The organism is Yersinia hibernica (assembly GCF_004124235.1).
Taxonomy (GTDB): domain Bacteria; phylum Pseudomonadota; class Gammaproteobacteria; order Enterobacterales; family Enterobacteriaceae; genus Yersinia; species Yersinia hibernica.
Window position 1 is genome coordinate 1,957,214 of the sequence record NZ_CP032487.1, and the last position, 57,671, is coordinate 2,014,884.

A 57,671-nucleotide genomic window follows, 5' to 3' on the forward strand; every position below is an offset into this window, starting at 1 on the left:
GTCCAAACCGGCTTGCCCTGCCACCCCCCACGAATCTTTTAAGCTCAAATCCGTTAACCCAGCAGAAGTGCCCGTGTTGTTGAATTTCTCATCAAAGAACGTGGTGTAGTTCAGACCAATCCCCAAGTATGGCCGCAGTTTGTCTTGCTTATCGCGGAAATAATATTGTGCCATTAACGTCGGTGGCAATTGCTTAACTTCGGCAATATTGCCAGTCGGCCCGAGGCCAACCTTATGGCGGAACGGCGTCGCCGCCAGCAATTCTACCCCGATGTTATCAGTAATGAGGTAACTGAAAGTCAGACCCAACTGGGTATTATTATCCGCTTTAAAGGAGCCATAACCTAACACATCATCAGACCCTGCATTTGGTCTGACCGTTGCCGTCCCTGCCCGGAAAATATAATCGCCTGCCTGATGCGCACTCACCGCAGTCGATGCCAGAGTTGCTACGGCTAATAATACCAAAGTGACTTTTTTCATTATCCATTCCATTTGTAGGTATATTCGCGAACAGAATATACCTACAAATAAGTATTTATGATCCAATCGAGATCACATCTTTCGTAACAATTTTAATAATTCCTAAATTAAGTAGGGTTATTTAATTCCTTAATAACATTGAAATTGATCTGGATCATAAATAGCTATTTGCACCAAATTGCGCTAATTGCCATTGCTGAAAAAGACAACAGGCAGCATGCTGCTATGCTTGGATGTTGTCTGTGTGAAATCGCTACGGTTGACTGTTTACTTGGTAAGGAGCAGTGGATTAAAGATGAGCGCTGAAATAAATCCGTGTGTCAGTTGTGGTGCCTGCTGTGCCTATTTTCGGGTGTCATTTTATTGGGCAGAGGCCAAAGAGGGTGGCGGTTGTGTGCCCTGCGCCATGACTGAGCAAGTGACCCCCCTTTATTAGCTGTATGTCCGGCACCAACTGTAAATCCCCCCGCTGTGTTGCCCTGCAGGGAGAAGTCGGTCAGTCTGTTTGTTGTTCAATCTATGGCGAGCGCGCCCGTGCCCACTATGGTTTGCCGCCGTTACCTATTGATAACATCGAGGTCATTAGATTAGAAGAAATCATCCATTGGCCAATGACAAGATCCCACAGCGCACCATAACAAGGTATAATCATCGGCTAAGCGCTATTTTTTTATCCCAAGGAGTTTTCATGCCTATCACGGCTAACACTTTATACCGTGACAGTTTTAACTTTTTACGCAATCAGCTACCCGCCATTCTGTTACTGGCGCTGCTGACCGCGTTCATTACCGTCATGCTGAATCAGGCATTTATCCCTGATACTGAACAACTCAGTACACTCAACTCCACTGACAGTGATTTGGCTTCGTCCGGCAATCTCAGCATTACAGAATTGGTGGCGCAGCTCACCCCTGAGCAACAAATGGTCCTGCTGAAAGTCTCTGCGGCGGCTACTTTTTCCGCATTGGTGGGCAATGTATTATTAGTGGGCGGCATGCTGACACTGATTTCGATGGTCTCTCAGGGGCGTCGGGTTAGCGCATTGCAGGCCATCGGTATTTCAGTGCCTATCTTACCGCGCTTGCTGCTGCTGATGTTTATCGGTACCTTATTGATTCAGTTGGGAATAACTCTGTTTATCGTGCCGGGTATCATCATTGCTGTCGCGCTCTCGCTGTCTCCGGTTATTGTGACGACGGAAAAAATAGGCGTTTTTGTCGCCATGAAAGCCAGTATCAAGTTGGCTTTTGCGAATGTGCGTTTAATTATCCCGGCAATGATGTTGTGGATAGCGGCCAAACTGATTTTGTTGTATTTGGTCAATCACCTGACGGTGCTGCCGACCCCAGTTGCCAGTGTGGTTTTAGCTTCACTGAGTAACCTGGTTTCTGCATTATTGTTGGTGTATTTGTTCCGCTTATATATGTTGTTGCGCCCAACGGATGTCAGCGTGTAAGCATCCATGCCGATAATATGACAAAGGGCCATAACGGCCCTTTTTGTTATTCAGAATCCAGCACAGTGGCTGGTGGCTCGCCGTCAGATTCCTGCTTCTGCGCCACCCGTTGTTTACTTTGAATCAGCTTGAGGGCCAAATAGAGGTCAGGCACCAAAATCAGGTCATCATCATGACTTTTCAAACGATTAATACGGAACCAGCGTGTCAGCTCAGTGCGCCGCCCCGCCAATATCAACTTAATATTGCGCTGCTTTAAATCGCGTTTTAGCTCATCAATTGCCGCTAACACACTGACATCAGCATAGGTAAAGCTGGCGACGGCATCAATGACCACCCAATTCGCCGTATGTAGGGTACTGTCAACCAGATTCAGAATACGCCGTTTAAAGTACGCGACGTTAAAATAGGTCAGCGGCGAGTTAAAGCGGTAAATCATCACTCCAGGCACAGGTTTGATACCATTACCACTGCGCATTGAATGGATCATGCCATCGGCATTCACCCCCAACAACTGTTCTGTCGGGCGAAATACCGTGCGCAGAAATTGCAATAACCCCAGCAACACCGCAAGGCCGATGCCGCTAATAACACCGACCAACACCACACTGACGAAAGTAAATATCGCCAAATAGAAAGCTTGTGCATTGCGTTTGCGTAACTGCCACAAACTTCTAAACCCGAGCAAAGACCAGGCGGCATAAATCAGTACCACCCCCAATGCGGCTATCGGAATAAATTGCAGCGGACGGGTTAAAAACAGCAACACCATGGCAATCACTAGCGCGGCAATAATTGACACCAACTGACTCTTACCATTATTGGCATCATTCACTGCAGTCCGGGTGCTCGCGCCACTAATCGCAAAACCTTGCGATAAAGCGGAGACAATATTGCTGACACCCAATGCGCGCAGCTCAACATCCGCATCAACTTCATAACCATTCTTAGCCGCAAAACTGCGTGCTGTCAGCATCATACTGACAAAACTGACCACCGCCAGGTTCAGTGCGGGGATGACCATGTCGCGTAACAAGCCCGGCTGAAAATCGGGCCAATGCACCAAGGGTAAGCCGCCGTCAAAGCCGCCGACGACCCCCACACCAAATTGCTGCATATTGGCCGCCCAAGAGACAAAGGTCGCCATAGCAATCGCCAATAACGGTGCTGGCCAGTTCGGGCGCAACCACTTAACACCGTACAACACCACGAAAGTCAGTAATGAAATTGCCACCGTGGGTAAATGGCTATTAATCAAATTATGCGGCAGGGCCAATACCCGCTCAATCAATTGAGGTGGGCGAGTCATAAAACCAAAAACCTTACCCAATTGGTCAACAATAATGGTAATCGCCACCCCATTGAGTAAGCCGGTTAATATGGGTCGCGATAATAAATCCGCCAGTGCCCCCAGCTTAAAGCGGCTAGCCACCAGACACCATGTTCCCATCATCAGAGTCATCATGATGGTCAATTGCCAGTGAATTTCACTGTTGCCCGCCGCCAACGGTGCTACCACCGCCGCAATTACCGCACAAGTTGCGGCATCTGGGCCGACAATCAACTGGCGGGATGAGCCCAAAAAGGCGTAGGCAATCATGGGTAAAATACAAGAATACAGTCCCACCGCCGCGCTGACCCCCGTCAGCTCCGCATAAGCGATGGCAATGGGCAGCGCCACCGCGGCCACCGATAATCCGGCGCGAATATCTGGCTTGAGCCAATCGCGTTCATAGGCCATTAATTGGGTTAAACCCGGCATCCAATACCGGAGTAATTTTCTCTGCATACTTAATTCCACTCAGCTTTAACCCCATATTTATCACTTATCATGCTGGGTTAATCATTAACTGGCAATATACAGACAAAAACTGTTACTTGTTTATCGTAAGTTTCTGCAAATTCCACTGGCAGAGCGCGCATTCCGACAGATAATTAAGGATAATAGTCTTTTGCCGCAGGTACCCACACCTGACTGAATCCGGTATAGTCGGGCGGTGTATAAATGATGGATTGATTCATGAAGCAACTTTTAGATTTTCTCCCGTTGGTGGTATTTTTTGTTTTCTACAAGATGTATGACATTTTTGTCGCATCAGGTGCCTTGATTGTCGCCACATTGTTGGCACTAGCCTTTGCTTGGGTCAAATACCGCAAAGTCGAAAAAATGACACTGATCACCGCAGTCATGGTGCTGGTATTCGGTACTTTGACATTGGCATTCCACAGTGACTTATTTATCAAGTGGAAAGTGACGGTGCTGTATGTGCTGTTTGCCCTCGCCCTGTTGGTCAGCCAATGGTTTATGAAAAAGCCATTGATTCAACGGATGCTTGGCAAAGAACTGACATTGCCGGATGCGGTTTGGTCAACACTGAACCTGTCTTGGGCCGTGTTCTTCCTGGTTTGCGGGTTACTCAATATCTATGTGGCATTTTGGTTACCGCAAGATATTTGGGTGAACTTCAAAGTCTTTGGTTTAACTGCTCTGACACTGGTATTTACACTCATCAGCGGTGTTTATATTTATCGGCATATGCCCGAAGAACAGAAAAAGTCATAATTTTATAGAGTAGACAGAGATGACCCAGGAACAGATACCGCAATCATTACCTAACGGTGAATTGGTACTTCGCACCCTTGCAATGCCCGCTGATACCAATGCCAACGGTGATATATTCGGCGGTTGGTTGATGTCACAAATGGATATTGGCGGTGCTATCCAGGCCAAAGAGATAGCCCAAGGCCGGGTGGTCACGGTGCGGGTTGATGGCATGACGTTCCTCAAGTCTGTGGCCGTTGGTGACGTAGTTTGCTGCTATGCGAGCTGTATTAAGTCCGGTCGCAGCTCTATTACCATCAATATTGAAGTATGGGTGAAAAAGGTCTCTTCCGAACCTATTGGTCAGCGCTATAAGGCCACTGAAGCGGTATTCACCTATGTCGCCGTTGATGACATTGGTAAAGCCCGCGCCTTACCTGAAAACAGTAGAAATTTTGCAGTTGGCGCGACGCAATAATTGCCGCAGTGATGATGTAAAAAGGGTCGCGATAAAAGCGACCCTTTTTTTATTGGGGACTGTTGAACTGAAACACCACGCCGGCCTTAATTCATTTCCGTCGTGCCACCAATCTTGAACACGATGGTTGTGACATAATTCTTGGCAGCCACGGCTTCAAAACGCCATTTGCGCATCACCTGCTTCACTTCACGCTCAAAGGTATTGCGCGGTGTCGCTTCCAAAATTCGCACATTGGTCACTCGACCATCATCGTCAATGTCATATTGTACTTTAACCTGCCCCTCAACCCCCAGCGCCAAGGCCCTGGCCGGATAAGTCGGTTTTGCCTTACTCAGTGCTTTTGGCCCACTCGATATTGACGCGCCCGGTACTGATACCTTAGGTGCTGATTTTACTGCGGCATTGGTTGAAACCAGGGCTGACTCATCGGATTTAAACGGCTTGTCATCTGGCGGTGCCACCGTCTTTTTAACATCCGGCTTCTTCACTTCCGGCTTTTTGACTTCTTTTTTCACCGGTTTTGGTTTCGGCTTAGGTTTCACCGGTTCAGGCAGCGGGACAGGCACCGGCTCTGGCAGCACTTCAGGTTCTGGCGGTGTCTCTTCCACAGCTTCTGGTTCCGGCGCAGCCTGCGGCTCCGCAGCTGCTGGCTGTGGTGCCGCAAAAGTATCTATATTCACCATGGTAACCGCCAGCGGTGCATCCTCTGGCTGTGTATTCATTTGCTCTACGGAGACGTATAGCAATGCGGCAATGACGCTGCCATGTAAGCCGACTGAAAATGCGAGCGGCCAAGTGAGCCGTCGACCGAAGAAAAATTTATTTAGCTGCATAATAATTCAGTGTCCTCTGATGCAGCTAAGTTTAAATGCAAATAGCAATCATATTCAATAAGCAACTGCAAACTATCTCAACGATAGGTCATAAACGATGCTTTAAACGGCAATATCCACCGAATAACACTTTCTGTTTACGCCTGGTTATCATTTTATTTCATTATCAATTAGCAGTGTATTCGCCGGCTAATCACGCGTCTTGCAATTTACGCACCTTATTGAATTTATCCAGCGAACATGCTGTTATAGAACACCGAATAGCAATCATTATATTGAAATATATACTCTAAATAATTCGCGTCGCAGAAAGGCGGCAGCGCAGTGCCCGCCATAATCCCACGCAAGTCAGTGGCTGAGGGGCAAACTAGCCAGCGCGCATCTAGCTTGCATTATGGTGGGTATGACCATTTTAAAGGTGAAACATGCTGTATGTAATCTTGGCAACCGATGTCCCTGATTCACTCGAAAAGCGCTTATCTGCGCGCCCTGCACATCTGGCACGCTTACAAGCATTACAAGACCAAGGCCGTTTATTAACCGCTGGCCCCAACCCGGCCATCGACAGTGCTGACCCCGGAGCTGCCGGATTCACCGGCTCTACCGTGATTGCGGAATTTAGCTCCCAACAAGAGGCCGAGGCGTGGGCACAACAAGACCCCTATGTTGCTGGCGGGGTCTATCAATCGGTCATAGTAAAACCCTTTAAACGCGTATTTTGAGTCACTGATTGTTGAGCTGCTGCCGGCTATCGCGGCAGCCGCGCCCATGGCTGCTGAGCTATTACATGTCTTTAATCATCTTTACTTATAATTACGAAGAATTAGTGTCTAATCAGTTATCGGTTATATATCGAGACGATGAGCCATTTTGTTAAATGCGGAGATGAAGACTATGCAGTGTCCAGTATGCAAAGATACCCAACTGGTTATGTCTGAACGTAAAAGCATTGAGATTGATTATTGCCCAAACTGCCGTGGTGTTTGGCTTGACCGTGGGGAACTGGATAAAATCATTGAGAAATCAACTGAAAGTGCGCCAGCTGCGGCCTCTTATTCAGCCCCGAGAAACAGTGACCGTGACCGCGAATACGATAGCCACGGATATGCAAAACCGAAGCACTACAAGAAAAAAAGTTTTCTGTCAGAGTTATTTGACTAACCCTACTGCGGCACTGTGCGGCAAAACACAACGATACGCCTGCCATCAGGCGTATCTTGATTTCATCGCCCGCCACCAAACCATCTAAGCTTTATAGTGTTTCAGCCAATGATCCTCACAGGCTTCTACCGCTTTATCCAGCATATGCGCCGGTGATTTTAGTATCATATGGTCTTTTCTGACCCAGACAGGGTAAGTATGTTTGCCGGCAGCAATGATTTGTTCAGAATAAATAGCAGCGTGATATATCAGCTCAGCCTCTTCACAATAAATCTCATATTTATACAGTGCGGTGCTGGTTTTCAAATCCCCGAAGAATACTGTTTTAGCTAATTTATATTGAGACATTCACTGTAGCCTTGCTGGAATAGGGGTTACATCATCCACTGAACAGCATCATATAACTGTGATATTCACAGCAAAAAAGCGTCTAAGCTGATGTCCTATCGGCAAAAATTGATTTGTCTCGCACGACAGTCTTGTGCCCATGAAAGATAATTATCGCCTATTAACATAGTCATACTGGAGAGGAAGTTGGCTCACCGCCGCCAATGCACAAGAGCTGAATAAGTAACCTTGCATGGCATCAACCCCACTGTCCGCAAGTCGGCTAAACTGCAAATGAGTTTCGACACCTTCAATCACAACATGCTGGCAATAATCACGCAATCGCATCACCAGGTTGTCAAACGTAGCGCTTCCCCCCCATTGCCAATAAAAATGTTTATCAATTTTTACGCACTCGAAGAAGCCGCTAGCTGCCGCAGCAATATGCGCATTACCGCTGCCAAAATCATCCAACCATAAGGAATATCGTTTAGCCAATTTGCTTAATAGTGCATTCTCCGCACCATCACTAAGATTGGGAAAACTCTCCATTATCTCCAACCGGATAAAAGGCATTGAGTTCAATAACGAGATGACATTATCGTCATTCAGCACCGCATGTGCCATGTCAAAGTCTATATTAATTGAGAGTATTATTTGGTGTTCAATAAACCAATTTTGCACGTTTTTTACTTCAGATAATTGAGAGTGCAACAATTTGATCTTCATCTGAGCATTAAGTTGATGTAAGAAGCGCTCAGTATAAATAGGCGATTTAAAAGAGGTTGTTGTGAACCGACTCAATAACTCTACTGCCAGTAACTTACCGTCACTTTTGTAAACAGGCTCACAGATAAAAGTGCAATCAACTGCAATGTTTAGTCTGCTATCCACAGTAAAATCCTTTTATTTGATTAAGGAAGCAGTATTGATCAATTGATAAAATTGATCAATTTTTTATTATTGATCACTAAAAACGATAAATAATAGTGACATGAAAAAATACAACAAACAACAACTCATTGATAGATAAGAAGGTATTAGAAAAGAATGATGATTGTCATGTTGACTATCGCATAATCATTTATTTCGCAGGGAATGGCCGCCTCGAACAATCCAACAGTAACACCCCTGAAACTGAACGATTAGAACGAAGCGACCTAATATATAGGGTAGCGTGATCTGATTCTGATGTGAAATAAACTGCAAAAAGGGTATTTTGCACCTTTTATTATTAATATAGACATCAGAATTATCGCATTTTGCCAATTTAGGATAGATGTGATTTTTGTGCGAGAAAAAGTAAAATTTTAAGTGGAAAATATCATTAGAAAATATCTAATTGACATCCCTGCTTTAGCAATATGCCGAACAACATTCGAGTCTGACAATCTTTTTAGTGCGGTAATTTAAAGTTAAAATTAATACTCAGTTTATCTTCGTGATAGCAAAAACAAAAACAGCCTCATAAAGAGACTGTTTTTATTCCTCTCACAGCAAACTACCATTCATAAGCTACGGTGAACAATAATGCCCTACGATGCTGATGCTCGTGGAGTTGTCGCACACAATAGATATGACGATAGCGCCGTGATTGACCTTCAAGCCAGCGACTTCTACGCCGCTGATTTTGCCGTAACATACGCCAACGGCCGACCTCATTCTTACTCCGTCTCATGAAGCTATTCTTCCCAAGCTGAGAACTGGACTATTATAAACTTTTCATCTCTTGAGCCAAGCCGCTACTAGGCAAAAGCGCACCTTTAGCCTGAAATTACCTGACCGGGGCGATGGTAAAAACAGAGAACGCCAACTATATATGTATATTCGTCTTTGCAAGTCCTTTAGCTTAAAAGACTTTATCCAGTAATATATCCGATTAAAGGTTTCGTCTTTGCCATACAGTGCGTACACTCTTTAGTGACCGTTTGTGAACAGGATTTCCGCCCTTATGACAACATTTTATACCGTAATCAGTTGGCTCTCCGTTTTTGGCTATTGGTTGCTTATTGCCGGGGTCACACTGCGAATTCTGATGAAACGCAGAGCCGTTCCTTCGGCCATGGCATGGCTACTTGTTATCTATATTTTGCCCTTGGTGGGTGTTATCGCGTATCTCTCTTTCGGCGAACTTCATTTAGGCAAACGTCGGGCTGAGCGAGCAAAAGCCATGTGGCCCTCCACCGCCCGCTGGCTCAGTGAATTGAAAGACTGCCAACATATTTTTGCCAATTCAAATAGCGAAGTGGCAACGCCATTATTCCAATTATGTGAGCGTCGCCAAGGCATTAGTGGCGTAAAAGGCAATCAATTACAGTTATTAACCACCACCGATGACACCCTGAAAGCATTAGTCCGTGATATTGAGTTAGCTCGCCATAATATCGAGATGGTGTTTTATATCTGGCAGCCGGGCGGGCTGGTTGACCAAGTGGCTGAATCGCTGATGGCCGCAGCACGGCGCGGGGTTCATTGCCGCTTAATGCTAGATTCGGCCGGTAGCCAGCAATTCTTCCGCACCCCCTATCCCGCCATGATGCGTAATGCCGGGATTGAAGTTGTCGAAGCGCTCAAAGTGAATGTTTTGCGGGTATTTTTCCGCCGCATGGATTTACGCCAACACCGCAAAGTCATATTGATTGATAACTATGTTGCCTACACCGGTAGCATGAATATGGTTGACCCACGTTTCTTCAAACAAGATGCCGGAGTCGGTCAATGGATTGATATGATGGCGCGCATGGAAGGCCCGGTGGCCACCACCATTGGCATCGTGTATGCCTGTGACTGGGAAATTGAGACTGGCAAGCGCATCCTGCCACCGCCGCCAGACAACCATATCATGCCGTTCGAAGAAGAAAGCGGCCATACAATCCAGGTTATCGCCTCTGGCCCTGGTTTCCCTGAAGAAATGATTCATCAGGCCTTATTAACTGCGGTATATTCCGCACGTCATCAGTTGGTCATGACCACCCCCTATTTAGTGCCGAGCGACGATCTGCTGCACGCCATTTGTACCGCTGCACAGCGCGGTGTTGATGTCAGCATCATCCTGCCGCGGGATAACGACTCAATGATGGTGCGCTGGGCCAGCCGTAGTTTCTTCTCCGAACTCCTTGATGCGGGTGTTAAAATCTACCAATTTGAAGGCGGTCTCTTGCACAGCAAGAGTGTGCTGGTTGATGGGCAATTAAGTTTAGTGGGCACAGTAAACCTGGATATGCGCAGTTTATGGTTGAATTTTGAAATCACATTGGTGATTGACGATGACGGTTTCGGTGCTGATTTAGCTCAAGTTCAAGATGACTATATTGCTCGCTCGGTACTACTAGATGGCGAACAGTGGAATAAGCGCCCACTTTGGCACCGCGTGACAGAGAGATTATTCTATTTTTTCAGCCCATTCCTGTAATCAATAGGAAACAGTCCATCATCCAATTGTAGATTCTCTGAGTTATCCGTTTTCAATAGTATATTAATTGTAAAAGTGCGAGAGAGAATGTTTTAATGAGCGCAATCTGCACATGATAAATGGGAATCTGCAAATGGATCAGAATGCACAAGAGCCAAGCTTAATGGACCTTAATAACCGTCTGACTGAAGATGAAACACTGGAACAGGCTTACGATATCTTTTTGGAACTGGCAGGTGATAACCTCGATCCAGCGGATATTTTATTGTTTAACCTTCAGTTTGAAGAACGTGGTGGTGCGGAGTTATTTGATCCCGCTGAAGATTGGCAAGAACATGTCGATTTTGATTTAAACCCGGACTTTTTCGCCGAGGTTGTTATTGGCCTGGCGGATAATGACGGTGAAGAAATCAACGATATATTTGCTCGTGTTCTGCTGTGCCGTGAAAAAGATCATAAACTTTGCCATATATTGTGGAAAGAGTAACCAAAAGCCGACTCACTGCTCAGGGATTGGCTATTTATCAAACTGACTTGCATTAAACTGATATTTATCGCTCATACAGCCCAGACCCTATCATAAAAAATCCCCGCTTATTCATTTGGCGGGGATTTTTATTAGGCTATTAATCTCTGAATAGTGGCATCACAACGGATCCACCTTCAAACAAGAGACCGCATGGCGGAAACTGCCCTCCAGTAATGGCCGGGTTTTGGCACACTCAGGCCCGGCGATTGGGCAGCGCGTGCGAAATACGCAACCTGATGGCGGGTTAATGGGTGACGGTAATTCGCCCTCCAACAGCTGAATAACTTTCGCCTTTTCTTTATCGGGATCAGGGATAGGAACGGCCGACATCAATGCTTTGGTGTAAGGGTGCTGAGGATTATGATAAACCTCATCATAGGTACCCAGCTCAACAGCATGACCGAGATACATCACCAATACTCGGTCAGAAATATGTTTTACCACCGCCAAATCATGCGCAATGAAAATCAGTGATAGCCCCATTTCACGTTGTAATTGCTGCAACAGATTTACCACCTGAGCCTGAATGGACACATCAAGCGCAGACACCGGCTCATCACAAATAACCAGTTTCGGTTCAAGGATCAACGCGCGAGCAATACCAATACGTTGGCACTGTCCCCCCGAGAATTCATGCGGATAACGGTTGATTAAGTTAGGCAGCAGGCCCACCTTGAGCATCATGGCTTTAACTTTATCTCTGATTTCCTGACGTGGCATTTTCGGATGATATGTCCGCAATGGCTCAGCAATGATTTCGCCGATGGTCATGCGCGGGTTTAATGATGCCAATGGGTCTTGGAAGATCATCTGAATATCACTGCGAGTCTCACGCCACTGCGCATCACTCATATGCAGTAAATCTTTACCTAGCCATGCCACACTGCCGCCGGTGGCTTTCACCAAACCAATAATGGCGCGGGCAAAGGTCGATTTACCACAACCGGACTCACCCACCACCCCCAAGGTTTCCCCCTCATACAGTCGTAGGGTGACGCCATCGACAGCTTTCAGCGTTTTGCTGGGTTGCCAAAACCACTGTTTACCATCCTGAATATCAAAATGAACTTTCAGGTCAGCCACTTCCAACAATACTTTTTTCTCTGTTATGGCATTCATACTAATTCCCCTACTGGCTTATAGCAGGCACGTAGACGGCCATCACCAAAATGCTCTAATGCCGGTGTGGTGGCGCAGCGCTCCATGGCATATTGGCAGCGCGGCTGGAACGGACAACCTTTTGGCAAGCGCAGTAAATTGGGTGGATTCCCCGGAATGGTCGTGAGAGAGTCGCCTTCAGCATCAAGACGAGGAACGGCATTCAGAAGACCAATAGAATAAGGGTGGCTTGGGTGATAAAAAACATCTCGCGCCTGGCCATATTCCATCGTTCGCCCTGCATACATCACCAAAACTTTATTACAAATACCGGCGACCACCCCTAGGTCATGAGTAATCATGATAATTGCGGTATTAAACTCATTCTTGAGTTCATTCAGCAATGTCATGATTTGGGCCTGAACGGTCACATCCAATGCGGTCGTAGGTTCATCAGCAATCAACAGTTTCGGCCGGCACAATAACGCCATGGCTATCATGACCCGCTGGCGCATGCCCCCTGAAAATTCATGAGGATACATGCGCATGCGCTTACGCGCTTCTGGCATTTTCACGGCATCAAGCATGCGAATTGATTCTTCAAATGCCTCACTCTTGCTCATCTTTTTATGCAGCTGCAGCACTTCCATTAGCTGCTCACCCACCCGCATATAAGGGTTAAGTGAAGTCATTGGGTCTTGGAAGATCATCGAGATCTCCTCAGCCCGCAAGCGGTTCAATTGCTTCTCGGGTAAGTTCAGAATTTCGCGGCCATTGAACTTTGCCGAGCCACCTATCCGGCCATTGCTGGCCAGCAGCCCCATCAAAGCGAATGCCGTTTGGGATTTTCCTGAGCCAGACTCGCCCACAATGCCGAGAGTTTCCCCGGCACGCAGGTCAAAATTAAGGGCATTAACAGCCGTCACATCGCCGTCTGGTGTGCCGAATGTCACGGTCAAGTCCTTGACATCCAACAGAACATTTTGCTGAACAGCAGACTGGTTATCAATCGTCGTCATCGCGCTACTCCTCAGCGGTCTTTCGGATCAAGGGCATCACGCAAGCCATCGCCGATAAAGTTGAAACAAAACAGGGTTACCACCAAGAAACTAGCAGGAAACATCAATAACCACGGAGAAACTTCCATTGAATTAGCGCCATCACTGAGTAACGCGCCCCAACTGCTTAACGGCTCTTGCGTCCCTAACCCTAAGAAACTCAGGAATGATTCAAACAAAATCATACTAGGCACCAATAAAGAGGCGTAGACCACGACCACACCCAATACATTTGGCACGATATGGCGCAAGACAATATTGCGGGTGGAAACACCGCCCACCAGCGCAGCTTCAATGAACTCTTTGCGTTTCAGACTCAGTGTTTGCCCGCGCACGATACGCGCCATATCCAACCAGGACACCATCCCGATGGCGACAAATATCAACAGAATATTCTGACCAAAAAAAGTCACCAACAAAATGACGAAAAACATGAAGGGGAATGAGTTGAGAATCTCCAGTAAACGCATCATCAGCGAGTCAACTTTCCCCCCCAAATAACCTGATAATGACCCGTATAACGTGCCGACGACCACTGCAACTAAAGCCGCAGCCACCCCTACCATCAATGAAATACGCCCACCAATCGCCACTCGGACCAACAAATCGCGCCCTGATGAGTCAGTACCAAAATAATGACCGGATTCAATATTGGGTGCCGCTGACATCATGCCCCAGTCAGTATCGGAATAAGAAAACTGAGCTAACATCGGGGCGAAAATAACAAATAAGGTAATAAACATCAGGATCACCAAACTGGTGATTGCCGCGCGGTTGTGAATAAAGCGTCGGCGCGCATCCTGCCAAAGACTGCGCCCTTCCACTTCCAGTTTTTCACTGAAAACTTCCAGAGCGGCGCTATTTTTCTTGCTCAACATAATTGGCGTGCTCCAGTGTTAGTAACGGATTTTCGGATCGATAACGGCATATAGCACATCAACAATCGCATTGAATAAAATGGTTAATGCGCCGACCAAAATGGTCAAACTCAAGACCAAAGAGTAATCGCGATTTAACGCTCCGTTGACAAACAACTGACCAATACCCGGCAAACCAAAAATAGTTTCAATCACCATTGAGCCGGTGATGATACCCACAAATGCAGGCCCCATATAAGATAAAACAGGTAATAACGCCGGTTTTAAAGCATGGCGTAATACAATAGTCCGCAGTGGTAAACCCTTAGCCCGAGCAGTTCGAATAAAGTTAGAATGGAGAACTTCAATCATTGAACCGCGGGTAATACGCGCGATACTGGCAATATAAGCCAATGACAGCGCCACCATGGGTAAAATAATATATTTCGGTGCGCCGCCGTTCCAACCGCCACCGGGTAACCACTTTAATATAATGGCAAAAACCAGCACTAACAGCGGAGCAACCACAAAACTCGGGATAACCACCCCGGTCATAGCAAACCCCATCACGGTATAATCCCATTTGGTATTTTGATTAAGCGCGGCAATAACACCAGCACTCACACCTAATACCACCGCCAGCAGAAATGCGGCGAGCCCCAATTTTGCTGAAACAGGAAACGAGGCGGCGACTAACTCATTGACGGTGTAATCTTTATATTTAAATGAAGGCCCAAGGTCACCCTGTGCCAATTGCCCCAAATAATTGAAATACTGTTTATAAACCGGGTCATTAAGGTGATATTTTGCCTCAATATTCGCCATCACTTCGGGTGGAAGATTGCGCTCACCGGTAAATGGGCTACCCGGGGCAAGACGCATCATAAAGAATGAAATGGTTATTAATATGAAAAGTGTCGGAATCGCTTCCAGACAGCGGCGTAGAATAAATTTTAACATTGCCTGTACCTTTAGCCTCTTACTGCGACTTTATATTTCAAAGCAATACGGGCAGCACACCCATTAAGTGGCTGCCCTGACTATATTAGTGTTTGATAATATAAAGATCTTTAACGTGCATATTATCCAGTGGATCTTTACCGGTGTAACCACCGACATAAGGCTTCACTAAACGAGCATTCACGTAATAGAACAACGGTACAATCGCAGAATCTTTATCTAGCAATACTTCAGCTTGCTGATATAAGCCAGCCCGCTCTTTCTCGGTTTTCACTTTCAATGTATCGGCTATCAGCTTGTCAAATGCCGGGCTCTTATAATGCACGGTGTTGTTGCTGCTGTCAGATAGCATCATATTCAGGAAAGAAGACGGCTCATTATAATCAGCACACCAACCCGCACGGGCAACATCGAAAGTCCCTTGATGACGGGTATCAAGGAAAGTTTTCCACTCCTGATTTTCCAACTTAACATCAACACCGAGGTTTTTCTTCCAGATAGAAGCCGCGGCAATAGCCAGTTTCTTATGCAGGTCAGAAGTGTTGTATAACAGGTTGAATGTCAGTGGCTTATCTTTGGTGTAACCAGCTTCAGCCAGCAACTTTTTAGCCACTTCATTGCGTTTTTCTTGGCTCCAACTGAACCACTCCGGCGGTGTTAATTCAGCACCACTGGTGTATGGCGGGGTGAAACCATAAGCGGCTAAATCGCCTTGGTTTTTCACTTTGTTCACAATAATATCGCGATCCATCCCCAGCTTCAGGGCTTCACGAACCCGAGCATCAGTAAACGGTGCTTTCTGGTTATTAATTTCGTAGTAATAAGTGCACAGATATGGGTCAACATGCACTTCTTCTGGGATCTCTTTCTTCAATTTCTGGAATAACTCAATCGGCATGTTGTTATATGTCATGTCGATTTCGCCACTGCGATAGCGGTTAACATCAGTCACTTCAGAAGAAATTGGCAGATAAGTTACTTGATTAATGACAGTTTTCGCATTGTCCCAATAAGTTGGGCTGCGCTCCAAGACAATACGTTCGTTAACGACCCAATCTTTTAATTTATAGGCACCGTTACCGACAAAGTTTTGTGGCTGAGTCCACTTATCACCAAACTTCTCGACGGTAGTTTTATTTACCGGAGACATAGAAGGATGTGCCAATAATTTATCTAAATAAGGCACGGGCTCACTGAGTGTAACTTCAAGAGTATGATCATCCAGGGCTTTCACACCCAAAGTATCGGGTGCTTTTTTGCCGGTGATAATATCATCAATATTAGCAATATGCGCATATTGCACATAGCTCGCATAAGGGGAAACTGTTTTAGGGTCAGCCAGACGCTGCCAACTATAAACAAAATCCTGAGCCGTTACAGGGTCACCATTTGACCATTTAGCATCTTTACGTAGATGGAAAGTCCAAACTTTAAAATCTTTATTATCCCAACTTTCTGCCACGCCAGGCAGGATCTTGCCGTTAGGATCGTTAATTACCAACCCCTCTAATAAGTCGCGTGAGATATTTGACTCGGGTACACCTTCAATTTTATGCGGGTCTAATGACTGAGGCTCTGAGCCATTATTGCGCACTAAAACTTGTTTTTCTGCCAGTTGCACACCTGCTGGTACATTAGCTGCAAACGTATTTCCCACAGCCATCATACCCAAGGCTGCCACAATACCCGCGGCCAGGAGACTTTTCTTCGTGATGTTGGTCATACTGATATCCACTCCAGTTTTTATTATTGCATCGCCCAATGACTGGGCAAGCTTCACCTTTAAAAGGCATTTATACATTACATTGTGCGGGGAACGAATCCGGCCATGTAATACCCTATATGTATTAGCATCTGACGAAATTCCGTACTGTGTTATACATCCCTATTACTCTGTTTTTCTAAACACGTTGTGGCGCTGTCTGTTGTTATTGCCAATTTCACTAATCACTACAATTTACGAATATACAGATTTTTCAAATCGACTAAATCTTGTGGATCTTTGCCGGTAAACCCTGCGACTGTTGGCCGAATAAGCCGAACACTGACGCGATAGTAAACTGGCACCATGGCGGAATCTTTATCCAATAAATTCTCCGCTTGCTGATATAAAACAGTGCGCGCTTTGGCATCTGGTGCCGCCAGAGTTTTGGCTAATAACGCATCAAACTCAGGATTCTTGTAGAAGAACGTATTATTGCTACTGTCTGACAACAACATATTAAGGAAGGCGGTCGGCTCATTATAATCACCACACCAAGTTGCTCTGGCAACATCAAATTGGCCCTGATGGCGGCTTTCTAATGATGTTTTCCACTCCTGATTCTGCAAAGTAACTGTAGCCCCCAGATTTTTTTGCCACATGGAAGCCGCAGCAATGGCCTGTTGTTTATTTTGATCCGAGGTGTTGTAGAGCAAATTAAATCGCAATGGGTTTTCGGCATTAAAGCCCGCTGCAGCAAGTAATTTCTTCGCCTCAGCATTGCGTTTTTCCTGCGGCCAACTGGCCCATTCAGGTAAAGCAAAATTACCGCCATCAGTAAATGTGGGGGTAAAACCATATGCAGGGATCTGCCCTTGCCCCATGATTTTTGTCGCAATAATATCCCGGTCTAGTGTCAGCTTAATTGCCGTTCTTACCCTTGCGTCGGTAAAAGGGGCCTTTTCATTATTAATTTCGTAATAAAAAGTGCAAAGATATGGGCTGACATGCACCTGCGCTGGCAGGTCTTTTTTCATTTTGGCGAATAGATTCGGGGGGATGGCACTATTGGTAATATCGATTTCACCGCTACGATAGCGATTAATATCACTGACCTCAGAACTGATCGGTAAAAATGTCGCCTTATTAATGACAGTATCTTTGTTATTCCAATAGGTCGGGCTGCGCTCGAGCACTATACGCTCGTTAACAACCCAGTCTTTTAGCCGATAAGCGCCACTGCCAATAAAATTCTGTGGGAGTGTCCATTTATCACCGTATTTCTCCACAACATCTCGCTTAACCGGTTTCATTGAGGTGTGTGACAGCATACTGATAAAATAAGGGACCGGTTCAGTCAGAATGACTTGCAAAGTTTTGGCATCTAATGCTTTTACGCCTAATTCATCCGGCTTTTTGACACCTTTTAATACTGAGTCGATATTCTCAATTTGCGCATATTGTAAATAACTGGCGTAAGGAGAACCGATTTTAGGGTTAGCTAAACGCTGCCAACTATAAACAAAGTCCTGTGCTGTCACCGGGGTGCCGTCACTCCACACCGCGTTATCACGCAAATGGAAAGTCCAGACTTTATAATTATCATTATCCCAATGGCTCGCAACAGCAGGAATGATGTGGCCATCTGCATCATTACTTACCAGCCCTTCTAATAAGTTCAGGATGATATTAGTTTCCGGATTTCCCTCAACCTTATGGGGGTCCAAAGAGGCAACTTCAGAGCCATTATTAATAGTAATACTTTGATCTATCGCTAATTCTACACTTGGAGGAACGACTGCCGCGATTGTTCCAAATGAAAATGACACGCCCAAAATAGTGCAAATTATTGCCAGTGGTCGTTGTTTAAACTTTATTTGCATTTCTAACCGCCCTTTTACGAGATTTGTGATGTTTTTCTCAAGGTTTTGCATCAATCTACTGCCAACAACGGCTAGCAATAACTATTCCAAAATAAAAATTACGGTTCAGTTTTGTTGAGCAAACAAGAAATCTCTCGTTACGGAGTTGGCCGGAAACTAACAGAACCGGAAATCTGACGCCAATAATTTTTACAGAAATGTTAAGCAATTCTCTTTTTCAATCAACCATTCATGCCCATAACGCACCGGATTATTTAGCACAATAAAACATAATGATATGAATTTATTGAATATATCTAACATCCATTTTAACTTCACATCAAAAAATATGTTTAAAAACAGTAGTAAGAAACATAAAGTTAACATTATTACCATTGTTAGAATAAACCCCTATACATCTCAGTGTAATCACTAATAACATCTAGATAAATTCCGCACAAGCCCTACAGAATGATGTGAGCATTTTAACAACAAATCGCGTATTTAATTTAAGCTGAAAGTGATCTGACCATTTATTAAAGTTGAACAAATAGGCCTTAAGCCAAATTATTTATTCAGAATCACTATTAATGCAACATTTGGGGGCAATAGATTAAAGTTCATGCATTATTTTCACCAAAATAATGCTTTGAGACTTAAATAGACAAGAAAAAGGCCACCGGTTATAAACGGGTGGCCTCTCTACAATGATGAATATCAAACTACGATGGCTCGTCTGGCTCTGTATTAAAGTAAGCCGGGGAAAATAGCCTTGATGCCAGTCACGATGAATTCAATACCCAATGCCATTAGCAATAAACCCATAATACGTGTAATAACGTTAATACCGGTTTGACCAAGTAATCGCACCAAGAGTGGGGCTGCGCGGAACAATAGCCAGCAACAGAACGCAAAAAGTGCCACGGCAACAGTTAACCCCAGTAAGTTCTGCCAACTGTGGTAACGAGAACTCCAAACAATGGTGGAACTGATGGCCCCCGGCCCCGCCATCAAGGGTAATGCCAGTGGCACGACACCAATACTTTCGCGTACCGCAGTTTCTGTTTTTTCCTGCTTATTCTGTTTGTCTTCACCTAATTTGCCACTGATCATCGACATGGCGATACTGACGACCAAGATCCCCCCCGCAATACGGAATGAATCAATAGAGATACCAAATATTTTCAGAATGGCATCGCCAAGGAACAGAGAAATCCATAAAATAATGGCCACCGACAGGTTAGCTGTTAGGTTGGTTTTATTCCGCCCCGCTGCCGCCTGATAACTGGTCATACTAATAAATACCGGCAAAATACCAACCGGGTTAACCAGTGCAAATAAGCCAACAAAAAACTTGATGTAACCTGAAAGGTCCAACAGTGATTGACTCACACATCACTCCGCGCAATTGCTGATAAATACATCACAGATATCGGTCATTATACCTAATGCCCCGAGACAACACAGCTTACGGCCAAAAATCAGAAAATTTGCCATGCAAATAATGATGTCACCGTGCGCCATCACTGCCTTTATAGTTCAAATCACGAACAACAGTGCTTTCCACTAAAAATCCCTCTTAAGGGGCCATAAGTAGACATGCGCGCTAATGTAATAGAATTAGTCCTAGGAATCCATGGAATAAACCCGCATTTATAGCGGGTAAATTTTCCCCGTTTAAAATAAGGATTATTGTTAATATTCTGTGCTGTTAATGATGATTTAACGTCATGAATTATCACTTTATTTGCGTTAATGATAATTACTCTCAAGTAATAATTGCTGAATGGTGTCAGCTTGACGATTTTGTGATTTGAATCACAAAAAATATACCTAAGAATAGTTAAGCTCAGAGCCATAGTAAGAGTTACTCGATAAGGAAATAGTGTTTGAGGGTTGAAAATAACACTGTCTCCCCCACTTTATTCCTAAGGATTCAAAAGCTCTTTCAGTAAATCAGCGGTAAGAAATGAGAAAGTATAATATAAAAACTATCTCTATTTGAGGGTACAGCATGCTAGAGCCTGTCTATACTAGTTGCTTCAACAGCTCATTTACTAAAAGAGTTTAACATTATCAGGAGAGCATTATGGCTGTAACGAATGTCGCTGAACTTAACGAGCTAGTAGCACGCGTCAAGAAAGCCCAGCGCGAGTATGCCAACTTCACTCAAGAGCAGGTTGATAAAATCTTCCGTGCCGCAGCTCTGGCTGCAGCAGATGCCCGTATTCCTCTGGCCAAATTGGCGGTAGAAGAATCAGGCATGGGTATTGTGGAAGATAAAGTGATTAAAAACCACTTTGCTTCTGAATACATTTACAATGCTTACAAAGATGAAAAAACTTGTGGCATTCTAGAAGAAGATAAAACCTTTGGTACTATCACTATCGCAGAACCTATCGGTTTGATTTGCGGTATTGTGCCAACCACCAACCCGACCTCGACCGCAATCTTCAAAGCATTGATTAGCCTGAAGACCCGCAACGGTATCGTGTTCTCTCCACATCCACGTGCTAAAGACGCAACTAATAAAGCCGCCGATATCGTGCTTCAAGCCGCTATCGCAGCAGGTGCGCCAGCCGATATTATTGGTTGGATTGATGCCCCGACAGTTGAGTTGTCGAATCAACTGATGCACCACCCTGATATTAACCTGATTCTGGCGACCGGTGGCCCAGGCATGGTTAAAGCGGCTTACAGTTCAGGTAAACCTGCTATCGGTGTGGGCGCGGGTAACACGCCAGTGGTTGTTGATGAAACTGCTGATATTAAACGTGTTGTTGCCTCTATCCTGATGTCAAAAACCTTCGATAACGGCGTTATTTGTGCGTCGGAACAATCTATCATTGTTGTTGACTCTGTTTATGATGCTGTCCGCGAGCGTTTCGCATCCCACGGCGGTTATCTGTTACAAGGTAAGGAACTGAAAGCGGTTCAGGATATCATCCTGAAAAATGGTGGCCTGAATGCGGCTATCGTGGGTCAGCCAGCCACTAAAATTGCTGAAATGGCCGGCATCAAAGTTCCTGCTAATACCAAAATTCTGATTGGCGAAGTTAAAGTTGTTGATGAGTCAGAGCCATTCGCTCACGAAAAACTGTCACCTACTCTGGCAATGTATCGTGCGAAAAGCTTCGAAGACGCCGTTGAAAAAGCAGAAAAACTGGTGGAAATGGGCGGTATTGGCCATACATCTTGCTTGTATACCGACCAAGATAATCAGCCAGCACGCATTAAGTATTTCGGCGATAAAATGAAAACCGCCCGAATCTTAATCAATACACCAGCCTCTCATGGTGGTATCGGCGACCTGTATAACTTCAAAGTAGCGCCATCTCTGACGCTGGGTTGCGGTTCTTGGGGGGGTAACTCCATCTCTGAAAACGTCGGTCCGAAACACTTGATCAACAAGAAAACTGTGGCTAAGCGAGCAGAAAACATGTTGTGGCATAAACTCCCGAAATCTATTTACTTCCGCCGCGGCTCTCTGCCTATCGCATTGGAAGAAGTGGCAACTGACGGTGCAAAACGTGCCTTCATCGTGACTGACCGCTACCTGTTCAACAACGGCTATGCAGATCAAATCACTAGCGTACTGAAATCTCACGGTATCGAAACCGAAGTGTTCTTCGAAGTAGAAGCTGACCCTACCCTGAGCATCGTGCGTAAAGGTGCAGAGCAGATGAACTCTTTCAAACCAGACGTGATTATCGCGCTGGGTGGTGGTTCACCGATGGATGCTGCGAAAATCATGTGGGTTATGTATGAACACCCTGAAACCCACTTCGAAGAACTGGCATTGCGCTTTATGGATATCCGTAAACGTATTTACAAGTTCCCGAAAATGGGTGTGAAAGCGAAAATGATCGCCGTAACAACCACATCAGGTACCGGTTCAGAAGTGACACCATTTGCGGTAGTTACCGACGATGCCACCGGCCAGAAATATCCATTGGCTGACTATGCATTGACTCCAGATATGGCAATCGTTGATGCCAACCTGGTTATGAATATGCCTAAGTCGCTGTGTGCTTTCGGTGGCTTGGACGCAGTAACCCATGCTATGGAAGCTTACGTTTCTGTATTGGCAAATGAATATTCTGATGGCCAGGCGCTGCAAGCACTGAAATTACTGAAGGAATTCTTACCAACAAGCTACAACGAAGGTGCTAAGAACCCAGTTGCACGTGAACGTGTTCACAACGCAGCCACCATCGCAGGTATTGCTTTTGCTAACGCCTTCTTGGGTGTCTGTCACTCAATGGCCCATAAACTGGGTTCTGAGTTCCACATCCCACACGGCTTGGCAAACGCCATGTTGATTTCTAACGTTATCCGCTATAACGCGAATGACAATCCAACTAAGCAGACTGCTTTCAGCCAGTATGACCGCCCACAAGCGCGTCGCCGTTACGCTGAAATTGCCGACCATCTGGGTCTGAGTGCACCGGGCGACCGCACAGCACAGAAAATCCAGAAATTGCTGGCTTGGTTAGATGAAATCAAAGCTGAGCTGGGCATCCCTGCTTCAATCCGTGAAGCTGGCGTTCAGGAAGCTGATTTCTTGGCAAAAGTAGACAAACTGTCTGAGGATGCATTTGATGACCAGTGTACCGGTGCTAACCCACGTTACCCACTGATCTCTGAGCTGAAACAGATTCTGATGGATACTTACTACGGCCGTGAATTCAGTGAAGAGCTTGACCAGGCAGAAGTTGCGGTAGCCGCTCCAGCCGCAAAAGCTGAAAAAAAAGCTAAAAAATAATCGCTATCTCAATGTGTAACTTTACTTCCGGTAAGGTTAACAACTGAAAAATATAACCCCTGACAACTGTTGGGGGTTTCTTTTTATTTATAGTCCCCCATCATAAAAACGTTCTTATCTGCACACCCGAATGGCGGTGCCCATTGCCGCTCAATGGCCGCATAGCGGCTATTTATAACCCCCCGCGCCAGTTACACTGCCCTGACTTAATAAACTCGCCATAACGCTCTAATGGCGATTAGCGCAACAATATTGGGGGGGAATAACGAATAAAATGAAGAAATCAGCTGACATCTGCACATTGATATTAAAGCAAGCACGACCATGGATAACTCCGTTGGGCACCTGGCAAAAATAGACCGTCAGCGGATGTTTATGATGCGCATAACGGCAATAAGTAGGGCCATATAGCGTTAATATGGTCAAAGGCAAACAACCTCACAGCCGGAATAAAGGTGCCCGTGAGGCGTTCTTCTACGGATAATGACGACCTAAGAAAGTTGTTCGAGGCAGGCTGCCTTAATGGCTTCTTTATAATGGCGTCGGCAAACAGAAACGTAGCTTTCATTCCCACCAATGACAACTTGTTCACCATCATGCACAGCTCGGCCCTGCGCATCTAGGCGCAGCACCATATTAGCTTTGCGCCCACAATGACAAATCGTCTTTAGCTCAACCAATTTATCTGCCCATGACAACAAGTATTTACTGCCGGGGAATAACTCGCCGAGGAAATCAGTACGCAGTCCGTAACACAGAACAGGAATATGCAATTCATCTACCACTTGGCACAATTCCTGAACCTGCTCTTTAGTCAAAAATTGGCACTCATCGAGTAAAATACAATGAACAGGCTTTTCCTGATGTTCGGCAGAGATAATAGATAATAATGATGTTCCGCTATTGTAAAGCAGAGCTTGTGAAGACAGACCAATACGCGAACTGACCGTGCCAACCCCAAAGCGATTATCAATCTCGGCGGTAAACACCAAAGTACGCATGCCTCGTTCTTGGTAGTTATAAGACGACTGCAAGAGCGCAGTAGATTTACCTGCATTCATTGCTGAGTAATAAAAATAAAGTTGAGCCATGGGCCCGTAACTCCAGTAGTATAATAAATGGTCATATTGACAACGTACCTGCAGTTTATCATAAATTCAGGCTTTTCGTGGGTCTGGTTACGCTCTGTATATTACTGTTTTCTATATTAAGTAATGATAATGCTAATGATATTGACAGAACTATCGTGTGAAATACCGCTCTATTATTAGGTACATTTTATGAGCCATTTCACAATATCGTCACCCTAAAACTATTCTGCTTGAACATTAACCAGGTTAGCGCGATATGAAAACCACCCTGTTTGATATGGGGGCCGCACGATTAGTCCATTAATGATAGGGATAATGTGTTCTCATGATTAATTGGTAAAATAGTGATAACAAATATTGTCATGACCGGACAAAGACCCGGCAGTATGCATTTTTCTTACTCAATATTTCGTGGTAGCTATATCAATATCATCAGGTGCTCGTGTGATCAGTTATTGAACATCCCAGCATGAGAAGTAACGTATTTTTGTTTTATTGATATAAAGCAAACTTATAACTTAGTGAGAGAATCATGTTAGCGAGTAGGATCATTTACCGAGTGAAACGGAAATTTACGTTAAAAACGGCTCAGATAATAACAAGAGCCCATCGTTTATTAGTAGCAAGCAGCAACTTTCGCTAATAAAATACGTAAATTCGAGTAAGCTAATCAAATTGGCTATTGCAGAAATTAAAATAGCACTCTATTATTATCCAGACGCCCCCCCACCAATTATAATTTGAGACCAGGACAATGAGCGAAGCGTTAAAGATTCTTAACAACATCCGTACTCTGCGTGCACAAGCTCGTGAATGCACTCTTGAAACATTAGAAGAAATGCTTGAGAAACTTGAAGTGGTCGTTAACGAACGCCGCGAAGAAGAATCTCAGGCACGAGCAGAAACTGAAGAACGCACACGTAAATTACAGCAATACCGTGAAATGCTTATTGCCGACGGCATTGATCCCAATGAGCTGTTGAATACTATTGCTGCTGCTAAAGCTGCTACTGGTAAATCAAAACGTGCTGCGCGCCCTGCTAAATATCAGTATACAGACGAAAATGGCGATGTTAAAACCTGGACAGGCCAAGGCCGTACTCCAGCAGTTATCAAGAAAGCCATTGAAGAACAGGGTAAATCACTGGATGATTTCCTGCTGTAATCGTAATAGCTTATTTAGTATTGTGATAAAAGTGCCCTCCTATTATACGGGGGGTATTTTTTTGTCTTGTTTTTAAGAGCTAAAGTTTGTACTACCTCCCGAAAAATTATCTGCCCCCACCGCTCATATCCTCTCGATAAGTAACAGCTAATCTAAACATATCATTTTCAATAAATAACACCTGGTTATCACTCTCATGGAAGTCGATAAGAATACTCTGCTAATTTATAACAATACAATAATCAATATAACACCCCAATCGGCACCCTCTTTTTGTGATATAAGATAACGTTAGCGATAAATCACTGTGACAGAATCTTGAGTGGTTTAGTGTTGGCTACAAAAAATGAATTCAACTTCATAACCAACACATAAAACTCTCTTTGTCACTTATTACGCCCGATTAATCGAAGCGCCACGACCAACTCCGTAATAAGTGAAGCCTCGAGTATTGAGTCGTTCTGGATCGTACAAATTACGCCCATCAAAAATAACCGGATGCTTGAGACGTGACTTTATCATATCAAAATCAGGTGCTCTGAAATTCTGCCACTCGGTGCAAATAATCAAAGCATCAGCACCTTGTAATGCCGCCTCCTTTGTCCCCATTAATCTTAAATCATCCCTTGCGCCATAAATTCTCTGCGCCTCATCCATTGCCTCTGGATCATAGGCTTGAATAACCGCCCCTGCTTCCCACAGTGCTTCCATTAAAATACGACTTGGAGCTTCTCGCATATCATCAGTATTGGGTTTAAATGCCAAGCCCCAGAGAGCTAATGTTTTCCCTGCGAGTTGTGAATCAAAATGATGCTGAATAAATTCGACCAACTTAAACTTCTGCTCATTATTGATTTGCTCAACAGCCTGTAACAGATGCGGCTGATAGCCACAACTTTCTGCGGTACGAATTAACGCCTGAATGTCTTTGGGGAAGCAAGACCCACCGTAACCACAGCCAGAATAAATAAAATGGTAGCCAATGCGCGAATCTGAACCAATACCTTGGCGCACTTTCTCAATATCTGCCCCAAGACGTTCAGCAATATTAGCAATCTCATTCATAAAGCTGATTTTTGTTGCTAACATGCCATTCGCTGCATATTTCGTCAGTTCAGCGCTGCGAACATCCATAATTAGCATCCGATCATGATTTCGATTAAAGGGTTCATAAAGTTCACTGATTAAATCTATAACACCGTTATCATTGCTATCAATACCAATAACAATTCGTTCCGGCCGTTTACAGTCAGCAACTGCCGCGCCTTCTTTTAGAAACTCTGGATTTGACACCACATTGAATGCTATTTGCTGGCCGCGTTGTTGCAGAATAGTTTGTATCCTTTGCTTCACTTTATCCGCAGTCCCTACCGGCACGGTAGATTTATCAATAATGACTTTCGGTGTATCCATATATTTAGCAATGGTACTGGCAACTTCAAGAACATATTTTAGATCTGCGGCACCATCTTCATCAGGCGGCGTGCCCACGGCAATAAATTGAATCGTGCCATGTGCGACACCCGCTTGTGCATCGGTAGAGAATTGGAGACGCCCTTCCTCATAATTTTCTTTTACCAGCGGCGCTAATCCGGGTTCGAAAATAGCAATACGACCTTTTTGTAGATCTGCAACTTTGTTCTCATCGATATCGATACACATCACATCATGGCCGACTTCCGCCAACACTGCAGCCTGGACTAACCCTACATAGCCAATGCCAAAAACCGTAACCTTCATTCAATCAATCCTCGTGTAAAACTCAATAAGGTGCCTACTGCTGACCATTATCAGGAACTAACCTTAATTTAGCCTGAGGCGACTCACCTTATTGCCTGCGAATAATAAAGCAGATGTAAAATTCTAGATATGAGTAAGGCGTCAGTATATCAACCGAAAATTCTCACATCTCGGCAATACACATCGATTGAAACAAATTAGGCTTATTTCAAAGATTCGTTATAGAAGTATTTATATTAGAATAGATATTGCAGAAGACAAATGTGGCAAGGCGTAAATTTATTAGGCCGCTTATGTAATCATCAACTCACAGAATCACCCCCTCATCGGCGGAAAGCATCAATCGTAAACGGCTCCCTCCCCCCCAAATCTGACATTGCCATGCATCACAGCGCTGGCTAATTTGATTTAAATGAGTGGTTTTTAATGTGCCTAAAGGTACCCCATTACTGAGTTGAATCTGATTTTTACCTGCATTGACATTGGCATGTAAGCCTGCGGAAACCAGTATTAAATTCTGCAGTTCCACATGGTAATAACCCACAAGTAGAGGAAACTGCCCCTCTAGGTGAGTACGTCTTAAGAGTTGATTAACCTGTTCAAGTAATGATGACATCTGTGGCAAACGATGTTGTTGATGCGCCAAATGCTCTTGCAAGATTCCGTTAAATAGCACTCTTAACAGTAGTGCCGCCAAAACACCGTTATCTCCCGCCCGTGTTACATCCAGACAATAAAAAGCTAAATCTTTATCTGATAATGCAGCAATATCCAGAACTAACCCAGGTTTCTCCACCATTGTTAACTGGCGATAATTTATACGGCAATGGGCAATGGTTTGCTGTGCGGGGGGTTGCAGCTGTTTTAATAGCTGAGCGGCATCATAAGGGTTCTGACGCAGTGCCTCCCAATCTTGAATAAGTTCATTTTCTTCAATTGCATGGGAGGTAAACAATGCAGGATAAAGGCAAGCTAACACAGCTTCACGCAAGCGATTTAAGTCAACAATCGGCTTGAGCAATACGTCTTTTACCCCCAGACGCAAGACTTTAGCAATATCTGCCATTTTATCGGTGGCTGAAATAACCAGAACTGGAATTTTCACCCCTTGAATAAGTAAACACTCTACAAACTCTATTCCGCCCATCACTGGCATAGCCAAATCACACAGTATCAGGTCAGGAACCTGAATTTTTAGCTGTTCTAGAGCCTCCAGTCCATTTTCTGCCTGGTAAACTGTGGCACCGAGTGAAGCTAAGAATCCCGCGCTAACTGCACGAAAGACGGCTTCATCCTCGACGACTAAAATATTTTTACCTGCTAGTGGTTTTTCCATGCACTGCTTCTCTTACTAACCTTAACTGTAATAGTGGCTCAAAATGATTGTTTGTGCTTGTCAGAAATTGTTATGTACTGTTTAACAAACAGTTACTGGCGCTATTTGCGCCCCGCCAGATGGCGTAGTTGTTCCGCACACTTCTCCACAGCCAATTGTCCTGCTGCAATGGCCTCATCAGCACGATGAAAATCCAACATTGATATTTGTGGGCAATAAGGCTGAATGAGGATATCAGGAGGATCACCGGCCATCCGATTGCGTTTTAAGCGATTTTCTAGCACTTGTATTGAGGTAGACATGATTTCCATCGCGCTAGGGGCATTTTTGGTGGCGCTGGATGATAACTCCGCTATCCGCACCTTCAAACGCCGATGCCAACTATCAGATAGATCCGTAAGCTTGGCTTCAAGAGGTGGTTGAGAAGAAAATACATCTTGTTGAATGAGATGCGCATCATGTTGCAAATCAACCGCGATAACAATATCAGCGCCCATGGCTCTGGCCAAAGAGACAGGAACCGGATTAACAACAGCCCCATCAACCAGCCAATAGCCCCCAAACCAAACAGGTGAGAATAACCCAGGCATACTGCATGAAGCCCGAATAGCGTGCTTGATATCCCCCTCTGTAAACCATAACTCCCTCCCGGTGGTTAAATTTGTCACCACCGCACCGAAAGGCAATACACACTCATCAATGTCTTTTACTTCAATGAGTTCGTTGACAGCATTAAATACGCGCTCGCCACGCAACAACCCTCCCCGCCGCCACGAAACATCCATCAATCGGATGACATCCCAGTATTTAAACGATCTTACCCAGCGCTCCATGGCGTCCAAGTGGTCACTTGCATAAGCAGCACCGACTAAGGATCCCACGGAACATCCGGCAACGACATCAACCTTTATACCCATTTTTTTTAGCGTGTTAATGACACCGATATGCGCCCATCCTTTTGCCGCCCCAGCGCCCAGTGCCAGTCCAACTTTACTGTTTCTCATTGTGTTTCATCCATTTCTGATCTGTTCGGCACTTTCCATCATCAACAAAAACCAAATACAGGTTACATCTCACACTGACAGTCAATTTGCCTGGCCTCAGTAGGCGGCGGCTAAAAAGTAAAAGTTATATTTATCACTTTGCAGCCTGACTGATAAAACTATAGTGAATATTTGCCCCCCTGGTATTTTGATACAAATATTTTACATTTCCTGACTAAGATATAGCCTGGAGCCGAAAGGACATACTATAAATAGTGAAATATGCCAAATGGATCTGTTTATTCCTGAGTTTATTGCATTGACCTCTCATTTATATGCGTACCCATCTGCATTCTCTTGCCCAAAGTCATCCGGCTGAGATAATAGAGAATCTGCTCCAAATAACATATTGTTTTACTTCTATAAATGGGGAAATGTATTGTGGGGTGCACTATGGGCACTACAGGAAACATCGTACTCTGAAGTTAAATGCGTTTTTGTCTATCTAGCGGGCTAAACCACCGGATTGAATCATTGCGGATGACGGCCTAATTAAACTAAGCCAGTTCATTAAATTTAAAGGAAATTATTTTTGAGTGGGTGTGTTTTGACCTGAAGTCATCGCGCTATAACAGTGGTTGGATTTTGCATTAATATCTCATTTTGGCCGTTATAAATATGCCCCGCTGAGTGTGGATATGCAGCATATCATGAGATTCTGGCTACTAAGAAAATCATAAAAAGTATGCGCCGTAAGTCATCATCCAATTGATGAATCATATTATTTAAGTTTTATTATTTTTAAAACGCATAGAATGCAAAATAGCCACCATAGAGGTAGCTATTTAGTGCAAATATTCAGGATCATACAAATCAAAATGCGATATATTGACTAATAATAACAAATTCGGAAACAAGTAATTACATTTATGCTGTTACGTGACTGCTGACCTTTCGTGAGGTTCAGTACCATTACCTATCAACTGAATTTCATCCAGAATATTGTGAAGATTTACGGATTAATAATGAAATAATTAACCGTTGATGGTACCAAATGAGACACTCATTTTTTCGAACATAGCGATAACTTTGTTAATCAGTTTCATGGGTTGCTCCTGTAAATATCTTTATTTTTATGTGATACACATCACAGTTATAAGTTACGCCAAAATGAAACGGTGGTCAAGTATTTTTGTGAGGTACATCACAAATCTTTTAATCACCATATCTCTCTTACATGGCTATCCGCTTTGAACCTCAACACCTGATTAGGTAATATAGACCGCCATACTCGTCATCCTGAGACTTTCACGTGCGGGTCTACAACTAACAACCCATCCGTAGATATCGCAGCATATTGATAATTTGGAGAAATTTTGGCAGAACAGTGTCCTTGTGGCAGCACACTTGAATACCGCGAATGCTGCGAACCTTATATTCTGGGTCGCCAAATCGCGGCTAAACCCGCAATATTGATGCGTTCTCGCTATAGCGCCTACGTGAAAAAAAATGTGGATTACTTGATCAAGACCTGGCACCCCGACTGTAATGCACAAGATTGGCGGGCAGGAATAATTCAGAGTTTCAGTCATACGGCATGGCACGGATTAACTGTACTGGCTGAAGTCGCGGGAGAGAGCGATGATGAAGCCTTTGTTGAATTCATTGCCCGTTTTACTGATACAAATAATAGCCAGATAAGCGCAATGCATGAGCGTTCTCGCTTCCTTCGTATAAAAGAACACTGGTACTATATTGACGGAATCCGGCCATCGGTGGGGCGAAATGATATCTGCCCATGTGGTTCGGGGAAAAAATATAAGAAATGCTGCGGGCGCTAATGGTCAAATAGCCCTTTTACCGCCCGTAGTATCGAACATTTACATCACATCAAGTCATGTTAAGACAGGATTTACCACCTTATGCCACACCAGAATGTACAAAAGAAAGTGTTACGCACTATTTGCCCTGATGCTAAAGGCTTAATCGCCAAGATCACCAATATCTGTTACAAGCACCAGCTGAATATTGTGCAAAATAATGAATTCGTTGATCATCTGACCGGTCGCTTTTTCATGCGTACAGAGCTTGAGGGTATTTTCAACGACACAACCCTGCTGGCTGATCTGGATGATGCATTGCCAGAAGGGACCAACCGCGAATTACATACCGCCGGGCGTCGTCGCATTGTCATTATGGTGACAAAAGAGGCACATTGCCTTGGCGACTTATTAATGAAAAGCGCCTACGGTGGTCTGGATGTTGAAATTGCGGCTGTCATTGGCAACCATGATGCATTACAGAATTTAGTTGAGCGTTTTGATATTCCCTTCCATCTTATTAGCCATGAAGGGCTCACCCGCGACCAGCATGATCAACGTTTGATTGAACAGATTGAACAATACCAGCCAGACTATGTGGTGCTGGCTAAATATATGCGAGTGCTGACGCCCGCTTTTGTGCAGCGCTTCCCCTATCAGATTATTAATATTCACCATTCATTCTTGCCCGCATTTATTGGCGCACGCCCCTATCACCAAGCTTATGAACGCGGCGTGAAAATCATTGGTGCGACTGCGCACTATGTTAATGACAGTCTGGATGAGGGCCCAATCATTATGCAGGACGTGATTCACGTAGATCACTCATATACTGCCGAAGATATGATGCGGGCTGGGCGTGATGTAGAAAAGAATGTACTGAGCCGCGCACTTTATCGTGTATTAGCGCAGCGTGTTTTTGTTTACGGCAATCGCACTGTTATTCTATAAGCTCACAATAAATCGATATTTTTTGTCCATATAATCATCGTCACGGACAAAAAATCACCGAACAAATTATTTTTTTCATTTCAAGTCTTTACAGGGGCGCTTCATTTGATATGATGCGCCCCGCTTACCAAAACAGTATTGTTAAGCAGTTAGGCCAGTGGTGGGGTTCCCGAGCGGCCAAAGGGAGCAGACTGTAAATCTGCCGTCATCGACTTCGAAGGTTCGAATCCTTCCCCCACCACCATCTTTATGAACAGCGAACTACACAATACGGCCAGTATTTAAGCATCAAAACCACAAATCAGTGGTGGGGTTCCCGAGCGGCCAAAGGGAGCAGACTGTAAATCTGCCGTCATCGACTTCGAAGGTTCGAATCCTTCCCCCACCACCATCATCTTATAATATCCTCAATTTTCTGATATAAAATCCGTCAAAAAAATTCCCTTCCGTGAAAGGAGATAATTCTCGTCGAAAGGAGATTAATATGACGTATTTACACCAAGGTATAGATATAATCTATTAAGCCATTTAACACACTTGAATGAGATCTGGATTTGTAGAAATACAATTTATTTTCATCTTGAAAATTGGTTAAGTTTATAAAATCCAACTTTGAGTCACCATTAAAATTATCCATAATAGAGTCTGTAATACAGATATAGCGGCCAGTATAGATAAAATCCAAACAGCAAGCCAAGTTATCAACCTGCCGTACACTTACTTTACTATGTTGTTTTTTAACAGATTCTTCTAGATTCTTAACGAATTGACTTCTGTATAAAGTCGGATTACACAGCCACGTGTTATTATGAAGAATATTTATGATATCTTGACTCTCATTAATTATATCTTTTCTACCATAAATGCCAAAGCCGCTATCTGGCACCTCATTTAATAATATAAATCTGTCACTATTAATTCTTTCCGATGAAAGAATAAGTGAGTTTCGGTCGTGCCGCAGATTTAGTGGTAATGGTTAATTGTCAGATACCATCCGATGATCTTATCGTGCATTTCTTCTGATTTTGAGAAGCAGATAGTCTTGCGGGCTAACCGTTTGAGATGGGTTCGCAAGTTCAGATTATGTCGCTCTATCCTCTGGGTGTATTTCTTGCTGATAACATGACTGGTTGAGGACAATAAAGTGCGGTATACCGGCCAGGCATCGGTCATGTAGAAGGCAATGCTAAACTGGCTCAGCAAAACCAGAAGACGCTTTAATGTCAAAGCATTTCGCGGGCCAAATACATGGGCGATAACGCGCTTTCGGATGCGGTCATAGGCATAAAACAGCCAGCGTTGATTGCCTTTACAGCGGACATATGACCACTGCTCATCGGCTTCACAGCAGATAACCACCTCTGCGCTAGGCTCTACGTTTTGCGCTACCTGGTGCGGCGTAAGTTTTTTAGATGACGCAGAACGGTATTGAGGCTTATCCGTAGAACCCGTGCTGTATCGCGGCATCCGGAGCCGTTCATCGCCATATCAACGATGGCCTGATGGGTTTCGGGTTTAGCTCCGTTGTAGCGATAGCTGAGCTGGAAGGTCTTCAGGCATTGGTTACAGCGATAGAGCTGCGCCCCTGAGCCGGAGTGGCCGTTTCGGATAACCCCATGAGTTTCAGAACAGCGAGGACAAACCACATCAATCTTTGCCATCAATCATCCAAAGGGTAAAGAGTACACCAACACTAAGTTTGCGTCACGACCTGAGTTTCCATCATAATCTCCAATCTCATCAATATTTTCGTAATAAAATTTTATTATATTAGCTTGAATATTATTCTTTTCTGCCACTTTATATAACTTTGTTAATTTCTCACTTTTCCCCCAGTCGTAATAAATATTGATGACATTGGAAACATGACCGGTAAGATGTTTTTTGGTTATTTCTTTTTCTTGCTGATACAAATCTTTTAGATCATTATATAAAACTTCTCCGTCTCGCGTTAAACTCATGCCAAACTTCTCTCGTTTAAATAATTTTTTTCCTATTATGCTTTCAAAGTCTTTTATAGACTTTGCCACGGGGGGCGTGGTTCTGTTCATCACTCTTGCAGCCTTACTCAGCGAACCATTTTCAACGACGGCCATAAAGGCCTCTAACTTACGAGATAGAAACATAATTCACCAATCCTTTGCTTTGCGTAAAAATTTATCAGAAAAAAAACAAGCATGCCTACGTATATAATGCTAACTGTAGATATTATTTAATATATAATATAAAAGACACCAATTGGATTTAGAGTAATTCGTAGATATATTATCAAAGATGATTGTCGCGTAGACACTAACGACGTGAAGTTGCATTTTTTGCAATCAAAGTTTTGGAGACTTTGCCTATTACCACTCTAACATTACAAACATTTCTAACAGAGAAATCAATGTAGATCTATGATATTAAATAACTATTTTTTATTCTTCATGTTACAAAATCAGTTAACACTATTTATTATGAAAAAACAAAAATCGCTGCTAATCTATATAAAATCAAAAAAAATTAATTATTTATGGCGACAGTGAATATGATAGAATCCATTTTTCATTTGGATAATAAATAAAGTTCATCAATAGATACTCATGATGTCATTAATGGTGAAAAATAAAATCAGCTTGTGCGCATTAAAATGGCACTATTCTACAGAAATGATTGGGGGCAGAATATCTAAAGGAGTGGTAGTTATATCCAACATCTCACACAATAATAACGCCTTACTCCAGATAAATAATATTGCCACAGTAATTTAAAGTTTTATTTTTTATAAATGGTTTCTCATAATCTATTTTAATGATGATTTATTACTTATTCTCTTACTGTGCATTACATTTTTACTTGGCATCTGCTAATATTCGGAGTCATTTCTAGTGAATATACGGTGCTGACCATGAAGTTTGTCTCTTTTAATATCAATGGCCTACGTGCTCGACCTCATCAACTGGCGGCTATAATCGAACAACATCAGCCAGATGTTATCGGACTTCAGGAAACAAAAGTACATGATGATATGTTTCCTCTGGAAGAAGTTAGTCAGCATGGTTATCACGTCTTTTATCATGGGCAAAAAGGCCATTACGGTGTTGCGCTGTTAACCAAAAATGAACCTTTGGCCATTCGACGTGGCTTCCCTACTGATGAAGAAGGTGCGCAGCGCCGTATTATTATGGCCGACATTGCCACCCCCCATGGCCCTTTAACCGTTATAAATGGTTATTTCCCGCAAGGAGAAAGCCGTGACCACCCCACAAAATTTCCGGCTAAAGAACGTTTTTATGCTGATTTGCAACAGTATTTAGAGCAACAACTTAGCGCTGATGCCCATGTGCTGATTATGGGCGATTTAAATATCAGCCCAACGGACCTGGATATTGGTATTGGTGAAGATAGCCGTAAGCGCTGGTTGCGTACCGGGAAATGTTCATTCCTGCCCGAAGAGCGGGAGTGGCTCGCCCGCCTGCAAAATTGGGGCTTGGTGGATACATTCCGTGCAGCTAATCCTGATGGCAACAACCAATTCTCGTGGTTTGATTACCGGTCACGGGGTTTTGATGAGAATAGAGGTTTGCGCATAGATTTATTGCTGGCCAGCCAGCCGCTAGCCGCGCGCTGCATCTCTACCGGAATTGATTACGACATTAGAGCCATGGAAAAACCATCGGATCACGCCCCGGTATGGGCTGAGTTTGCCCTTTAGTTATTGCTGATTTTGATATGCCCTATTTACTGATAGGGCTTTTTGTTTACAAAATAAATAACTCACGCTAATCAGGCAAATATAAAATGATCGATGTCGTCGCGGCAATTATTGAACGAAACGGCAAAATTTTACTGGCGCAACGCGATATCCATCGCGACCAAGCGGGTTTGTGGGAATTTCCTGGCGGGAAAGTCGAAGCGGGAGAGAGCCAGCCGCAAGCATTGGTACGTGAGCTTGCCGAAGAATTAAATATTGATGCCACAGTGAGTAGATATATCGCCACTCATCAATGGGATTTACCGCAATGCACTATTCGGCTCCATGCATGGCTTGTTGCAAGCTTCAGTGGGGAGCCCATCTTGCATTGCCATTCTGCGCTGGTTTGGTTAACGCCAGAGGAGGCTTATCATTACCCACTGGCCCCCGCTGACATCCCATTATTGGATGCTTATATCCGCCAAAAATAGTCAGCAATTACCGAGTTAATCTTTTCCAGATCAATGGATTAGTTCCAATCACATTGGGGTCTCGCACACACTGTAACACCTCCCCCTCAACCCGCAATACAGCACCTTCTGAATAATTCTGGTTTTGGTAAATACAGCAACGTGTGCACGGATTATTGTTAGTATTGCGATTTGATGAGTTATTCCAAATTTCAGGCGGTAAAGGAACAACAACATCCACATTATTCCGGTTGGCCAAAACCTGACCGGAAATAAGAGTGGCAAAACTGATCCCCCCCAGAATGACCCATATTCTCATGATTTATTCTCCTTGGCTTTGGATACGGTTTTTTTACGTTTCTTTATCACCCCAGCAGGTGCGGCGGGTAACCCACGGAAAACCTGGGGCGAACGATTCTGTTTTGCCTGACTGATTAAATCCTGCAATGTCGCCACCAGCGGTTGCATAAAATCCTGATAGCGGCAGTTTTTCTCGCTGATTTGTGTCAGCGTCGACTCCCAATGCGCCGTCATATCTGGACGAGCGGCGATATCCGGTAGTGCGTGTATTAATGCTCTTCCCGCCGGGCTTGCATGGATGTAACGACCCTTTTTAAATAAAAAAGTACGTTTGAACAATAGCTCAATAATACCGGCGCGTGTTGCTTCGGTTCCTAAGCCATCAGTGGCGCGCAATACTTTCTTCAGCTCTTTATCTTGCACAAAGCGTGCAATACCGGTCATGGCAGATAACAAACTGGCATCGGTAAAGGGGCGTGGCGGCTGGGTTTGGCGCTCCACAACTTCACCGCGCTCACACAGTAATTCCGCTCCCTTCGCAACCACCGGCAAGGGTGCCCCCTCATTCTCCTCATCTCGCTCTTTACTGCCGAGCAAGGTGCGCCAACCGGCTTCAGCCAGAAAACGGGCTTTAGCAATAAACTTACCGCCCGCAATATCCAATTCAATCACACACTTACGGAACTGCGCATCAGGACAAAATTGCATCAGATATTGCTGTGCCACTAATCGATAAACTTTGCTCTCATCCGCCGTCAAATTCACTTTGCTGGCTCGCGCCGTCGGAATAATGGCGTGGTGGGCATCCACCTTTTTGTCATCCCAGCAACGATTGCGCCGGTCGCTGTCCATCACATCCAGCGGCAAAAGGTCTGCCTGATGGATGCTGATAGCATTGAGCACCGAGTGTCGCCCAGCAAAATGCTCTTCTGGTAGGTATCGGCAATCTGAGCGCGGATACGTAATCAATTTGTGCGTTTCATATAATCGCTGACAAATATCCAGGACTTGCTGGGCACTCAGCCCGAATCGTTTTGCCGCCTCAATCTGCAAAGTTGACAGCGAGAATGGCAATGGCGCGGTTTCTGATTCCCGTTTATCATTATACGAGGTGACAAAGGCGGGCTGGCCGGTGATGCGGGTAACCACGTGTTCGGCCAGTGGGCGATGTAACAAGCGCCCTTCTTCATCCTGATAAGATTCACAAGAGTCGCTCGGCTGCCATAGGGCAATAAAACGCTCCTGAGCTGGCGTAATAATATGGGCTTTAACTTCAAAAAAATCTTTGGGAACAAAATCTTCTATTTCTTCATCACGGCGAACCACTAACCCCAATACTGGCGTCTGGACACGGCCAACCGACAACACCCCGTCATAGCCCGCATTGCGCCCAAGAATGGTATAGGCGCGAGTCATATTGATGCCATACAGCCAATCGGCCCGGGCTCGCGCTAAGGCCGAGACACAAAGCGGGATAAACTCGCGGTTATAGCGCAAGCGCTCCACCGCACGTTCCACCGCCTGCGGGTTTAAGTCATTAATCAAGCAACGCCGTACGTTTTGCTTTTTTTCTGCGGCTAAATCGAGGTAATCCAATACTTCGTCAACCAAAAGCTGCCCTTCGCGGTCTGGGTCTCCCGCATGAATAACTTCATCAGCTTGCTGTAGCAACTGCTTGATAACATTCAATTGTTTACTGACTGAAGGGCGCGGCTGCAACTGCCATTTTTCAGGGATGATGGGTAAATCAGCCAATGACCAACGCGCATAGCGGCTGTCGTAGGCATCAGGCTGGGCTTGTTCTAACAAGTGGCCGACACACCAAGTCACCATTTGGTCACTACCGCAGGCAATGAATCCATCACCCCGGCGATGCGGCTTTGGTAAAATATCCGCTATCGCCCGCGCCAGACTGGGTTTTTCGGCAATAAAAAGTCGCATCATTCACCGCGCGAATACGTCAAAGAAGAAAAGGTCATTCTGTTATCTCAATCAAGGCGCGGCTGTTATCCGTCACATTCAGCTCACCAATCGCACTGAGCGTTATACCCTGTTGAGCTGCAATTTCCTGCACTTGCGCCTCAGCTTGCGGTAATACCGCCAACAGTAACCCCCCTGATGTCTGCGGGTCACAGAGTAAATTCTTTTGCAAATCAGACATTTTGCCAATCAGATGGCCATAACTGTCAAAATTACGCCCGGTTCCTCCCGGCACACAACCCGCGGCAATATACTCTTCAACTGCCGGTAAGCGCGGAATAGCCGAAAAATGTAATGTTGCCTGAACACCCGATCCCTGACAAATTTCACTTAAATGCCCTAATAGACCAAAACCGGTCACATCCGTCATGGCGGTGACCCCTGGGATATGGGCAAAATCAGCACCAGATTTATTCAACTGGCACATGGTGTTAGTCGCAATACCTTGATGTTCTGGCCGCAATTGACTTTTTTTCTCTGCCGTCGTGAGAATGCCAATCCCCAAAGGTTTGGTGAGAAATAGCTTACAACCTGCGGTTGCGGCGCTGTTTTTCTTAACCTGCTCAGTGCCGACAATACCGGTAACCGCCAAACCAAAAATAGGCTCCGGCGCATCAATAGAGTGCCCACCGGCCAACGAAATACCCGCCTGCTGGCACACATAGCGCCCGCCTTCAATCACTTGCTGGGCAACTTCAGGGGCCAACTTGTCAATTGGCCAACCTAAAATGGCTATTGCCATAATAGGTTTACCGCCCATGGCATAAATATCACTGATGGCATTCGTGGCAGCAATGCGGCCGAAATCGAAGGGATCATCGACGATCGGCATAAAAAAGTCGGTGGTGCTGATAATACCGACCCCATTGCCAATATCATAAACGGCGGCATCATCACGGGTCTCATTGCCCACCAGCAGGCGCGGGTCAAGAAACTTTTGTTGCTCCGAATGTAAAATTTTATCCAATACTTTGGGCGAAATTTTGCAACCGCAACCCGCTCCGTGGCTGTATTGAGTAAGACGTATCGCTGGCGATGTCATAACACTCTCCCGTTTGATGGTTCAGTAATAAGCAGTTCAATCAATAAGTAAGCTATTTGGTCAGCAATGATGCATACAGGGCAAATATCCAAGCTGTCTATGGTAGCGCCTATAGCTTAGCTTAGTAAGTAGAGAGCGGTGTTTGGGCAGATAGGTTGGTCACAAAGCGGGCGAAAACGCAGCTTATTGCCGATAAAAGCCACAGGCTGCGCCGTATCGCGTGATAAATAGGCTATAACGGTTAGAAATAGCGGACAAACGTCGTGTAGTCCGGTGGCGTCACTTTGGTCGCGGATTTCAATTGCGCGGTGCCAAGGTACAGGAAGCCGACAATTTCATCCGCTTCGCGGCAAGCAAAACCCTGACGAACAACAGGATGTTGCGTCCAAGACCCGGTGCGCCAGATACCATTAAAACCTTGCGCCAGAGCAGCCATCTGCATCGCCTGCACCGCACAACCGGCAGACACAACCTGTTCCCAATTGGGTACTTTAGGATTTTCAGTCACATGCGCAATAACAGCAATAATCAGTGGGGCGCGGAAAGGGGCTAATTTCGCTTTTTCCAGTACCGCCTCATCAGAACCATCATGTTTCACCGCATCCTGTAGCAATTGGCTAAAGCGCTCAAGACCCTCATCTTGAATTAAAACAAAGCGCCACGGCTGCAAGGTGCCGTGATCTGGAGCCCGCATTCCTGCGTGGATAATGTGTTCCAATGCTTCGCCTGCCGGGGCTGGGGCAGTTAAACGCGACGCCGAGCGCCGGTTGAGTAACAGTTGCAATGCATCCATCATTTTCTCCTGATAGCGATTTTTATTTTCAGCACGGTAGCATAAGTTGTCGTTTTGTTACCAGTGTTGACCTATTCGCTATACTTCACGGTGATTTAAAGCTGACTTTTGTCCGTCAGGTCATTAGGATAACGATACTTGCCCGGTTTTGTTGGAGATAACATGCGCACTTTGTGGCGAATTATTGCTGGCTTTTTCAAGTGGACCTGGCGTCTGCTGAATTTTGTCAGAGAGTTTATTCTTAATCTTTTCCTGATACTGCTGATTTTGGTCGGTGTCGGTATTTACCTTCAGTTCCAAAACAGACCGGCAGAACCGGTTAAAGGCGCGCTGTTAGTGAATTTAAGCGGGGTCGTGGTCGATCAGCCGGCGGTGAATAATAAGTTGCGTCAATTGGGGCGTGAATTATTAGGGGCATCCAGTAATCGCCTACAGGAAAACTCCCTGTTTGATATTGTAGAAACCATTCGTCTGGCAAAAACCGACAATAATATTACTGGTTTGGTGCTATCACTGAGTGACTTTACCGGCGCTGATCAGCCCTCTTTGCAATATATTGGTAAGGCGCTGCGGGAATTTCGCGACACCGGTAAACCAATTTATGCTATTGGCGACAGTTATAATCAGACGCAATATTATTTAGCCAGTTTTGCCAACAAAATCTATCTGTCACCGCAAGGCGCGGTTGATCTGCATGGTTTTGCCAGCAATAACCTGTACTACAAATCATTGTTGGAAAAACTCAAAGTCACCACCAATATCTTCCGCGTTGGCACCTATAAATCGGCGGTGGAGCCGATGATTCGTGATGATATGTCGCCAGCGGCACGCGAAGCCGACAGCCGTTGGATTGGCGGATTATGGCAAAATTACCTCACGGCCGTGTCGGCAAATCGGCAATTAACGCCAGAGCAATTGTTCCCAGGAGCTGCCGGGGTTATCAGCGGATTGCAGGCAGCAGGCGGCTCTCCCGCGCAGTATGCACTGGCCAGCAAATTAGTCGATCAATTAGCGGCTCGGCCGGATGTGGAAAATGAGCTGGTTAAAACCTTTGGCTGGGATAAGAAGAATAATGACTTCAACTTTGTCAGTATTTATGATTATCAGCCAACGCCCGCCCCGCAGCAAGGTGAGCAGATAGCGGTGCTGTTTGCTAACGGCGCAATTATGGATGGGCCACAGACCCCAGGGAATGTTGGCGGTGATGCGCTGGCGGCACAAATTCGTCAGGCGCGTTTAGATCCGAAAGTCAAAGCCGTTATCTTGCGAGTCAACAGCCCAGGTGGCAGTGTTAGCGCTTCTGAACTGATTCGCTCTGAATTAACCGCATTACGCGCCGCCAATAAACCCTTGGTCGTCTCGATGGGCGGTATGGCAGCCTCTGGCGGCTATTGGATCTCAACCCCGGCCAATTATATCATTGCCAACCCTAGCACCCTGACGGGCTCGATAGGTATTTTCGGCGTGATTAATACTTTCCAAAACTCACTGGAGAGCATTGGTGTCCATACCGACGGTGTGGCAACCTCGCCACTGGCGAATGTGTCAGTCACTAAGGATTTACCACCTGAATTCTCTCAGCTGATGCAAATCAATATTGAGAATGGCTATAAAACCTTTATTGACCTGGTCGCGAGCTCGCGCCACAAAACACCTGAGCAAGTTGATCAAATCGCGCAAGGCCATGTGTGGATTGGTAGTGATGCCAAAAATAATGGTTTAGTGGATCAACTGGGTGATTTTGATGATGCCGTTAAGAAAGTCGCTGAGTTGGCGCAACTGAAAACGTGGCAATTAAATTGGTTTGTTGATGAACCGAGTCTCAGTGATTTAATTTTCGGCCAGATGAGTGCGTCAGTTCAGGCGATGTTACCTGCGGCTATCCAAGCCTGGTTGCCAGCGCCAATTTCTGCTTTGGCGCACGCCGTAAAAGATCAACCAAACTTATTAAACACCCTCAATGACCCACAGAATAGTTATGCTTTATGCCTAAACTGTGGTGATGTGCGCTAGTTAGTGTCTTAAATTGCAGATAAATACTCCGCCCGGCATCTGCCGGGCTTTTTTTCCTCGCCAGTCCCCTTATAATCCACTCATCTGATTGCGTACGATTTTCCAGGCAAATGACTCATGCAAAAGAAATCTATTTATGTCGCCTATACCGGCGGGACTATTGGTATGCAGCGCTCGGATAATGGATATATTCCTGTTTCCGGCCATCTTCAGCGCCAGCTTGCGCTCATGCCTGAGTTCCATCGGCCCGAAATGCCAGATTTTACTATCCATGAATATGCTCCATTAATTGATTCCTCGGATATGACACCGGAGGACTGGCAGCATATTGCCAATGATATTCAGCAAAATTACGATTTATACGATGGTTTTGTGATTTTGCACGGCACCGACACCATGGCCTTCACCGCCTCCGCCCTTTCTTTCATGTTAGAAAATCTGGCCAAGCCGGTGATTGTCACCGGCTCACAAATTCCCTTGGCAGAATTACGCTCTGACGGGCAGACCAACTTGCTGAATGCCCTGTATTTAGCGGCTAATCATCCGGTGAATGAAGTCAGTTTATTCTTTAATAACAAACTGTTTCGCGGCAACCGCACCACCAAAGCCCATGCTGACGGGTTTGATGCATTCGCCTCACCGAACCTCTCCGTGCTGCTAGAAGCCGGTATCCACATCCGTCGGGTGGTTTCGGTTGCATCCCCCATCAACAATGGCCCATTGATAGTTCATAGCATCACACCTCAACCTATTGGCGTGGTCACTATTTATCCGGGTATATCCGGGGCGGTGGTGCGTAATTTCCTGCTGCAACCGGTCAAAGCGCTTATTTTGCGCTCCTATGGGGTGGGCAATGCACCACAAAAAGCAGAGTTACTGGATGAGTTAAAAAATGCCAGCGAGCGCGGAATTGTGGTGGTCAATCTGACACAATGTATTTCTGGTAGCGTCAATATGGAGGGGTACGCAACTGGAAATGCCTTGGCGCACGCCGGGGTTATCAGTGGCTTTGATATGACGGTAGAGGCGGCGCTGACAAAGCTGCATTATTTACTAAGCCAATGCTTATCTCCTGAAGACATTCGCCGCTTGATGCAACAAAACCTGCGCGGTGAACTCAGCGAAACTAACTGACCGGGTGGCATGTGAATGAACGCAGCACTGCTCTTAATTGATTTACAAAATGATTTCTGCCCCGGGGGGGCGCTGGCGGTGACCGAAGGTGACGCGGTGATTGCCATTGCTAATCAGGCCATTGAAGCCTGTGTGACTCACAAAATACCGGTCATCGCCAGCCAAGATTGGCATCCTGCTGAACATCGCAGTTTTGCCATAAACTCACAGGCTGAACCGTGGACTGTCGGCGAATTAGAGGGGTTAACCCAGGTGTGGTGGCCGGTGCACTGTGTGCAAGATAAAACCGGTGCCCAATTTCATCCCGAGTTAACACAGGCGGCAATAAGCCAAATTTTCCGCAAAGGCCAAGACCCGGATATCGATAGCTATAGCGCCTTTTTCGACAATGGCCGACGGGCAAAAACTTCACTGGATGGTTGGTTACGCCAGCAGGGAATCGAGCATTTGTTCATTATGGGGTTGGCAACGGATTACTGTGTGAAATACACCGTATTGGATGCATTAGCTCTAGATTATAAAACATCCGTCATCAGTGATGGCTGCCGGGGAGTTAACCTACAGCCGCAAGATAGCCAGCAGGCCCTTAAAGTCATGAGTCAGTCCGGGGCAAGCATACAGTCACTGGCGCAATTTATAGCCGAAATACAGCAACTTAGCGCCCGCTAACTCAGCAAAAATAAATATCAGCGGAGCCTCACTGGCTCCGTTTTTTGTGCCGTCGGTGTGACTGGCATTTGCACTTACTCAGGCTTTAACTTGACCAAAGTCGGCTGACTGAATTGCTGCTTCAACTCTTGCTTAGTTTTCATGACTATCTGACCATCGCTACCAATGCTCATATGCTGAGCATCCTCATTATGTCGCGCCTGCCACAACATCACCATTTGCAAGCTATTGTCTTTCTGTTCCGCTGTCAGAGCCACACCATCTGGCCATTTACCGAGTTCCACCGCTTGCATCAAACGCTGGTAAATTTCGGGCGTCATCACTGAAATCAGGTCTTCAAGCTCCATCAGAGCATCCTCAGTAAACGAATAATAAGCTGAATCGATTTTTCATCAGTAAAATGGCGGTGATAAACAGCGGTTAGCCCGCAGTTTGTTCGCCATTCTGGTCATCAACAAAATTGAGTGATGCCGAGTTCACGCAATAGCGCTCGCCGGTGGGCTGCGGGCCATCCGGGAACACATGCCCTAGATGCGCATCACAGTTGCCGCAGCGAATTTCAATGCGGTGCATATTGTGAGAATAATCATCAATATAGCGGATAGACTCGGCATCAAGCGGCTGGTAGAAACTCGGCCAACCACAACCGGAATCAAACTTTGATTCGGAGATAAATAGCGGCTGGTGGCAGCACAAGCATTGATAAACACCCTCGCGTTTATTATGCAGTAATTTGCCACTAAAAGGGGCTTCTGTCCCCCGCTGTTGGGTGACATGCCGCTGAATATCGGACAGTTTCTCAATATTTTCTGTAGGGTTTGGTTCTTTAGCCATTTGTGCGGTTCTCTGGCAGGGAATAAAGTCAACGAAAACAACGTCTAATAATAACAAAAAATTAACAACAAAGCAGTTAAAATTGTCCTAAACTGTATGCCATCAAAGCGGCAACAGTATAAATGTGATAAAAATCGCAAATCTTACTGATTCTCACTTTAAACTGAATAATTCGCCCCAATATAAAAATGAGGCTAATCGTATCTGGAAACGCGTGATTAATGTTCGATCTACCGGCCTTGGTTTGATTTGTAGCAATAATTGACACGATTCCGCTTGACGCTCGGTAAGGTTTTTGTAATTTTACAACCAACCTTTTATTCACTAACAAATAGCTGGTGGAATATATGACTATCAAAGTAGGTATCAACGGTTTTGGCCGTATCGGTCGCATTGTTTTCCGTGCTGCTCAGGAACGTTCTGACATCGAGATCGTTGCAATCAACGACCTGTTGGACGCTGACTACATGGCGTACATGCTGAAATACGACTCTACCCACGGTCGTTTCGACGGTACTGTAGAAGTAAAAGACGGCCACCTGGTTGTTAACGGTAAAACCATCCGTGTTACCGCAGAGAGAGATCCGGCTAACCTGAAGTGGAATGAAGTTAACGTCGATGTTGTTGCTGAAGCAACTGGCCTGTTCCTGACTGACGAAACTGCACGTAAGCACATCGCTGCAGGTGCTAAGAAAGTGGTTCTGACTGGTCCTTCTAAAGATGATACCCCAATGTTCGTTATGGGCGTTAACCACAAGGCTTACGCTGGCCAAGAAATCGTTTCTAACGCTTCTTGCACCACTAACTGCTTGGCTCCACTGGCTAAAGTTATCAACGACAAGTTCGGTATCGTTGAAGCGCTGATGACCACTGTGCATGCAACCACCGCAACTCAGAAAACTGTTGATGGCCCGTCTCACAAAGACTGGCGCGGCGGCCGCGGCGCATCCCAGAACATCATCCCTTCTTCTACCGGTGCGGCTAAAGCCGTGGGTAAAGTTATCCCAGAACTGAACGGCAAACTGACCGGTATGGCGTTCCGCGTTCCTACCCCTAACGTTTCTGTTGTTGACCTGACTGCACGTCTGGAAAAACCAGCTTCTTATAAAGAAATCTGTGCCGCTATCAAAGCTGCTTCAGAAGGCGAGCTGAAAGGCGTTCTGGGTTACACCGAAGACGACGTTGTTTCTACCGATTTCAACGGCGAAAAACTGACTTCAGTATTCGATGCTAAAGCAGGTATCGCGCTGAATGACAACTTTGTAAAACTGGTTTCTTGGTACGATAACGAAACTGGCTACTCAAACAAAGTTCTGGATCTGATCTCTCACATCTCCAAATAATGGATTGATGTCGATGTCTGCCAAAGGCCACCCTCGGGTGGCTTTTTTATTATCTGTTACGGATAAACTCCCCCGCCCGCCTATCTCATCACGATAAAAAAATTGCGCAATATCAATGATTCACTACTACTTTATCGCCGACTTGCTGCAAGATATCAAGCCTGTGATATTATCGAAAGACTGAAGTTCAATGGATCTCTAGCCCCTTTCCCATAAGGCCAAACGAATGAACGAGAAAGTATTCACCCTACCTGTTGTTGAACAAATTTCGCCTTACATCAGCCAGCGCCAGTTAGATGAACTGCCGATTGTGGTCGTTTCCCACCCGAAAGTTCGTGCCGCGGTCAGCTTGCAAGGTGCTCATTTACTGGCATTCCAGCCGAGTGGTGAGCAACCTATCATCTGGTTGAGTAATAACACGCCATTTAAAGACGGCGTCGCTATTCGTGGCGGTGTGCCTATCTGCTGGCCGTGGTTTGGCCCCTCAGCACAACCCTCCCATGGGTTTGCTCGTTTGCTGCCATGGACTCTCAGCGCCCATGATGAAAATGAGCATGGGGTTATCCTCACTTTCACATTGGAAGACAGCGATGCATCACGTAAATTCTGGCCGCATCCATTCACGTTGATTGCCCGCTTCAAGTTAGGCGATGAATGTGAAATGGAATTAGAATCACATGGTGATTACGAAGCCGTGGCAGCTTTACATACCTACTTCCAGATTGGCGATATAAACCAAATTAGAATCAGCGGCTTGGGCGGGAAATACTTAGATAAAGTGCTGAAAGTTGCGGATGCCACCCAACAAGGCGACTTGGTCTTTAATGGCCAGACTGACCGAATCTACACACAGCCAGAAGCTTATAGCCTGATAAAAGATGCCGCACTGAAGCGCACCATTGAAGTACATCATCATCATCAAAGTGATGTGGTGGCTTGGAATCCAGGTGCTGAGCTGTCCAGCAGCATGGTGGATATGCCAAATGATGGCTATAAGACGATGGTTTGCGTAGAAACTGCGCGGGTAAATAAACCGTTGGTGGCGACTCCCGATGCCCCTGCACGCCTCGCCATGACCATTCGTAGCCGTAAAAATTCCCAATAGCAGCGGGCATTGCAATAAAAAATGGGGCTTTAAGCCCCATTTTTAGTGTTCAGGTACGGCGCTCGATGAATTAACGGAAAGTGTAAGTGACCCCAGTCCACAATACTCCCGTCCAGGATGCATCGACCATCGGGCTATTCTTCACTTCATTTGCTAGGTGAATATAGCGGCCAGTAAAGAAAGCATTCCAGTTTGGATTGATATTGTAGTTAGCGGTCAACTCCAGATACGGTGACCAGCTATCATTCGGGCTATACTGCGACAGACCACTACGTGCTGACTCACCGCTGCTCACCCCGTAGTAATAGCTGTTTTGATCACCACTGTTCCAGCTAACACCTGCCCCCGGTGTTAACGTCCAACTATCAACATTAAAGCGGTAAAGATAGGCCAGATCACCGATAAAACCGCCACTGTTATCCAGAATGTCACCGGAGAACATGGCACGGATAGTCCCCCAATCCTCAATATGAGAATAAGACATCCCGGCCATCATGGTACTGCGGCGTTTATCCAACTGCTTCATCTGCTGGTCATCACTGTCACCCGGTGTAAAGTGCAGTGGCAAATAATAGGCATCAATCGATAAGCGGTTGCTATCATCTTTCCACAGATAATAACCTGCGGCCAAGGTGCGGAAATAGAAGTTATCGCTCTCATAAGAAACAATAGGCACCGGGTAAACACGGTCATTCTTGCCACGATATGGGTCAGGACTCACTAATGCTGATGCCCCGATAGACCATGTTCCAGCCATCGCCGTCGGCATACAAACTGCACTCGCTATCGCCAATACCGCCAGTGTTTTGCCTTGCTTTGTTTTTATGTCATGTTTTTTCACGGATAAATCCCTTTGGTAACAAAATCATTAGTTAACTTAGTGTAAATCAATTGCTTGTCCGTGGCGAAATCTTTACACATCCCGGCCCAATATGACTGTGCTCCGTACAATTTATCTCCGATAAACCATAAATTAACAACCTAAAAATTTACGTAGATTTGATTACAATAAAATAACAAGATATTCAAATAGATAATCATCATTAATTCTATATAAAACACTATAAATGAAATAAAAAATAGATTTAATTGCCAAATAATGGTTGGTTATTGTACTGAGGGTGGCAAATCTGTGGTTAATGTCAACTTGACCTTTATGAGAGACGCGACCATAACAATAAGGTAGTAGTTTCAAAATTTTAACCCAATAAAGCGCTACTATTATTTTATGTTCCCAACCATTCAAACAGGACGGGCATCGCTATGAACATATTTGATCACTATCGCCAGCGCTATGAGGCTGCCAAGGACGAAGAGTTCACACTGCAGGAGTTCCTCACTATCTGTCAGCAAGATCGCAGCGCGTATGCTAATGCGGCTGAACGTTTGCTGATGGCTATTGGTGAACCTGTCATGGTCGATACCGCGCTCGAGTCCCGCATGTCTCGGTTGTTCTCCAACCGAGTTATCGCCCGCTACCCTGCTTTTGAAGAATTCTATGGTATGGAGGAAGCCATAGAACAGATTGTTTCTTACCTCAAACATGCCGCGCAAGGGCTAGAAGAGAAGAAACAGATCCTGTATTTACTCGGCCCGGTCGGCGGCGGTAAATCATCACTGGCCGAACGTCTAAAAGCCCTGATGCAACGGGTGCCTATCTATATTTTAAGTGCCAATGGTGAACGCAGCCCGGTCAATGACCACCCATTGTGCTTATTTAACCCGCAGGAAGATGCGGCGATTTTAGCCAAAGAATATAGCATCCCGAGCCGCTATCTCGGCACAATCATGTCGCCATGGGCGGCCAAACGTCTGCATGAATTTGGCGGCGATATCACCAAATTTAAAGTCATCAAAGTCTGGCCCTCTATTCTTGAGCAGATAGCGATTGCGAAAACCGAGCCCGGTGATGAAAACAATCAGGATATCTCCGCACTGGTCGGTAAAGTTGATATCCGTAAACTGGAAAACCACGCCCAGAATGACCCCGATGCTTATGGCTATTCAGGGGCATTATGCCGTGCAAACCAAGGGATTATGGAGTTCGTAGAGATGTTCAAAGCGCCTATTAAGGTGCTGCATCCACTGCTGACCGCCACCCAGGAAGGAAACTACAACGGCACCGAGGGGATATCTGCCCTGCCGTTCAGCGGCATCATTCTCGCCCACTCTAATGAATCAGAATGGGTCACTTTCCGTAATAACAAGAACAATGAAGCATTTCTTGACCGGGTGTACATTGTCAAAGTGCCTTATTGCTTACGGGTCTCAGAAGAGATCAAAATTTACGACAAGCTATTGAATCACAGTGAATTAACTCATGCGCCATGCGCCCCTGGCACCTTGGAAACACTGGCGCGGTTCTCTATTCTTTCCAGAATGAAAGAGCCGGAAAACTCCAGCATTTACTCCAAAATGCGGGTGTATGACGGTGAAAGTCTGAAAGACACTGACCCGAAAGCCAAGTCTTATCAAGAGTATCGCGACTATGCCGGGGTTGACGAGGGTATGAACGGCCTTTCTACCCGTTTTGCCTTTAAAATCCTGTCACGGGTGTTTAACTTTGACCATGCAGAAGTGGCTGCCAACCCTGTGCACCTCTTCTACGTGCTGGAACAGCAGATAGAACGTGAGCAATTTCAACAAGATGTGGCGGAGAAATACCTCGAACACCTGAAAGGCTATCTGATCCCGAAATATGCCGAATTTATCGGCAAAGAAATTCAGACTGCCTATCTGGAATCCTACTCTGAGTACGGCCAGAATATTTTCGACCGCTATGTTATTTATGCCGATTTCTGGATTCAAGACCAAGAGTATCGTGACCCAGATACCGGGCAATTGTTTGACCGTGAATCATTGAATGCTGAACTGGAGAAAATTGAAAAACCCGCGGGTATCAGCAACCCGAAAGACTTCCGTAATGAAATCGTCAATTTTGTGTTGCGCGCCAGAGCCAATAACAATGGCCGCAATCCAAACTGGACCAGTTATGAGAAGCTGCGCACGGTTATTGAGAAAAAAATGTTTTCCAACACTGAAGAGTTATTGCCCGTTATCTCCTTTAACGCCAAGACCTCAACGGATGAGCAGAAGAAACATGATGATTTTGTCGATCGGATGATGGAGAAAGGCTATACCCGTAAACAGGTTCGTTTGTTATGTGAATGGTATTTGCGGGTAAGAAAATCATCATAACCTGATCCCCCGGGAACTTAATCCGCTAAGTTCTCGGGGAGTTAAGGCGGCCAACACAGCAACGACGTGAAAGATGCAGGGGCTGGGGGAGCTATGGGCTACTTTATTGACCGACGACTCAACGGCAAGAATAAAAGCATGGTCAATCGCCAGCGCTTTTTACGCCGCTATAAGTCGCAAATTAAGCAATCAATTTCCGATGCTATCAATAAAAGGTCGGTAACTGATATTGAGAGTGGTGAATCAGTCTCGATACCAATTGATGACATCAATGAGCCGATGTTCCATCAGGGCCGGGGGGGCTTGCGCCATCGGGTGCACCCCGGTAATGACCATTTTGTCACCAATGACCGAGTAGAGCGCCCTCAAGGTGGTGGCGGTGGCGGTGGGAGCGGCCAAGGAAATGCTGGCCAAGATGGTGAAGGCGAGGATGAATTTGTCTTTCAGATCTCCAAAGATGAATACCTTGATTTGCTATTTGAAGATCTGGCGCTGCCGAATCTGAAGAAAAATCAATATAAACAACTGACTGAGTTTAAAACCCATCGTGCGGGTTATACCTCAAATGGTGTGCCAGCCAATATCAGTGTTGTTCGGTCACTGCAAAACTCACTGGCTCGCCGTACTGCCATGACCGCCAGTAAACGCCGTGAACTACGTGAGCTGGAAGAAACACTCAAAATACTGGAAAACTCAGAACCGGCGCAATTGCTGGAAGAAGAGCGCGTCCGTAAAGCTATTGCCGAGTTAAAGCAAAAAATTGCTCGGGTACCTTTTATCGATACCTTCGATTTACGTTATAAAAATTATGAACGCCGTCCAGAACCTTCAAGTCAGGCGGTGATGTTCTGCCTGATGGACGTCTCTGGCTCCATGGACCAAGCCACTAAGGATATGGCAAAACGATTTTATATTTTGCTGTACCTGTTCCTGAGCCGTACTTATAAAAATGTTGATGTGGTGTATATCCGCCACCACACGCAAGCCAAAGAAGTGGATGAACAGGAGTTTTTCTATTCGCAAGAAACCGGCGGGACGATTGTGTCCAGTGCGCTGAAACTCATGGATGAAGTGGTGCAAGAGCGCTATGACCCGGCACAATGGAATATCTATGCGGCGCAAGCCTCGGATGGTGATAACTGGGCTGATGACTCGCCGCTCTGCCATGAATTACTGGCGAAAAAAATCCTGCCAGTCGTGCGCTACTACAGCTACATTGAAATAACCCGCCGAGCCCATCAGACACTGTGGCGGGAATATGAAGATTTACAAGCTAAGTACGAAAATTTTGCCATGCAACATATTCGGGAGCCAGAAGATATCTATCCTGTGTTTCGTGAATTGTTCCATCGACAGACCGTGGATAATTAACCCTCTCAATCAGCCGGGAGTCTTTTCTATAACAGAAATGGCTTTCCGGCTGTTTAATCAGCTAAAATCACCACTCACTCTCTCATTTTCCGAGTTTTCCCCATGAAATGGCATGATGGACTGCGACAACCGGGTGTCTTGGCGGCATTAACCGCGGCAGTATTGTTTGGTGCCGGAACGCCCTTGGCAAAACAATTACTGAATACGGTAAGCCCGTGGTTACTGGCCGGTTTGCTGTATTTAGGTTCGGGGGCAGGTTTAGCACTCTATCGGCTGATAACGCGCGCAGCGCCAGTCAAGCTGCCGCGTCATGAGCTATGGTGGTTTATCGGGGCGATGACCGCCGGCGGGATGATTGCGCCAGTGTTATTGATGATTGGCCTGACCGGTATGCCAGCCTCCGGGGCCTCACTGTTACTCAATGCTGAGGGGGTATTTACTGCCCTGCTCGCCTGGTTTGCTTTCAAAGAAAACTTTGACCGCCGCATCGCCTTGGGCATGATAGTTATTGTGGCCGGCGCGGCTATTTTAAGCTGGCCGGGAGAGGCTCGCTTCGCCGGATTATGGCCGACACTGGCGATTCTTGGTGCCTGTTTCGCCTGGGGGATTGATAACAATCTGACCCGCAAAGTCTCACTGACAGACGCCACTTGGATAGCTTCGGTCAAAGGATTGGTTGCGGGCTTGGTGAATCTTGGGCTGGCGTTCACCCTCGGGGCCACCTGGCCACCGCTGGCTAATTTAGCCGGCGCGTTGCTGGTGGGTTTTTTTGCCTATGGTGTCAGCCTGGCGCTGTTTGTTATTGGTTTACGCCATCTGGGTACCGCGCGCACCGGGGCTTATTTCTCGATTGCGCCATTCTTAGGTGCTGCGCTGGCCGTGGCTATGGGGGATGCCGTCACCTTGCCGTTAGTCATTGCCGGCCTGTTGATGGCTATTGGGATTTGGTTGCATCTGACTGAACAGCATGACCATCAACACCAGCATGATGACTTAGTACATGAGCACGAACATCTGCATGACGAACATCATCAGCATTCACATGAATTCCCGATCAATGCCAATGTGCCACATAAACACCCACATCAGCATCAGCCCATGGAGCACTCGCATCCGCACTTTCCTGACTCGCACCATCGCCACAAGCATTAGCCGCATATAAATCACCAAATCGGCCGATATTTCATTTAAAAAATGCCAGTTTACGATGCGCAAACAGGACAATTAGCCAATTAAAATCATTGGCTTGTGCTGCCGACAAAATCACTTAATATAAGATAATTCCCATTTTGGCGGTGTTGCAGAAATGACTGTGCGCTCCTTACTTGTACTGACGTTATCGTTATCCTTTACCCCCCTTTGCCATGCGGTGTATGACCCTAAAGAATATAATATTTGGCACATTCAGGCCGGCGTTTTATATGGCGCGACTCAAACCGAGGATGAAGAACCCGTATTGATAAGCATTGCTGGCCCCACAACCCCCTGGGCCAATATGGTGATTTCACTGGTGAGCAGTGAACCTTGCTCGATTAATAAAACCACCACTGAGTTCGCTTTCAATAATGAAATGTTCGCAGTCGAGTACAGTTGCCTGACATCGGCAAGTCGTACGGTCATAAGCTATACCCTGCATGATGCCAACAAAGTGAATAAACTCTACCATCAACTCAAATCAGGTTTTACTGTCACTCTGGATAAGCGAATTAAAGTTTGGGCGGCCAATATTGGCTCCCCCATCAGCAGTGACTAACGAAAGCTCGCGCTATCGGTCATCAAGTTGGCTAAAACGCAGCTCCAGATAGTCAAGCACACTGCGCACCGAGGGCAATAAACCGCGCCGTGAGGGGAAAACCGCATGGATAATCTCATGGCGCAGCGACCATTGCGGCAATAGGCGAATTAACGCGCCCGCGGCTAAAAGCTCAGTCACCATCATGACCGGAAGTTGCACCGCGCCGACGCCGCGTAATGCCGCATTGCATAATGTGGTCATATCTGCGGTCACCAGCCGTGGCTGATGGTAAATTGCGGCCTGTGCTCCCTCTGGCCCGGCTAAATTCCAGATAAATTCCTGCTGCGGCTGCCCTAACCCCAGGCTGGGCCAGCCGGTCAAATCAGCCGGGACTGTCACCGCCCCTTGGCGCGCGACCAATTCAGGGCTGGCAACTAAGCACTGACAACGATTCCCCAACACTTTCAGCACCAAATCACTGTCTTGCAAAGGCGGGGGCCGAACTCGAATAGCAATATCAATCGCTTCAGCGACCGGGTCAACCTGCCGATTGGTTGATTCAAGGTGGAGGGTGACCTGCGGGCAAATGGCCAGGAAATCCGCCAACATAGTGCTGACCGTGGCCTGCAATAAGGCCACTGGGCAGGTAATACGCACCACACCGCGCGGCTCAGCACGGGTTAAATCAATCGACTCCTGCGCCGCTTTAGCCTCTTCCAGCATAGCTTTGCAGTGCTCATAATAAGTGCGCCCGACCTCTGTTACCGCAAAGCGCCGGGTTGAGCGCTGCAGCAATCGTACCCCCAGCCGCTCTTCCAGTGAGGCCAGCCGACGACTCAGTTTTGACTTTGGCACTCCCAGCACTCTGGACGCGGCACTAAAGCCGCCATGCTCGACCACCTCGGCATAATAATAGAGGTCATTGAGATCCTGCATACACTGCCTCCTGAGATTTATCCCCACCATTGTTCCAATAATGGAACAGTGATAGCTAATTTTGCTATCTACCGCTTAGATTATCCCGAATATATACTTTACCCAACTTGTAGCCAAGCGAATTAAAGCGCCAGGCTGCGCTACCTTATTGATGATGTTGTCTGGAGATGATGATGAAAAAAGTTCAAGGCATTTATCGCGCGCCGCGCCAACATTGGGTCGGTGATGGTTTCCCAGTGCGTTCACTGTTTTCGTACCAGAGCCATGGTAAACAGCTCAGCCCCTTCCTGCTGTTGGACTATGCCGGGCCGACTGATTTTACCCCGACCACCCAGCGGCGCGGTGTCGGGCAGCATCCACATCGTGGGTTTGAAACCGTCACCATTGTGTATCACGGCGAGGTCGAACATCGTGACTCTACCGGTAAAGGTGGAGTTATTGGCCCGGGTGATGTGCAGTGGATGACGGCCGGTGGCGGCATTTTGCATGAAGAGTTTCATTCAGAGCATTTCGCACAACATGGCGGGGCTTTTGAAATGGTGCAATTGTGGGTCAATTTACCCGCCAAAGACAAGATGACAGCGCCCGGTTATCAGGCGATTCGCCGGGAAACTATTCCTCACATCGCCTTGGCGGAAGATGCGGGTAGCCTGCGCATTATTGCGGGTGAATATGGCGGGGAACATGGCCCTGCCAAGACTTTTTCACCACTGAATGTGTGGGATATCCGGCTAAATCAGGGTAAAAGTACACAATTTTCACTGCCTGATGGCTGGAATACCGCCTTGATTGTGTTACGCGGTACCGTGCAGGTGAATGGTGAGGCCGTGGCCCGTGATGCAGAAATGGTGCTGCTGGACTCGGCTGGCAGCCATGTGACTGTCGAAGCCAATAATGATGTAGTGCTATTGTTACTCAGTGGTGAGCCTATCAATGAGCCCATTATGGGTTATGGGCCATTTGTCATGAACAGCCAAGAGCAAATAGCCGAAGCTATTGCTGACTTCAACAGCGGCCGCTTTGGTGCAATGGACAATTCGATGGGCAATTCGATGGATAATCACGGGTGATCATGGCGCTCCCCCATTGCCTGGCGGCGATATCGTCAGGCAATGGTTTTTCATTGTTCAGCAAAAAACCGTGATTAAAAAAGCCCCATTGCCCTCTTGCCGACGTTACCACACATCCTTCATTTCCCCTCGTCAGATATCGACTAAACTTATTGTTAAATACAGTGAATGAAAATAACACTGTCATAAATAAGACTGGCGTATTCTTTTATACTCTCGCCGTTAATTCGCATGTGAATATTTGTCATTAATCTTATTTAATTTATTAGTGAATAGTGCTATCCCAATAGCCTCAGTGAGCATTTCATTAAACAGCAGAACTGCCAAGCGACTCTTTTTAATAGGAATTAATTATGACAGCAAAAAAAACCGTAGAATGGCAGAACACTCAGCAAGCTGATTACAACAAAGATAATGCATTATTAAGTGCGTTAGACCGCTCATTGGCTATTATTGAGTTTGATCTTTATAGCCGTATTATTGAGGTGAACCAAAACTATCTCGATTATTTTGGTTATCAACGTGAGGAGGTTATTGGTCAACATCATTTAATGTTTTGCCGTCCTGATTATGCCAACAGCGAAGAATATCAAAAAATCAAACAATGCTTACTGGCCGGGCAATCGCTGGAAGGGCACTTTGAGCGATTACATAAAGATGGTTCAACAGTCTGGCTCGCCGCCATCTATCAGCCGGTTCCCGGCCCTGACGGCACAGTGACTCGCATGGTAAAAATTGCCAAAGATATTACCGCCTTGATTGAGCAACAAAAAGCGACCCAAGAGTGGGTGCAACTTTTAACGCAATTAACCGACCGCAGCGACAGTGCGATGTTTATTGCTGCGAATAGCGCGCAAGGGCAGCAGGCCGTTTATATTAATCAGGGTTTCACCAAGTTGTTTGGTTATACCCCAGCACAGGCTCTGGGGCAAAATATGGTTGATCTGCTGCAAAGTGAGCATCCTGAACAACTCGCCTTAATCGCGGAAAATTCACCCGAAGCACGTCAGCGGCTGTTACCCAAAGAACTTTTTTACAGCAAAGACCGACAACCTCATTGGTGCTCAGCCGTCATTAATTCGTTGAGTAATGCGCCCGGCGAGCAAAGTTATAGCATTGGGGTATTAACTGATATCACCATGACCAAAATGTACGAGGTGCTGCAATACAAAGTGTTGGAGGCCCTGATTTTGGAACGCCCACTCGGCGAAGTGATGTCGCTGCTCTGCCACGAAGTTGAGCGCATCGCCCCTGAAGTCACTGCCAGTATTTTACAGGTCACTGAAAACCATGACCTCAGCCACCTCGCCGGCCCCAGCCTGCCACCGGACTATACTGCGGCAATATCCAACATCGCCAGCGGCCCCTTCGCCAGTGCCTTTGACGGCGCGGC

At 45.8% G+C, this 57,671-nt stretch carries 50 protein-coding genes, 2 tRNA genes and 3 pseudogenes (2 of these 55 running past the window's edge); 27 read left to right on the forward strand and 28 right to left on the reverse strand.

Features of this window, described 5'->3' with window-relative positions:
• Positions 1-483, reverse strand: the 5' portion of a protein-coding gene (ompW, locus tag D5F51_RS09170) for an outer membrane protein OmpW (RefSeq protein WP_129196297.1). Its footprint begins 153 nt before the window's first position; the window shows 483 of its 636 coding nt (coding positions 1-483); it begins with the start codon at positions 481-483; its stop codon lies beyond the left edge, outside the window.
• A gap of 295 nt (positions 484-778) precedes the next feature.
• On the opposite strand from ompW, the pseudogene D5F51_RS22745 reads away from it, so the two are divergent.
• Together D5F51_RS22745 and D5F51_RS09180 are read left to right on the forward strand one after the other, a co-directional pair.
• Positions 779-1,121: pseudogene (locus tag D5F51_RS22745) on the forward strand (YkgJ family cysteine cluster protein).
• A 50-nt stretch (positions 1,122-1,171) separates the two neighbouring features.
• Positions 1,172-1,939: a YciC family protein gene (locus tag D5F51_RS09180; RefSeq protein ID WP_129196299.1), complete on the forward strand. Its 768-nt coding sequence runs from the start codon at positions 1,172-1,174 to the stop codon at positions 1,937-1,939.
• Positions 1,940-1,985: 46 nt separating this feature from the next.
• Here the strand turns inward: D5F51_RS09180 and D5F51_RS09185 are convergent, their stop codons facing one another.
• Positions 1,986-3,728 (reverse strand): SulP family inorganic anion transporter, encoded by a 1,743-nt coding sequence (locus D5F51_RS09185; RefSeq protein WP_129196301.1) that lies wholly within the window; start codon positions 3,726-3,728, stop codon positions 1,986-1,988.
• Between the two features lie 231 nt (positions 3,729-3,959).
• On the opposite strand from D5F51_RS09185, the gene D5F51_RS09190 reads away from it, so the two are divergent.
• Entirely contained in the window at positions 3,960-4,502 is a 543-nt protein-coding gene (locus tag D5F51_RS09190; RefSeq protein ID WP_129196303.1) for a septation protein A, read from the forward strand.
• A gap of 19 nt (positions 4,503-4,521) precedes the next feature.
• A complete protein-coding gene (gene yciA / locus D5F51_RS09195) occupies positions 4,522-4,959 on the forward strand; it encodes an acyl-CoA thioester hydrolase YciA (protein ID WP_025378154.1) in 438 nt (145 codons plus the stop codon).
• 86 nt (positions 4,960-5,045) lie between these two features.
• On the opposite strand, the gene tonB is transcribed toward yciA, so the two are convergent.
• The gene (tonB, locus tag D5F51_RS09200) at positions 5,046-5,795 is read right to left on the reverse strand and encodes a TonB system transport protein TonB (protein ID WP_129196305.1); all 750 of its coding nucleotides are present in this window, start codon (positions 5,793-5,795) and stop codon (positions 5,046-5,048) included.
• Positions 5,796-6,220: 425 nt separating this feature from the next.
• Here tonB and D5F51_RS09205 point away from each other — a divergent pair, with 425 nt between their 5' ends.
• Positions 6,221-6,517, forward strand: coding sequence for a YciI family protein (locus tag D5F51_RS09205; protein WP_129196307.1), 297 nt, complete (start codon positions 6,221-6,223; stop codon positions 6,515-6,517).
• A 172-nt stretch (positions 6,518-6,689) separates the two neighbouring features.
• Positions 6,690-6,956, forward strand: coding sequence for a TFIIB-type zinc ribbon-containing protein (locus D5F51_RS09210; RefSeq protein WP_129196309.1), 267 nt, complete (start codon positions 6,690-6,692; stop codon positions 6,954-6,956).
• Positions 6,957-7,040: 84 nt separating this feature from the next.
• Here D5F51_RS09210 and D5F51_RS09215 read toward each other — a convergent pair whose 3' ends face one another.
• From D5F51_RS09215 to D5F51_RS09225, 3 genes are all read right to left on the reverse strand, one after another.
• The gene (locus D5F51_RS09215; protein ID WP_129196311.1) at positions 7,041-7,304 is read right to left on the reverse strand and encodes a hypothetical protein; all 264 of its coding nucleotides are present in this window, start codon (positions 7,302-7,304) and stop codon (positions 7,041-7,043) included.
• Positions 7,305-7,454: 150 nt separating this feature from the next.
• Positions 7,455-8,177, reverse strand: a complete 723-nt coding sequence (locus D5F51_RS09220; RefSeq protein ID WP_129196313.1) for an EAL domain-containing protein — start codon at positions 8,175-8,177, stop codon at positions 7,455-7,457.
• Positions 8,178-8,784: 607 nt separating this feature from the next.
• Positions 8,785-8,961: a YciY family protein gene (locus D5F51_RS09225; RefSeq protein ID WP_087768209.1), complete on the reverse strand. Its 177-nt coding sequence runs from the start codon at positions 8,959-8,961 to the stop codon at positions 8,785-8,787.
• Between the two features lie 273 nt (positions 8,962-9,234).
• On the opposite strand from D5F51_RS09225, the gene cls reads away from it, so the two are divergent.
• Both cls and D5F51_RS09235 read left to right on the forward strand, forming a co-directional pair.
• Positions 9,235-10,695 (forward strand): cardiolipin synthase, encoded by a 1,461-nt coding sequence (cls, locus tag D5F51_RS09230; protein ID WP_025378149.1) that lies wholly within the window; start codon positions 9,235-9,237, stop codon positions 10,693-10,695.
• 163 nt (positions 10,696-10,858) lie between these two features.
• Positions 10,859-11,182: an HI1450 family dsDNA-mimic protein gene (locus tag D5F51_RS09235; RefSeq protein ID WP_025378148.1), complete on the forward strand. Its 324-nt coding sequence runs from the start codon at positions 10,859-10,861 to the stop codon at positions 11,180-11,182.
• A 159-nt stretch (positions 11,183-11,341) separates the two neighbouring features.
• On the opposite strand, the gene oppF is transcribed toward D5F51_RS09235, so the two are convergent.
• The 7 genes from oppF to D5F51_RS09270 all read right to left on the reverse strand — a co-directional run bounded on the left by oppF (position 11,342) and on the right by D5F51_RS09270 (position 20,153).
• The gene (gene oppF / locus D5F51_RS09240) at positions 11,342-12,343 is read right to left on the reverse strand and encodes a murein tripeptide/oligopeptide ABC transporter ATP binding protein OppF (RefSeq protein WP_129196315.1); all 1,002 of its coding nucleotides are present in this window, start codon (positions 12,341-12,343) and stop codon (positions 11,342-11,344) included.
• Positions 12,340-13,341, reverse strand: coding sequence for an ABC transporter ATP-binding protein (oppD, locus tag D5F51_RS09245; protein ID WP_025378146.1), 1,002 nt, complete (start codon positions 13,339-13,341; stop codon positions 12,340-12,342). The genes oppF and oppD overlap by 4 nt, the downstream gene beginning before the upstream one ends.
• An 11-nt stretch (positions 13,342-13,352) precedes the next feature.
• Positions 13,353-14,261 carry an oligopeptide ABC transporter permease OppC gene (gene oppC / locus D5F51_RS09250; RefSeq protein ID WP_162301837.1) on the reverse strand — a complete coding sequence of 303 codons (909 nt, stop codon included), beginning with the start codon at positions 14,259-14,261 and terminating at the stop codon, positions 13,353-13,355.
• Positions 14,262-14,276: 15 nt separating this feature from the next.
• Positions 14,277-15,197: an oligopeptide ABC transporter permease OppB gene (oppB, locus tag D5F51_RS09255; RefSeq protein ID WP_025378145.1), complete on the reverse strand. Its 921-nt coding sequence runs from the start codon at positions 15,195-15,197 to the stop codon at positions 14,277-14,279.
• An 85-nt stretch (positions 15,198-15,282) separates the two neighbouring features.
• Entirely contained in the window at positions 15,283-16,920 is a 1,638-nt protein-coding gene (gene oppA, locus D5F51_RS09260; protein ID WP_129196317.1) for an oligopeptide ABC transporter substrate-binding protein OppA, read from the reverse strand.
• 227 nt (positions 16,921-17,147) lie between these two features.
• A complete protein-coding gene (locus D5F51_RS09265; RefSeq protein WP_129196319.1) occupies positions 17,148-18,782 on the reverse strand; it encodes an ABC transporter substrate-binding protein in 1,635 nt (544 codons plus the stop codon).
• Between the two features lie 726 nt (positions 18,783-19,508).
• Positions 19,509-20,153, reverse strand: coding sequence for a YchE family NAAT transporter (locus D5F51_RS09270; RefSeq protein ID WP_025378143.1), 645 nt, complete (start codon positions 20,151-20,153; stop codon positions 19,509-19,511).
• Between the two features lie 697 nt (positions 20,154-20,850).
• Here D5F51_RS09270 and adhE point away from each other — a divergent pair.
• Entirely contained in the window at positions 20,851-23,526 is a 2,676-nt protein-coding gene (gene adhE / locus D5F51_RS09280; protein ID WP_129196321.1) for a bifunctional acetaldehyde-CoA/alcohol dehydrogenase, read from the forward strand.
• Positions 23,527-24,017: 491 nt separating this feature from the next.
• On the opposite strand, the gene D5F51_RS09285 is transcribed toward adhE, so the two are convergent.
• The gene (locus D5F51_RS09285; RefSeq protein WP_025378141.1) at positions 24,018-24,617 is read right to left on the reverse strand and encodes a thymidine kinase; all 600 of its coding nucleotides are present in this window, start codon (positions 24,615-24,617) and stop codon (positions 24,018-24,020) included.
• 754 nt (positions 24,618-25,371) lie between these two features.
• Between D5F51_RS09285 and hns the strand changes: the two genes are divergently transcribed.
• On the forward strand, positions 25,372-25,782 hold the full coding sequence (gene hns / locus D5F51_RS09295; RefSeq protein ID WP_025378140.1) for a histone-like nucleoid-structuring protein H-NS: 411 nt from the start codon (positions 25,372-25,374) through the stop codon (positions 25,780-25,782).
• 393 nt (positions 25,783-26,175) lie between these two features.
• Here the strand turns inward: hns and D5F51_RS09300 are convergent, their stop codons facing one another.
• The 3 genes from D5F51_RS09300 to rssA all read right to left on the reverse strand — a co-directional run bounded on the left by D5F51_RS09300 (position 26,176) and on the right by rssA (position 29,862).
• Entirely contained in the window at positions 26,176-27,522 is a 1,347-nt protein-coding gene (locus D5F51_RS09300) for a UDP-glucose dehydrogenase family protein (RefSeq protein ID WP_129196323.1), read from the reverse strand.
• Positions 27,523-27,829: 307 nt separating this feature from the next.
• Complete coding sequence (gene rssB, locus D5F51_RS09305; RefSeq protein WP_129196325.1) at positions 27,830-28,858, reverse strand: two-component system response regulator RssB; 1,029 nt, start codon at positions 28,856-28,858, stop codon at positions 27,830-27,832.
• 101 nt (positions 28,859-28,959) lie between these two features.
• The gene (gene rssA / locus D5F51_RS09310) at positions 28,960-29,862 is read right to left on the reverse strand and encodes a patatin-like phospholipase RssA (RefSeq protein ID WP_087768206.1); all 903 of its coding nucleotides are present in this window, start codon (positions 29,860-29,862) and stop codon (positions 28,960-28,962) included.
• A 1,355-nt stretch (positions 29,863-31,217) separates the two neighbouring features.
• Between rssA and D5F51_RS09315 the strand changes: the two genes are divergently transcribed.
• The 4 genes from D5F51_RS09315 (at position 31,218) to D5F51_RS09330 (ending at position 33,003) form a co-directional block, all read left to right on the forward strand.
• Positions 31,218-31,682, forward strand: coding sequence for a YchJ family protein (locus D5F51_RS09315; RefSeq protein ID WP_129196327.1), 465 nt, complete (start codon positions 31,218-31,220; stop codon positions 31,680-31,682).
• A gap of 81 nt (positions 31,683-31,763) precedes the next feature.
• The gene (gene purU, locus D5F51_RS09320; RefSeq protein WP_025378136.1) at positions 31,764-32,612 is read left to right on the forward strand and encodes a formyltetrahydrofolate deformylase; all 849 of its coding nucleotides are present in this window, start codon (positions 31,764-31,766) and stop codon (positions 32,610-32,612) included.
• 159 nt (positions 32,613-32,771) lie between these two features.
• A tRNA-Tyr gene (locus D5F51_RS09325) sits at positions 32,772-32,856 on the forward strand.
• A 62-nt stretch (positions 32,857-32,918) separates the two neighbouring features.
• Positions 32,919-33,003: transfer RNA gene (locus tag D5F51_RS09330), tRNA-Tyr, on the forward strand.
• A gap of 102 nt (positions 33,004-33,105) precedes the next feature.
• Here the strand turns inward: D5F51_RS09330 and D5F51_RS09335 are convergent.
• From D5F51_RS09335 to ytxR, 3 genes and pseudogenes are all read right to left on the reverse strand, one after another.
• Positions 33,106-33,567, reverse strand: a pseudogene (locus D5F51_RS09335) (LysR family transcriptional regulator); the annotation flags it as partial.
• Positions 33,568-33,575: 8 nt separating this feature from the next.
• Positions 33,576-34,273, reverse strand: a protein-coding gene (locus D5F51_RS09340) for an IS1 family transposase (protein ID WP_100273935.1) whose coding sequence is annotated in 2 segments (ribosomal slippage) — positions 33,576-34,015 and positions 34,015-34,273 — 699 coding nt in all. Because the reading frame shifts where the segments join, the coding sequence is not laid out codon by codon here.
• 51 nt (positions 34,274-34,324) lie between these two features.
• Positions 34,325-34,738 (reverse strand): annotated as a pseudogene (ytxR, locus tag D5F51_RS09345) (LysR family transcriptional regulator YtxR); the annotation flags it as partial.
• Positions 34,739-35,499: 761 nt separating this feature from the next.
• Here ytxR and xthA point away from each other — a divergent pair.
• Together xthA and D5F51_RS09355 are read left to right on the forward strand one after the other, a co-directional pair.
• The gene (xthA, locus tag D5F51_RS09350) at positions 35,500-36,306 is read left to right on the forward strand and encodes an exodeoxyribonuclease III (protein ID WP_129196329.1); all 807 of its coding nucleotides are present in this window, start codon (positions 35,500-35,502) and stop codon (positions 36,304-36,306) included.
• Positions 36,307-36,392: 86 nt separating this feature from the next.
• Positions 36,393-36,776 (forward strand): pyrimidine (deoxy)nucleoside triphosphate diphosphatase, encoded by a 384-nt coding sequence (locus tag D5F51_RS09355; protein ID WP_129196331.1) that lies wholly within the window; start codon positions 36,393-36,395, stop codon positions 36,774-36,776.
• A 7-nt stretch (positions 36,777-36,783) separates the two neighbouring features.
• Here the strand turns inward: D5F51_RS09355 and D5F51_RS09360 are convergent, their stop codons facing one another.
• The 4 genes from D5F51_RS09360 to D5F51_RS09375 form a co-directional block, all read right to left on the reverse strand.
• The gene (locus D5F51_RS09360; RefSeq protein WP_025378133.1) at positions 36,784-37,074 is read right to left on the reverse strand and encodes a DUF1496 domain-containing protein; all 291 of its coding nucleotides are present in this window, start codon (positions 37,072-37,074) and stop codon (positions 36,784-36,786) included.
• Positions 37,071-38,996 carry a DNA topoisomerase III gene (locus tag D5F51_RS09365; protein ID WP_025378132.1) on the reverse strand — a complete coding sequence of 642 codons (1,926 nt, stop codon included), beginning with the start codon at positions 38,994-38,996 and terminating at the stop codon, positions 37,071-37,073. Before D5F51_RS09365 ends, D5F51_RS09360 begins: the two co-directional genes overlap by 4 nt.
• 34 nt (positions 38,997-39,030) lie before the next feature.
• Positions 39,031-40,077 (reverse strand): selenide, water dikinase SelD, encoded by a 1,047-nt coding sequence (gene selD, locus D5F51_RS09370; RefSeq protein WP_129196333.1) that lies wholly within the window; start codon positions 40,075-40,077, stop codon positions 39,031-39,033.
• 241 nt (positions 40,078-40,318) lie between these two features.
• Positions 40,319-40,870 carry an NAD(P)H nitroreductase gene (locus tag D5F51_RS09375; protein ID WP_129199290.1) on the reverse strand — a complete coding sequence of 184 codons (552 nt, stop codon included), beginning with the start codon at positions 40,868-40,870 and terminating at the stop codon, positions 40,319-40,321.
• A 162-nt stretch (positions 40,871-41,032) separates the two neighbouring features.
• Here D5F51_RS09375 and sppA point away from each other — a divergent pair, with 162 nt between their 5' ends.
• From sppA to pncA, 3 genes are all read left to right on the forward strand, one after another.
• A complete protein-coding gene (gene sppA, locus D5F51_RS09380; protein WP_129196335.1) occupies positions 41,033-42,883 on the forward strand; it encodes a signal peptide peptidase SppA in 1,851 nt (616 codons plus the stop codon).
• Positions 42,884-43,000: 117 nt separating this feature from the next.
• Positions 43,001-44,017: an asparaginase gene (gene ansA, locus D5F51_RS09385; RefSeq protein WP_025378129.1), complete on the forward strand. Its 1,017-nt coding sequence runs from the start codon at positions 43,001-43,003 to the stop codon at positions 44,015-44,017.
• Between the two features lie 15 nt (positions 44,018-44,032).
• Positions 44,033-44,686: a bifunctional nicotinamidase/pyrazinamidase gene (gene pncA / locus D5F51_RS09390; RefSeq protein WP_129196337.1), complete on the forward strand. Its 654-nt coding sequence runs from the start codon at positions 44,033-44,035 to the stop codon at positions 44,684-44,686.
• A gap of 74 nt (positions 44,687-44,760) precedes the next feature.
• Here pncA and D5F51_RS09395 read toward each other — a convergent pair whose 3' ends face one another.
• Positions 44,761-45,033 carry a YeaC family protein gene (locus D5F51_RS09395; protein ID WP_129196339.1) on the reverse strand — a complete coding sequence of 91 codons (273 nt, stop codon included), beginning with the start codon at positions 45,031-45,033 and terminating at the stop codon, positions 44,761-44,763.
• Positions 45,034-45,106: 73 nt separating this feature from the next.
• Positions 45,107-45,520: a peptide-methionine (R)-S-oxide reductase MsrB gene (msrB, locus tag D5F51_RS09400; RefSeq protein ID WP_129196341.1), complete on the reverse strand. Its 414-nt coding sequence runs from the start codon at positions 45,518-45,520 to the stop codon at positions 45,107-45,109.
• Between the two features lie 347 nt (positions 45,521-45,867).
• Between msrB and gapA the strand changes: the two genes are divergently transcribed.
• Positions 45,868-46,863 carry a glyceraldehyde-3-phosphate dehydrogenase gene (gapA, locus tag D5F51_RS09405; RefSeq protein WP_002224141.1) on the forward strand — a complete coding sequence of 332 codons (996 nt, stop codon included), beginning with the start codon at positions 45,868-45,870 and terminating at the stop codon, positions 46,861-46,863.
• 226 nt (positions 46,864-47,089) lie between these two features.
• Positions 47,090-47,968 carry a D-hexose-6-phosphate mutarotase gene (locus D5F51_RS09410; protein ID WP_129196343.1) on the forward strand — a complete coding sequence of 293 codons (879 nt, stop codon included), beginning with the start codon at positions 47,090-47,092 and terminating at the stop codon, positions 47,966-47,968.
• Between the two features lie 70 nt (positions 47,969-48,038).
• Here the strand turns inward: D5F51_RS09410 and D5F51_RS09415 are convergent, their stop codons facing one another.
• On the reverse strand, positions 48,039-48,809 hold the full coding sequence (locus tag D5F51_RS09415) for a MipA/OmpV family protein (RefSeq protein WP_129196345.1): 771 nt from the start codon (positions 48,807-48,809) through the stop codon (positions 48,039-48,041).
• A 422-nt stretch (positions 48,810-49,231) separates the two neighbouring features.
• Here D5F51_RS09415 and yeaG point away from each other — a divergent pair, with 422 nt between their 5' ends.
• From yeaG to D5F51_RS09440, 4 genes are all read left to right on the forward strand, one after another.
• A complete protein-coding gene (gene yeaG / locus D5F51_RS09425) occupies positions 49,232-51,166 on the forward strand; it encodes a protein kinase YeaG (protein ID WP_025378125.1) in 1,935 nt (644 codons plus the stop codon).
• Between the two features lie 93 nt (positions 51,167-51,259).
• Positions 51,260-52,537, forward strand: a complete 1,278-nt coding sequence (locus D5F51_RS09430) for a YeaH/YhbH family protein (RefSeq protein WP_129196347.1) — start codon at positions 51,260-51,262, stop codon at positions 52,535-52,537.
• A 102-nt stretch (positions 52,538-52,639) separates the two neighbouring features.
• A complete protein-coding gene (locus D5F51_RS09435; protein WP_129196349.1) occupies positions 52,640-53,689 on the forward strand; it encodes a DMT family transporter in 1,050 nt (349 codons plus the stop codon).
• A gap of 154 nt (positions 53,690-53,843) precedes the next feature.
• Entirely contained in the window at positions 53,844-54,290 is a 447-nt protein-coding gene (locus D5F51_RS09440) for a hypothetical protein (protein WP_129196351.1), read from the forward strand.
• A gap of 12 nt (positions 54,291-54,302) precedes the next feature.
• Here the strand turns inward: D5F51_RS09440 and D5F51_RS09445 are convergent, their stop codons facing one another.
• Positions 54,303-55,208 carry a LysR family transcriptional regulator gene (locus D5F51_RS09445; protein ID WP_129196353.1) on the reverse strand — a complete coding sequence of 302 codons (906 nt, stop codon included), beginning with the start codon at positions 55,206-55,208 and terminating at the stop codon, positions 54,303-54,305.
• Positions 55,209-55,381: 173 nt separating this feature from the next.
• On the opposite strand from D5F51_RS09445, the gene D5F51_RS09450 reads away from it, so the two are divergent.
• Together D5F51_RS09450 and D5F51_RS09455 are read left to right on the forward strand one after the other, a co-directional pair.
• The gene (locus D5F51_RS09450; RefSeq protein WP_129196355.1) at positions 55,382-56,278 is read left to right on the forward strand and encodes a pirin family protein; all 897 of its coding nucleotides are present in this window, start codon (positions 55,382-55,384) and stop codon (positions 56,276-56,278) included.
• Between the two features lie 353 nt (positions 56,279-56,631).
• Positions 56,632-57,671: the beginning of a sensor domain-containing protein gene (locus D5F51_RS09455; protein ID WP_129196357.1), read on the forward strand. Its footprint extends 1,558 nt past the window's final position; the window shows 1,040 of its 2,598 coding nt (coding positions 1-1,040); the start codon lies at positions 56,632-56,634; the stop codon falls past the right edge of the window.

What these genes read in the sequence shown, in the direction of transcription:
- D5F51_RS09180 (WP_129196299.1), top strand. Translation starts at nt 1,172, where the DNA reads ATGCCTATCACGGCTAACACTTTATACCGTGACAGTTTTAACTTTTTA.
- D5F51_RS09185 (WP_129196301.1), bottom strand. Translation starts at nt 3,728, where the DNA reads ATGCAGAGAAAATTACTCCGGTATTGGATGCCGGGTTTAACCCAATTA.
- D5F51_RS09190 (WP_129196303.1), top strand. Translation starts at nt 3,960, where the DNA reads ATGAAGCAACTTTTAGATTTTCTCCCGTTGGTGGTATTTTTTGTTTTC.
- yciA (WP_025378154.1), top strand. Translation starts at nt 4,522, where the DNA reads ATGACCCAGGAACAGATACCGCAATCATTACCTAACGGTGAATTGGTA.
- tonB (WP_129196305.1), bottom strand. Translation starts at nt 5,795, where the DNA reads ATGCAGCTAAATAAATTTTTCTTCGGTCGACGGCTCACTTGGCCGCTC.
- D5F51_RS09205 (WP_129196307.1), top strand. Translation starts at nt 6,221, where the DNA reads ATGCTGTATGTAATCTTGGCAACCGATGTCCCTGATTCACTCGAAAAG.
- D5F51_RS09210 (WP_129196309.1), top strand. Translation starts at nt 6,690, where the DNA reads ATGCAGTGTCCAGTATGCAAAGATACCCAACTGGTTATGTCTGAACGT.
- D5F51_RS09215 (WP_129196311.1), bottom strand. Translation starts at nt 7,304, where the DNA reads ATGTCTCAATATAAATTAGCTAAAACAGTATTCTTCGGGGATTTGAAA.
- D5F51_RS09225 (WP_087768209.1), bottom strand. Translation starts at nt 8,961, where the DNA reads ATGAGACGGAGTAAGAATGAGGTCGGCCGTTGGCGTATGTTACGGCAA.
- cls (WP_025378149.1), top strand. Translation starts at nt 9,235, where the DNA reads ATGACAACATTTTATACCGTAATCAGTTGGCTCTCCGTTTTTGGCTAT.
- D5F51_RS09235 (WP_025378148.1), top strand. Translation starts at nt 10,859, where the DNA reads ATGGACCTTAATAACCGTCTGACTGAAGATGAAACACTGGAACAGGCT.
- oppF (WP_129196315.1), bottom strand. Translation starts at nt 12,343, where the DNA reads ATGAATGCCATAACAGAGAAAAAAGTATTGTTGGAAGTGGCTGACCTG.
- oppD (WP_025378146.1), bottom strand. Translation starts at nt 13,341, where the DNA reads ATGACGACGATTGATAACCAGTCTGCTGTTCAGCAAAATGTTCTGTTG.
- oppB (WP_025378145.1), bottom strand. Translation starts at nt 15,197, where the DNA reads ATGTTAAAATTTATTCTACGCCGCTGTCTGGAAGCGATTCCGACACTT.
- oppA (WP_129196317.1), bottom strand. Translation starts at nt 16,920, where the DNA reads ATGACCAACATCACGAAGAAAAGTCTCCTGGCCGCGGGTATTGTGGCA.
- D5F51_RS09265 (WP_129196319.1), bottom strand. Translation starts at nt 18,782, where the DNA reads ATGCAAATAAAGTTTAAACAACGACCACTGGCAATAATTTGCACTATT.
- adhE (WP_129196321.1), top strand. Translation starts at nt 20,851, where the DNA reads ATGGCTGTAACGAATGTCGCTGAACTTAACGAGCTAGTAGCACGCGTC.
- D5F51_RS09285 (WP_025378141.1), bottom strand. Translation starts at nt 24,617, where the DNA reads ATGGCTCAACTTTATTTTTATTACTCAGCAATGAATGCAGGTAAATCT.
- hns (WP_025378140.1), top strand. Translation starts at nt 25,372, where the DNA reads ATGAGCGAAGCGTTAAAGATTCTTAACAACATCCGTACTCTGCGTGCA.
- D5F51_RS09300 (WP_129196323.1), bottom strand. Translation starts at nt 27,522, where the DNA reads ATGAAGGTTACGGTTTTTGGCATTGGCTATGTAGGGTTAGTCCAGGCT.
- rssB (WP_129196325.1), bottom strand. Translation starts at nt 28,858, where the DNA reads ATGGAAAAACCACTAGCAGGTAAAAATATTTTAGTCGTCGAGGATGAA.
- rssA (WP_087768206.1), bottom strand. Translation starts at nt 29,862, where the DNA reads ATGAGAAACAGTAAAGTTGGACTGGCACTGGGCGCTGGGGCGGCAAAA.
- purU (WP_025378136.1), top strand. Translation starts at nt 31,764, where the DNA reads ATGCCACACCAGAATGTACAAAAGAAAGTGTTACGCACTATTTGCCCT.
- xthA (WP_129196329.1), top strand. Translation starts at nt 35,500, where the DNA reads ATGAAGTTTGTCTCTTTTAATATCAATGGCCTACGTGCTCGACCTCAT.
- D5F51_RS09355 (WP_129196331.1), top strand. Translation starts at nt 36,393, where the DNA reads ATGATCGATGTCGTCGCGGCAATTATTGAACGAAACGGCAAAATTTTA.
- D5F51_RS09360 (WP_025378133.1), bottom strand. Translation starts at nt 37,074, where the DNA reads ATGAGAATATGGGTCATTCTGGGGGGGATCAGTTTTGCCACTCTTATT.
- D5F51_RS09365 (WP_025378132.1), bottom strand. Translation starts at nt 38,996, where the DNA reads ATGCGACTTTTTATTGCCGAAAAACCCAGTCTGGCGCGGGCGATAGCG.
- selD (WP_129196333.1), bottom strand. Translation starts at nt 40,077, where the DNA reads ATGACATCGCCAGCGATACGTCTTACTCAATACAGCCACGGAGCGGGT.
- D5F51_RS09375 (WP_129199290.1), bottom strand. Translation starts at nt 40,870, where the DNA reads ATGGATGCATTGCAACTGTTACTCAACCGGCGCTCGGCGTCGCGTTTA.
- sppA (WP_129196335.1), top strand. Translation starts at nt 41,033, where the DNA reads ATGCGCACTTTGTGGCGAATTATTGCTGGCTTTTTCAAGTGGACCTGG.
- ansA (WP_025378129.1), top strand. Translation starts at nt 43,001, where the DNA reads ATGCAAAAGAAATCTATTTATGTCGCCTATACCGGCGGGACTATTGGT.
- pncA (WP_129196337.1), top strand. Translation starts at nt 44,033, where the DNA reads ATGAACGCAGCACTGCTCTTAATTGATTTACAAAATGATTTCTGCCCC.
- D5F51_RS09395 (WP_129196339.1), bottom strand. Translation starts at nt 45,033, where the DNA reads ATGGAGCTTGAAGACCTGATTTCAGTGATGACGCCCGAAATTTACCAG.
- msrB (WP_129196341.1), bottom strand. Translation starts at nt 45,520, where the DNA reads ATGGCTAAAGAACCAAACCCTACAGAAAATATTGAGAAACTGTCCGAT.
- gapA (WP_002224141.1), top strand. Translation starts at nt 45,868, where the DNA reads ATGACTATCAAAGTAGGTATCAACGGTTTTGGCCGTATCGGTCGCATT.
- D5F51_RS09410 (WP_129196343.1), top strand. Translation starts at nt 47,090, where the DNA reads ATGAACGAGAAAGTATTCACCCTACCTGTTGTTGAACAAATTTCGCCT.
- yeaG (WP_025378125.1), top strand. Translation starts at nt 49,232, where the DNA reads ATGAACATATTTGATCACTATCGCCAGCGCTATGAGGCTGCCAAGGAC.
- D5F51_RS09430 (WP_129196347.1), top strand. Translation starts at nt 51,260, where the DNA reads ATGGGCTACTTTATTGACCGACGACTCAACGGCAAGAATAAAAGCATG.
- D5F51_RS09435 (WP_129196349.1), top strand. Translation starts at nt 52,640, where the DNA reads ATGAAATGGCATGATGGACTGCGACAACCGGGTGTCTTGGCGGCATTA.
- D5F51_RS09440 (WP_129196351.1), top strand. Translation starts at nt 53,844, where the DNA reads ATGACTGTGCGCTCCTTACTTGTACTGACGTTATCGTTATCCTTTACC.
- D5F51_RS09445 (WP_129196353.1), bottom strand. Translation starts at nt 55,208, where the DNA reads ATGCAGGATCTCAATGACCTCTATTATTATGCCGAGGTGGTCGAGCAT.
- D5F51_RS09450 (WP_129196355.1), top strand. Translation starts at nt 55,382, where the DNA reads ATGAAAAAAGTTCAAGGCATTTATCGCGCGCCGCGCCAACATTGGGTC.